This window comes from Xenorhabdus sp. XBWT (assembly GCF_059072735.1).
In genome coordinates, this window is record NZ_CM180990.1 from 4152349 (window position 1) to 4209098 (window position 56750).

Consider the following 56750-nt stretch of genomic DNA (forward strand, 5'->3'; position numbering starts at 1 on the left):
CATAGTTCCTGTGACCAGACTTACAACAGCCGTGAAATAGAATGCAAAACCAGGATTAATAACTAACCCTTGCATTCCAGGCATATTCGGCAACCCAGTAGCAATACCGATTGACTGGAATATTGCCAGCACTAATGTGCCATAACGGGTGTACTGACTAATCTTACGACGACCAGCTTCCCCTTCCTTCTTAATCTCTGCTAAACGAGGATTAACAACGGTTAGCAACTGGATAATGATAGATGCAGAAATATACGGCATTATACCCAGTGCAAAGATAGAAGCACGGCTTAAAGCACCACCAGAGAACATATTAAACATTTCAATGATGGTGCCTCTTTGCTGCTCGAGCAATTTGGCAAGCACAGCGGCATCAATACCAGGGATTGGAATAAAAGAACCAATACGGAAAACAATTAGAGCGCCAATGACAAACAAAAGTCTGCGTTTTAACTCGCCTAATCCGCCTTTGGCACTTTGAAAATCTAATCCTGGTTGTTTAGCCATCTGTTACTTATTCCTCAATTTTACCGCCAGCAGCTTCAATTGCAGCGCGGGCGCCTTTAGTAACACGCAAGCCACGCACAGTTACTGCACGATTAACTTCGCCAGAAAGCATTATTTTAGCGAATTCAATTTGAGGGCCAATAATGTTAGCAGCTTTCAGTGCATTCAGATCGATTACATCGCCTTCAACATGAGCAAAATCAGACAGACGAATTTCTGCAGTGATCATTGCCTTACGTGAAGTGAAACCAAATTTTGGCAAACGACGATACAAAGGCATCTGACCGCCTTCGAAACCGCGACGAACGCCACCGCCAGAACGAGACTTCTGACCTTTGTGACCACGACCGCCAGTTTTACCCAGACCAGAGCCGATACCACGACCTACACGTTTAGACGCGTGCTTGGCACCTTCAGCCGGAGACAGAGTATTTAAGCGCATCTGTTACTCCTCAACTTTAACCATATAGGAAACCAAGTTGACCATACCGCGAATAGCTGGTGTATCTTCACGTTCAACAGTATGACCAATGCGACGCAGACCTAAGCCAGTCAGAGTTGCCTTGTGTTTAGGCAAACGACCAATTGAGCTGCGAACTTGAGTGATTTTAATAGTCTTAGCCATGGTCATTACCCCAGAATTTCTTCGACGGATTTGCCACGCTTAGCTGCGACCATTTCTGGAGACTTCATGCTGTCCAAAGCGTCCAGAGTTGCACGAACCACGTTGATCGGGTTAGTGGAACCGTAGGTTTTAGCCAGAACGTTACGAACTCCAGCCACTTCCAGAACAGCACGCATCGCACCACCGGCGATGATACCTGTACCTTCGTGAGCAGGCTGCATGAACACGCGAGAACCGGTGTGAGAGCCTTTCACTGGGTGGTATAAAGTGCCGCTGTTAAGTGCGACGATTTTCATATTGCGACGTGCTTTTTCCATCGCTTTCTGGATTGCTGCCGGAACTTCGCGTGCTTTACCGTAGCCAAAACCAACGCGACCGTTACCATCACCAACTACAGTTAGTGCGGTAAAGCTGAAAATACGGCCACCTTTAACGGTTTTAGATACGCGGTTTACCGCGATCAGCTTTTCCTGCAGTTCGCCAGCTTGTTTTTCGATGTGAGCCATCTTACACCTCTACCTTAGAACTGAAGGCCAGCTTCACGGGCAGCATCTGCCAGTGCCTGGACTCTACCATGATATTGGAAACCAGAACGGTCAAAGGATACATTCATGATACCTTTTTCCAGAGCACGTTCAGCAACAATTTTACCAACTACTGCTGCGGCTTCTTTGTTTCCAGTAAATTTCAGTTGTTCACTGATAGCTTTTTCTGTTGTAGAAGCGGCCACCAGAGTTTCAGAACCATTTGGTGCGATAACCTGCGCATAAATATGGCGAGGGGTACGATGTACCACCAGGCGAGTTGCACCCAGTTCCTGGAGCTTGCGGCGTGCGCGGGTCGCACGACGGATACGAGCTGCTTTCTTATCCATAGTGTTACCTTACTTCTTCTTAGCCTCTTTGGTACGCACGACTTCATCGGCGTAACGAACACCCTTGCCTTTATATGGCTCAGGACGACGATAGGCACGCAGATCTGCCGCAACTTGACCAATCACCTGCTTATCGGCACCTTTCAGTACGATTTCAGTTTGTGATGGGCATTCCGCAGTGATGCCTACTGGCAGTTGATGCTCGACCGGATGCGAGAAGCCTAAAGACAAGCTAACTGCGTTGCCTTTAACTGCTGCACGGTAACCAACACCCACCAGTTGAAGCTTCTTAGTGAAACCTTCGTTAACACCGATAACCATTGCATTCAGCAGAGAACGAGTTGTACCTGCCTGAGCCCAAGCATCTGCAAAGCCTTCGCGTGGAGCGAAAGTCAGTTGGTTATCCGCATGTGTAACTTCAACTGCGTTGTGGATTTCACGACTTAATTCGCCGTTTTTACCCTTAATCGAAATAACCTGACCGTTGAGTTTAACCTCTACGCCGGCAGGAATGACGACGGGTGCTTTTGCAACACGAGACATTCTTTCCTCCCGAATTAAGCTACGTAGCAGAGAATCTCGCCACCAAGACCAGCTTGGCGAGCTGCACGATCAGTCATAACACCTTTAGAGGTAGAAACAACAGCGATACCCAAACCAGCCATAACTTGTGGCAGCTCATCTTTTTTCTTATAGATGCGCAGACTTGGGCGGCTTACACGCTGGATGCTTTCTACAACAGCCTTACCTTGGAAGTATTTCAGTGTCACTTCCAGTTCTGGCTTGATGTCGCCTTCGATTTTAAAATCTTCAATATAACCTTCTTCCTTCAGCACGTTGGCAATCGCCACTTTCAGCTTGGAGGAAGGCATGGTGACCGCAACTTTATTCGCGGCCTGACCGTTACGGATACGGGTCAGCATATCCGCGATCGGATCTTGCATGCTCATCTGTCTTTACTCCCGTGATTCAATTGGTGACAATTACCAGCTAGCCTTTTTAAGGCCCGGAATTTCACCGCGCATAGCGGCTTCACGGACTTTAATACGGCTCAACCCAAACTTCCGCAAAAATGCATGCGGACGCCCAGTCTGACGGCAGCGGTTACGCTGGCGGCAAGGGCTGGAATCACGTGGCAGTGTTTGCAGCTTGAGAACAGCATTCCAACGGTCTTCATCGGATGCGTTTACATCAGAGATGATCGCTTTCAGTTCAACGCGTTTTGCGAAGAATTTCTCAGCTAATTTCGCACGTTTTACATCACGCGCTTTCATTGATTGCTTAGCCATGAGTACCCTGCCTTACTTGCGGAACGGGAAGTTAAACGCAGCCAACAGTGCGCGGCCTTCATCATCAGATTTCGCAGTAGTGGTGATAGTAATATCCAAACCACGTACACGATCCACTTTATCGTAATCGATTTCAGGGAAGATGATTTGCTCACGAACACCCATGCTGTAATTACCACGACCATCGAAGGATTTAGCGGACAAACCACGGAAGTCACGAATACGTGGTACAGCAATAGAAATCAGGCGCTCAAAGAACTCCCACATGCGTTTTCCACGCAGGGTTACTTTACAGCCGATTGGATAGCCCTGACGGATTTTGAAGCCTGCAACTGATTTGCGAGCTTTGGTGATCAAAGGTTTCTGACCAGTGATTGCTGTTAAGTCAGCTGCTGCGTTATCCAGCAGTTTTTTGTCAGCGATCGATTCACCAACACCCATGTTCAGGGTGATCTTCTCGACCCGAGGGACTTGCATGACAGAATGGTAACCAAACTGAGTCATCAGTTTCTGGACTACCTCGTCTTTGTAGTAATCATGCAGTTTCGCCATCGTATACTCCAAATTACTTGATAGTTTCGTTATTAGATTTGAAGAAACGTACTTTTTTGCCGTCTTCGAATCTAAAACCTACACGGTCAGCCTTGCCGGTTGCTGTGTTAAAGATTGCAACATTGGAAACATTAATAGCTGCTTCTTTTTCAACGATGCCACCTGGTTGGTTCAGAGCCGGAACTGGCTTCTGATGTTTCTTAACCAAGTTGATACCTTCAACAAGAACTTTACCAGAAGAAAGAACCTGTTTTACTTTACCGCGCTTACCTTTGTCTTTACCGGTCAGCACGATAATTTCGTCATCACGACGGATTTTCGCTGCCATTGCCTGCTCCTTAGAGTACTTCAGGTGCCAGAGAGATAATTTTCATGAACTTTTCATTACGCAGTTCACGAGTTACCGGCCCAAAAATACGCGTACCGATAACTTGCTCACTATTGTTGTTCAACAATACACAAGCGTTGCTATCGAAGCGAATGACAGAACCGTCCGGGCGACGAACACCCTTCTTGGTGCGCACCACTACCGCTTTCAGGACATCACCTTTTTTCACTTTGCCACGAGGAATTGCTTCCTTGATAGTGATTTTAATGATGTCACCGACATGTGCGTAGCGACGGTGCGAGCCACCTAGAACCTTGATACACATTACGCGACGTGCACCGGAGTTGTCGGCCACGTTCAGCATAGTCTGTTCTTGGATCATTTTAGTGCTCCGCTAAATGTCAACTACTACTGAGCCACTTTATTTTTAAAGAGGCCGTTTCAATATCCCATACTACGAGGGCGCGGCATTATAACACCACATCTTCGCGATGGACAGAAAAATAAACGGCCCCGTTATTTTTTGAGCCGTTTATTTTATACGATACAGCGATCTATTATAGAACCGCTTTTTCTACAACGCGAACTAAAGTCCAAGATTTAGTCTTAGACAGTGGACGGGTTTCGCGGATTTCCACTACATCACCAATTCCACATTCATTGTTCTCGTCATGTACGTGCAGTTTGGTCGTACGCTTGATGAATTTACCATACAGTGGATGTTTCACCTTACGTTCAATAGCAACAACAATGGATTTTTCCATTTTATCGCTTACAACACGACCTTGCAGAGTACGGATTTTATCGGTCATTACGCACCCGCCTTCTCAGTCAGTAAAGTCTTAACACGTGCAATATTACGACGCACTTGTTTCAACAGGTGAGACTGTTGCAGCTGGCCACTTGCCGCCTGCATACGCAGATTAAATTGTTCACGTAACAGGTTCAGCAGCTCAGTGTTCAGCTCTTCAACGCTTTTTTCGCGCAGCTCTTGTGCTTTCATTACATCACCGTCTTAGTAACAAAGGTGGTTTTGATAGGCAGTTTCGCTGCTGCCAGCTTGAATGCTTCACGAGCCAGCTCTTCAGGCACACCGTCCATTTCATACAGAACTTTACCGGGCTGGATCAAGGCAACCCAATATTCTACGTTACCTTTACCTTTACCCATACGCACTTCGAGTGGCTTTTCGGTGATAGGCTTGTCTGGGAATACACGGATCCAGATTTTACCTTGACGCTTAATTGCACGGGTCATAGCACGACGTGCCGCTTCGATCTGACGAGCAGTCAGACGACCACGGCCCACAGCTTTCAGACCGAAAGTGCCGAAGCTAACATCCGCACCTGCAGCCAGACCACGGTTACGGCCTTTGTGCACTTTGCGGAATTTTGTACGCTTTGGTTGTAACATCAGCGACTCTCCTTACTTGCGGCCTTTACGCTGCTGCTTTTTAGGTTGAGCAGCCGGTTTTTCCGCCTGTTCAACTGCAGCCATACCACCCAGAATCTCACCTTTGAAGATCCATACCTTAACGCCGATTACACCATAGGTGGTGTGCGCCTCAGAAGTATTGTAGTCGATGTCTGCACGCAGAGTGTGCAGAGGTACACGACCTTCACGATACCATTCAGTACGCGCGATTTCAGCACCGCCCAGACGGCCACTGACTTCCACTTTTATACCTTTAGCGCCCAGACGCATCGCGTTCTGTACAGCACGTTTCATCGCACGGCGGAACATAACACGACGTTCCAACTGTGAAGTGATGCTGTCAGCAACCAATTTTGCGTCCAGTTCAGGTTTACGCACTTCGGCAATATTAATCTGCGCAGGAACGCCAGCGATATCCGCTACAGCCTTACGCAGTTTTTCAACGTCTTCACCTTTTTTACCGATTACAATACCCGGGCGAGCAGTGTGAATAGTCACACGGATGCTTTTCGCAGGACGTTCGATAACAATACGTGAAATAGATGCTTTAACCAGTTCTTTATTCAAGTACTGGCGAACTTTAAAGTCGCTGTCTAGGTTGTCAGCGAATTCTTTGGTATTCGCATACCAGGTAGAGTTCCAAGGTTTGACAATCCCCAGACGAATACCATTAGGATGTACTTTCTGACCCATTGCTAGTCTCCAGAGTCTCAGCGATCGGACACAACCACAGTAATGTGGCTGGTGCGCTTCAGGATACGATCTGCACGGCCTTTGGCACGAGGCATAATACGCTTCATGGTCGGGCCTTCGTCTACGAAAATCTTCGCGACTTTCAGATCATCGATGTCAGCGCCATCGTTGTGTTCTGCGTTAGCAATAGCAGACTCGAGTACTTTCTTCACTAAACCAGCAGCTTTCTTGTTGGTATAGGTCAGAGTTTCCAGAGCTTGCGACACTTTCTTACCGCGGATCAGGTCAGCCACGAGACGAACCTTCTGAGCAGAAGAACGAGCGTGGCGATGTTTAGCGATAGTTTCCATCTCTTCCTCCTACCTTAGCGCTTTTTAGCCTTTTTATCGGCCGCATGGCCGCGATAAGTACGGGTCGGCGCGAATTCACCCAGTTTATGACCAACCATTTCGTCGGAAACAAAAACTGGAACATGCTGACGACCATTATGGACAGCGATGGTCAAACCGATCATGTTAGGAAAGATCGTTGAACGACGGGACCAAGTCTTAATAGGCTTTTTGTCTCCGCTTTCCACCGCTTTCTCTACCTTCTTCAGCAAGTGCAGGTCAATAAATGGACCTTTCTTGAGAGAACGTGGCATGGTTTATCCTCTAATTATTTTTTAGAACGGCGACGTACGATATATTTATCAGTACGTTTGTTGCTACGGGTCTTCTTACCTTTGGTCTGGATTCCCCATGGAGTTACAGGGTGTTTACCAAAGTTACGACCTTCACCACCACCATGTGGATGGTCTACTGGGTTCATCGCCGTACCACGAACGGTAGGACGAATACCACGCCAGCGGCTTGCACCGGCTTTACCCAGAACGCGCAACATATGTTCTGCGTTACCAACTTCGCCTAAAGTAGCGCGGCAGTCGGACAATACTTTACGCATTTCACCAGAACGCAGACGCAAAGTTACATAAGAACCATCACGTGCAACAATCTGAGCATAAGCACCTGCTGAACGAGCCAGCTGACCACCTTTACCTGGTTTCATTTCTATGTTGTGAACAGTAGAACCAACCGGGATATTGCGCATTGGCAGAGCATTACCAGCCTTAATTGCTGAATCAGCACCGGACTGAATTTGATCACCCGCTTTCAGGCCTTTAGGCGCAAGGATATAACGACGCTCACCGTCTTTATATAGAACCAGCGCGATATTCGCTGAACGGTTTGGATCATATTCCAGACGTTCAACAACAGCAGGGATACCGTCTTTATTACGTTTGAAGTCAATCAGACGATAGTGCTGTTTATGGCCGCCACCGATATGACGAGTGGTAATACGACCATTGTTGTTACGACCACCGGTTTTGTTGTTTTTTTCTAACAACGGAGCATAAGGCTTACCCTTATGCAGCTCAGGGTTAACCACTTTAACAACGTGGCGACGGCCCGGAGACGTAGGTTTACATTTAACAATTGCCATTGTTTTTACTCCTCCGACTTACTCAGCGCCGCCAACGAAGTCCAGATTCTGGCCTTCTTTCAGGGTGACGTAAGCTTTTTTCCAGTCGCTACGACGACCAATACGCTGACCGTGGCGTTTCACTTTACCTTTAGCCAGCAAAGTGTTTACACCTTCAACTTCAACTTCAAACAGTTTCTGTACGGCAGCTTTGATCTCTGCTTTAGTCGCGTCTTTCGCAACTTTGAGAACGATGGTGTTGGTTTTTTCCATCGCTGTAGAAGCTTTTTCAGATACGTGCGGCGCGCGCAGTACTTTCAGCAGACGTTCTTCACGGATCATGCCAGCATCTCCTCAACTTGCTTCACAGCTTCAGCAGTCATAACCACTTTGTCGAAGGCGATCAGGCTTACTGGATCGATACCTGCTGTATCACGAACATCAACCTTATACAGGTTACGAGCTGCTAAGAACAAGTTCTCATCAACGTCGCCAGTGACGATCAGCACGTCTTCCAGAGCCATTTCTTTCAATTTCTGTACCAGCAACTTAGTCTTAGGTGCTTCAACAGAGAATTTCTCGACAACGATCAGACGTTCTTGACGTACCAATTCTGACAGGATGCTTTTCAGAGCACCGCGGTACATCTTTTTATTAACTTTTTGACTGTGGTCCTGTGGCTTCGCTGCGAAAGTTACACCACCAGAGCGCCAAATTGGACTCTTAATAGAACCAGAACGCGCACGGCCAGTGCCTTTCTGACGCCATGGTTTTTTACCTGAACCAGAGACTTCAGCACGAGTTTTCTGAGCACGAGTACCTTGACGAGCACCAGCTGCATACGCAACAACTACTTGATGCACAAGCGCTTCATTGAAATCACGCCCGAAGGTAGTTTCGGAAACAGTCAGCGCGCTTTGCGCGTCTTTCATTACCAATTCCATTCCTATCTCCTCGACGTTACGCCTTGACAGCCGGTTTTACGATCAGGTTACTGTTCGTTGCACCTGGAACAGCACCTTTGACCAGCAGCAGGTTACGCTCAGCGTCAACACGTACTACATCTAAGCTCTGAACGGTTACACGCTCATTACCCAGTTGGCCTGCCATTTTCTTGCCTTTAAATACCTTGCCCGGAGTCTGGTTCTGACCGATAGAACCCGGAACACGGTGAGACAAGGAGTTACCATGGGTAGCATCTTGAGTACGGAAGTTCCAGCGCTTAACAGTACCAGCGAAACCTTTACCTTTAGATGTACCAGTAACGTCGACTTTTTTAACGTCAGCGAAAATTTCAACGCTAATACTTTGACCTACCGTAAATTCTGTATCGCCTTCTGATAGACGGAATTCACGCAGGATACGGCCAGCTTCAACACCAGCTTTAGCGAAATGACCTGCTTCAGATTTATTAACACGGTTAGCTTTTTTGCTACCAGTAGTTACCTGAATTGCACTATAACCGTCAGTCTCTTTGCTTTTAACTTGAGTTACACGGTTATTTTCGATTTCGATAACAGTTACAGGAATTGAAACGCCATCTTCAGTGAAGATGCGAGTCATACCCACTTTTTTACCGACTAAACCAATCATTGTTTCAACCTCTCAATCGTTCAATGACCTGATTAACCCAGGCTGATCTGCACGTCTACACCGGCAGCCAGATCCAGACGCATCAGAGCATCAACGGTTTTCTCGGTTGGCTCAACGATGTCAACCAGACGTTTGTGAGTGCGAATTTCGTATTGATCACGCGCATCTTTGTTAACGTGCGGAGAAATCAGAACGGTAAAACGCTCTTTACGAGTCGGCAGCGGGATCGGACCACGAACCTGCGCACCAGTGCGCTTAGCGGTCTCTACGATTTCCGCAGTTGATTGATCAATCAAACGATGATCAAATGCTTTCAGGCGTATACGGATTCTTTGGTTCTGCATGAGACCAGAGCTCCAACTATTTTATAAACGTAAATAATTACTCCTCTCACCCATTTCGATTGACGGGGAAGTGTAATCGTTCAATGTGTAACCCCCATATCGGGAGTATTTTAAATGGTGGCATTCACCACACATTACTGATTATAAATCAGCCCTACTATGTAGGTAATCCCGCGTATTATACGTGAATTTACCCACAAAGCAAGATTAAGGATGAAATCTATTCAAAAAAGAGCTTATTAAAGAGAGAAAGAAGAAGGGAGATAGAAGAAAAGCGCCCTATATACATCAAATTATAGGGCGGCAAAAATATGGCTATTCTTCTTCAGTGAGCTGAGATTGAATATAATTCTGTATTCCAATTCGAGTAATGAGTTCAAGTTGAGTTTCCAGCCAATCTATGTGATTTTCTTCATCAGCAAGTACCTCTATCATCAAATCCCTGCTGACATAATCATGGACTGAATCGGCATATGCGATTGCTTCCCTGAGATCCTTCGCACCACATAACTCTAATTCCAGATCCGATTGTAGCATTTCTCCTACATCTTCTCCGATATTAAGTTTCCCCAAGTCCTGTAGGTTTGGCACACCTTCTAAAAAGAGAATACGCTCAATAAATTTATCAGCGTGCTTCATCTCATCAATAGATTCGTGATATTCGACCTCATTTAAACGCATTAATCCCCAATTTTTAAACATCCGAGCATGAAGAAAGTACTGATTAATAGCGACAAGTTCATTACCAAGAAGTTTGTTCAGATATGCAATTGTTTTTTTATCACCTTTCATAACAAGTTCCTCCGCTTCCAGTTACTATAATGTAGTACTAATTTAGCAGAGTAATTGCAAGTAAATTGTTTTCTATTTAAGCAACATTATTCATTGGAGGCAGTAAGGCTATCTCCTCATTTATTATCTCACGAGCTTGCCGTATACATTTCCCACAATCACTTCCTATAGGAACAAAGTTTCTTAATTCCCTGATAGAACGAACATGTCGCTGATGCACAGCATCACGTATCGTTTTGTCACTTATCGCATTGCAGAGACAGACATACATGGAAGCACTCTTCTAACTATTTATATACTTGATAACTGTTTAGACTAATTAAATAAGCATGCCTAAATAAAAATAATCATGCTTATGCAACAAGCGTTATCGTAGAATAGTAAATAGAAATTAATCTCATTTCAATTATTGTTTTTGTTTGTTTTTAGATCAAAAAAACCACCAATAGCGGCGGCTTAAAATAAAAAAGAGGAGCTTTAGCCCCCCTTTCTTTATAATCTTTTTATAATCAAAGATTAAGAAATTACTTTAGCAACAACACCAGCACCTACAGTACGACCACCTTCACGGATTGCAAAACGCAGACCTTCGTCCATTGCGATTGGTGCAATCAGGGTCACGATCATGTTGATGTTGTCACCTGGCATGACCATCTCTACGCCTTCTGGCAGTTCGATAGTACCGGTTACATCAGTTGTACGGAAGTAGAACTGTGGACGGTAACCTTTGAAGAATGGAGTATGACGGCCACCTTCATCTTTGCTCAGGATATAAACTTCTGATTCGAAAGTTGTGTGTGGCTTGATTGAACCTGGTTTAGCCAATACTTGACCACGTTCGATTTCGTCACGCTTAGTCCCACGCAGCAGAACACCTACGTTCTCACCTGCACGGCCTTCGTCCAGCAGTTTACGGAACATTTCAACGCCGGTACACGTTGTTTTAGTGGTATCTTTGATACCAACGATTTCAACTTCGTCACCCACTTTAACGATACCACGCTCAACACGGCCGGTAACTACTGTACCGCGGCCGGAGATGGAGAAGACGTCTTCGATTGGTAGCAGGAATGGCTTGTCAATGTCACGCTCTGGCTCTGGGATATAAGAATCCAGGGCTTCTGCCAGTTCAATGATTTTCGCTTCCCACTCGGCTTCGCCTTCCAGCGCTTTCAGAGCAGAACCACGGATGATTGGTGTGTCGTCGCCTGGGAAATCGTACTGAGACAGCAGCTCACGGACTTCCATTTCTACCAGTTCCAGCAGCTCTTCGTCATCAACCATGTCACACTTGTTCAGGAACACGATGATGTAAGGAACGCCTACCTGACGACCCAGCAGGATGTGCTCACGAGTCTGTGGCATTGGGCCATCAGTTGCAGCAACGACCAGAATCGCGCCGTCCATCTGCGCAGCACCGGTGATCATGTTTTTCACATAGTCGGCGTGGCCTGGGCAGTCAACGTGTGCGTAGTGGCGAGTAGGGGTATCGTATTCTACGTGAGAAGTAGAGATGGTGATACCACGCGCTTTTTCTTCGGGTGCGTTATCGATCTGGTCGAATGCACGAGCGCTACCGCCGTAGGTTTTTGCCAAAACGGTGGTGATTGCAGCAGTCAGGGTAGTTTTACCGTGGTCAACGTGGCCGATAGTACCAACGTTAACGTGCGGTTTTGAACGTTCAAACTTTTCTTTAGACATTAGGTTGTCCCTCTAAGACACGGAATCGGTGGTTTCACCACATCAACCAAGCAATTGCTTGCGAGATATTTACAGGAAGAAAATCAGGAGATAAGAACATATGAAGTGGTGCTGATAGGCAGATTCGAACTGCCGACCTCACCCTTACCAAGGGTGTGCTCTACCAACTGAGCTATATCAGCACATCTTGGAGCGGGCAGCGGGAATCGAACCCGCATCATCAGCTTGGAAGGCTGAGGTAATAGCCATTATACGATGCCCGCGTGAACTCGGCTACCTGACTTTAATCAGCTGTATCTTGTATCTCAAATGTTTTGTCTGGAGTATAACTCGAGCAGAACACTCAAGATGGAAACTAGTTAATGGTGGTGGGGGAAGGATTCGAACCTTCGAAGTCTGTGACGGCAGATTTACAGTCTGCTCCCTTTGGCCGCTCGGGAACCCCACCTTTCCAAATTTTTAATGGTGCCGGCACCAAGAGTCGAACTCGGGACCTACTGATTACAAGTCAGTTGCTCTACCAACTGAGCTATGCCGGCATCAAGTGCTGCGCATTTTAGGTAGAGTTGGCCCCCGATGCAACAAAAAAATTGTTTTTTTTATTCTTTCGCTCACAAAACAATCGCTTTTGATGATATCGATTATTTTCTCAATAGTTTCAGTTCAAATAATAAGCAAAAAGCTTTACGGCGCAGAAAGCAACAAATGTATTTATTGATCATTTTTGGAAAATTATTTGCGTCACCAAATTCTTTTTTTTGAAAAAATAAAAATTACTGCCAAAAAATAGCCTCGAAATTCGAACATTTTTTAGGATTTTGTATTTACCATCAAAAAAATTACTAAAATCATAAAAAATTCTACGCCTGCGATAACGCAACCGATATGATGAGATTTATTTTTTGTCGGATACGGGTGTTTTCAACAACCTGTCCAACCTGCATAGACAGGCAGATGTTGGCTTATGAATAACAAAGAATCTTTTTTGACAACTCCATATTTACAATTTGATCGTGAACATTGGGCAACATTGCGTGACTCAGTACCTTTAACATTAACAGAAGAAGAGGTGGCTGCTTTAAAAGGGATTAATGAAGAAATCTCAATAGATGAAGTAGTCGAGATTTATCTTCCATTATCACGCCTGCTTAATTTTTATATTAGTTCCAATTTACGGCGACAAGCTGTTCTTGAACAATTTTTAGGAACAGATGAACAAAAAGTTCCTTACGTAATTGGTATCGCAGGTAGTGTTGCGGTTGGAAAAAGCACTACCGCACGCTTATTACAAGCATTATTAAGCCGCTGGCCTGAACATCGCCGTGTTAAATTAGTCACTACAGACGGTTTCTTGCACTCTAATAGTGTGTTAAATGAACGTGGTTTAATGAAAAAAAAGGGATTTCCTGAATCCTATGATATGCGTAACCTGGTAAAATTCGTTGCTGATATAAAATCAGGGAGTGAAAAGGTCAGTGCGCCAGTATATTCTCATCTGAGCTATGATATTGTTCCCAATGAACAAATTATTATAGAAAGGCCTGACATTCTGATCCTAGAAGGCTTAAACGTTCTACAAAGTGGCATGGATTATCCACACGAGCCACACCATGTATTTGTTTCTGATTTTGTTGATTTTTCCATTTATGTCGATGCATCAGATAAATTACTCGAACAATGGTATATCAGCCGTTTTCTTAAGTTTCGGCAAGGTGCTTTTTCCGATCCGGATTCTTATTTTCACGACTATTCTAAGCTGACTACAGAAGAAGCTATAAAAATCGCATCAAATATTTGGCGGGAAATTAATGGATTAAACTTACAGCAAAATATTTTACCAACTAGAGAACGTGCTAGCTTGATTATGACAAAAGGAACCAATCATTCGATTGAAAGCGTCAGGCTAAGGAAATAAAATAAACAGCCGGAAACATTTCCGGCTTTCCCCTTCAACAACCCCTCAAAGAAATTTCACCACCCATATAAGATGTAATAACACCATTAATATCAAGCAATAGTGCCCCTTGTTGATCAATTCCACGGGCAACACCAAAAATTTCCTGTTCGCCAATAATTAATTTCACAGGGCGATTAATAAAATTATCTAATTTAAGCCATCGATGGATAAAAGAAGATAACCCTTCTTTTTCAAATTGGAGCAGTGCTTCTTTTAGCTCAACAATGATTTCCGAAATCAATTTGTTCCGCTCAACCACCATTCCCGCCTGCTGTAAATTAGTCCACCGCTGGTTAATTAATTTCTGTTGTTCACTACTCATCGAGATATTCATACCTATCCCAATAACAATATGAGCTGCATCTCCCGTTCTTCCGGTTAATTCAACTAATATTCCCGCTAATTTTTTATCATCTAAATATAGATCATTTGGCCATTTTACTTTTACTCTTTCGGCTCCCTGACGGTTAAGAACTTCTGCGATGACTATTCCAACTATCAGACTTGAACCAATTGCAGCCGATGGCCCTTGTTCTAATCGCCAATACATCGACAAATATAAATTTCGGCCAAACGCAGAAACCCACTGCCTACCACGACGTCCTCTACCTGCATACTGATATTCTGCAACACAAGAATCTCCTGAATTCAATTTGGCTAATTTCTCCAACAAATATTGATTTGTAGAATCAATAACAGGTATAACTTCAAGATGAGCATTTGGAAGATAATTATCAATGATTTCTTTATCAAGAAGATTCATAGGAGCAGGAAAACGATATCCTTTACCTGGAAGTGTTAAAATTTCTACTCCCCATTCACGGATAGTCTGTATATGTTTATTGATTCCTGCGCGACTCATGCCCAATTCCTGGCCAAGTTGCTGTCCTGAATGAGTCTCACCATCAGACAATATTTTAATTAATTTTAACGGAATACTAATATCTTTCATGAAATACACTCCACTGCGTCTATCTCCCCATTACTACCAATGAAGCGAACCTCGGGTTCTAAGAAGATATTAAATTTTTCCGCTACCCTGTTCCGCACATAAGCAGCCAAAGTAATAATATCTTTCCCCGTTGCATTTCCTTTATTAATTAGTACCAATGCTTGCTGCGTATGCACTGCAGCATCACCAATAGAATAGCCTTTCAAGTTACATTGATCGATTAGCCAACCCGCAGCAGTTTTTACGCTATTTTCATTATGGTGATATTGGGGGCAATGTGGATACTGAGATTTAATTTTTTGTGCTAACCCGACGGATATGATTGGGTTTTTGAAGAAACTTCCTGCATTTCCCATTATTGCAGGATCTGGTAATTTACTCTGGCGCATTTCACACACAGCATAAAATATTTGTTCTGGTGTAACATCTTCTCGTGAGAATTGAGCTAAACTACCATAAGTCAATATTGGTTCCCACGCTTTATTCAAATTCAGTCCCACAGCTGTAATAGCATAACCATCCTTATATTGATGTTTGAAAATGCTGTCTCTGTATGCAAATTCACACTCATTTTTCATAAGGCGAGTAGAGTTACCTGTTTTCAATTCAATAAAATCGACATACTCACAGACATGCTTAAACTCAATCCCATATGCCCCGATATTTTGAATAGGGGCAGAGCCTACATTTCCAGGTATTAAAGCTAAATTTTCCAAGCCATAAACCTGTTGCTTGAGTAAATAGGTGATCAGCTCATGCCAATTTTCACCTGCACCAACGTGTATATGCCATGCTGTGTCCGATTCTTGTATATTGATACCAAGAATACGATTTAGAAGCACAGTACCTTTAAAATTTTCAGTGAATAGGACATTACTTCCTCCTCCCAGCAATAAAATAGGTTGGTCTTTACCCTGTGCTTTTTGCCATAAAGATAAGAGTGATTCAATAGTGGTTGCTGTGGCGATATGATCAGCACAAGCTGAAATGCCAAATGTGTTGAACGCTTTTAGTTCAGTAGGTTGACGGGCAGACATTCACTTCAAGCTCAATAGATAATTTAGTCGTAGTCTATCAGACTCTACATTTGAAAGATAAGACCACAGTCAACCAATATTTATATCTTATTGAAAATATTAAATAATTAGAAATGCAAAAGGCCACTCATTTGAGTGGCCTTTTGACTATATTAAAGCTTGGCAGTTCCCTACTCTCGCATGGGGAGACCCCACACTACCATCGGCGCTACGGCGTTTCACTGCTGAGTTCGGCATGGGGTCAGGTGGGACCGCCGCGCTATTGCCGCCAAGCAAATTCTGTTTTATTTGCCGAACATATTATTCATGGTGCTGATACCCAGATTCGAACTGGGGACCTCACCCTTACCAAGGGTGTGCTCTACCAACTGAGCCATATCAGCAAATGCTAAAATAAAAAGCGCTGCCTTTTGTGCCGGCAACGGCTGTTAACTAATTGTCTGGCAGTGCCCTACTCTCACATGGGGAGACCCCACACTACCATCGGCGCAACGGCGTTTCACTGCTGAGTTCGGCATGGGATCAGGTGGGACCACCGCGCTCTTGCCGCCAGACAAATCCTGTTTTCAATCCCGAACAAGCTGCTTCTTGTCATCTGAACCCCGTCTTCTCTCTCAACAACCCGCCAAAACACCTTCGGTGTTGTCAGGTTAAGCCGCACGGTTCATTAGTACCGGTTAGCTCAACGTATCGCTACGCTTACACACCCGGCCTATCCACGTCCTCGTCTCGAACGTTCCTTCAGTGTCCTCAAGGGACAAGGGAAGACTCATCTCAAGGCAAGTTTCCCGCTTAGATGCTTTCAGCGGTTATCTTTTCCGCACGTAGCTACCGGGCAATGCCATTGGCATGACAACCCGAACACCAGTGGTGCGTCCACTCCGGTCCTCTCGTACTAGGAGCAGCCCCTTTCAATCTTCCAACGCCCACGGCAGATAGGGACCGAACTGTCTCACGACGTTCTAAACCCAGCTCGCGTACCACTTTAAACGGCGAACAGCCGTACCCTTGGGACCTACTTCAGCCCCAGGATGTGATGAGCCGACATCGAGGTGCCAAACACCGCCGTCGATATGAACTCTTGGGCGGTATCAGCCTGTTATCCCCGGAGTACCTTTTATCCGTTGAGCGATGGCCCTTCCATACAGAACCACCGGATCACTAAGACCTACTTTCGTACCTGCTCGAGCTGTCACTCTCGCAGTCAAGCTAGCTTATGCCTTTGCACTAACCTCACGATGTCCGACCGTGATTAGCTAACCTTCGTGCTCCTCCGTTACGCTTTGGGAGGAGACCGCCCCAGTCAAACTACCCACCAGACACTGTCCGCGACCCGGATAACGGGCCGGCGTTAGAACATCAAACATTCAAGGGTGGTATTTCAAGGATGGCTCCGTGCAGACTGGCGTCCGCACTTCACAGCCTCCCACCTATCCTACACATCAAGGCTCAAGGTTCAGTGTCAAGCTATAGTAAAGGTTCACGGGGTCTTTCCGTCTTGCCGCGGGTACACTGCATCTTCACAGCGAGTTCAATTTCACTGAGTCTCGGGTGGAGACAGCCTGGCCATCATTACGCCATTCGTGCAGGTCGGAACTTACCCGACAAGGAATTTCGCTACCTTAGGACCGTTATAGTTACGGCCGCCGTTTACTGGGGCTTCGATCAAGAGCGTCTCCCGGAGGATAACCCCATCAATTAACCTTCCAGCACCGGGCAGGCGTCACACCGTATACGTCCACTTTCGTGTTTGCACAGTGCTGTGTTTTTATTAAACAGTTGCAGCCAGCTGGTATCTGCGACTGGCCTCGGCTCCGGGCGCGTGTCCCTTCACCTACCGCCAGCGTGCCTTCTCCCGAAGTTACGGCACCATTTTGCCTAGTTCCTTCACCCGAGTTCTCTCAAGCGCCTGAGTATTCTCTACCTGACCACCTGTGTCGGTTTGGGGTACGATTCTGTGTGACCTGATGCTTAGAGGCTTTTCCTGGAAGCAGGGCATCAACCACTTCGGCACCGTAGTGCCTCGTTATCACGCCTCAGTGTTATCAGCGGTCCGGATTTACCAAAACCGCCCACCTACACGCTTTCACCGGGACGACCGTCGCCCGGCTGGCCTAGCCTTCTCCGTCCCCCCTTCGCAGTCACACCGAGTACAGGAATATTAACCTGTTTCCCATCGACTACGCCTGTCGGCCTCGCCTTAGGGGTCGACTCACCCTGCCCCGATTAACGTTGGACAGGAACCCTTGGTCTTCCGGCGAGCGGGTTTTTCACCCGCTTTATCGTTACTTATGTCAGCATTCGCACTTCTGATACCTCCAGCAAACCTCACGGTTCACCTTCGACGGCTTACAGAACGCTCCCCTACCCAACAACATTGACATGTTGCTGCCGCAGCTTCGGTGCATGGTTTAGCCCCGTTACATCTTCCGCGCAGGCCGACTCGACCAGTGAGCTATTACGCTTTCTTTAAATGGTGGCTGCTTCTAAGCCAACATCCTGGCTGTCTGAGCCTTCCCACTTCGTTTCCCACTTAACCATGACTTGGGGACCTTAGCTGGCGGTCTGGGTTGTTTCCCTCTTCACGACGGACGTTAGCACCCGCCGTGTGTCTCCCGTGATAACATTCTTCGGTATTCGCAGTTTGCATCGGGTTGGTAAGTCGGGATGACCCCCTAGCCGAAACAGTGCTCTACCCCCGAAGATGAGTTCACGAGGCGCTACCTAAATAGCTTTCGGGGAGAACCAGCTATCTCCCGGTTTGATTGGCCTTTCACCCCCAGCCACAAGTCATCCGCTAATTTTTCAACATTAGTCGGTTCGGTCCTCCAGTTAGTGTTACCCAACCTTCAACCTGCCCATGGCTAGCTCACCGGGTTTCGGGTCTATACCCTGCAACTTAACGCCCAGTTAAGACTCGGTTTCCCTGCGGCTCCCCTAAACGGTTAACCTTGCTACAGAATATAAGTCGCTGACCCATTATACAAAAGGTACGCAGTCACCCTGATAAATCAAGGCTCCCACTGCTTGTACGTACACGGTTTCAGGTTCTGTTTCACTCCCCTCGCCGGGGTTCTTTTCGCCTTTCCCTCACGGTACTGGTTCACTATCGGTCAGTCAGGAGTATTTAGCCTTGGAGGATGGTCCCCCCATGTTCAGACAGGATACCACGTGTCCCGCCCTACTCATCGAACTCACGGCCTGGGCATCTTCGTGTACGGGGCTATCACCCTTTACTGCGCGCCTTTCCAGGCGCTTCCACTGATGCACGGGCCGATGCTGGTTCTGGGCTGTTCCCCGTTCGCTCGCCGCTACTGGGGGAATCTCGGTTGATTTCTTTTCCTCGGGGTACTGAGATGTTTCAGTTCCCCCGGTTCGCTTCCTGCCCCTATGAATTCAGGGCAGGATAGTGCAACGGATTGCACTGGGTTTCCCCATTCGGACATCGCCGGCTATAACGGGTCATATCCCCTTACCGGCGCTTTTCGCAGATTAGCACGTCCTTCATCGCCTCTGACTGCCTAGGCATCCACCGTGTACGCTTATTCGCTTAACCTCACAACCCGAAGGTGTCTTCGGATGGAGTTTTTGAGAGATTCACCCGTGATTTCATGTAAAATCACGGGCCGTTTCAAATTTTCAGCTTGTTCCAGATTGTTAAAGAGCAAATATTGCTAAACCGGCTCGCAAGCCGCGCTTAACAATACCGTTGGCACCGCCTTTCACCCAGGGCCTGAGCAATGTGGCGTCCCCTAGGGGATTCGAACCCCTGTTACCGCCGTGAAAGGGCGGTGTCCTAGGCCTCTAGACGAAGGGGACATCAAGTCTTCTTCGCAGACGCTGCTCATTCTTCATTTCATCAGACAATCTGTGTGAGCACTTCACAATACTGCGCTCGTTTGGTAAGGAGGTGATCCAACCGCAGGTTCCCCTACGGTTACCTTGTTACGACTTCACCCCAGTCATGAATCACAAAGTGGTCAGCGCCCTCCCGAAGGTTAAGCTACCGACTTCTTTTGCAACCCACTCCCATGGTGTGACGGGCGGTGTGTACAAGGCCCGGGAACGTATTCACCGTAGCATTCTGATCTACGATTACTAGCGATTCCGACTTCATGGAGTCGAGTTGCAGACTCCAATCCGGACTACGACAGACTTTATGAGTTCCGCTTGCTCTCGCGAGGTCGCTTCTCTTTGTATCTGCCATTGTAGCACGTGTGTAGCCCTACTCGTAAGGGCCATGATGACTTGACGTCATCCCCACCTTCCTCCGGTTTATCACCGGCAGTCTCCCTTGAGTTCCCACCATCACGTGCTGGCAACAAAGGATAAGGGTTGCGCTCGTTGCGGGACTTAACCCAACATTTCACAACACGAGCTGACGACAGCCATGCAGCACCTGTCTCAGCGTTCCCGAAGGCACTCCTCTATCTCTAAAGGATTCGCTGGATGTCAAGAGTAGGTAAGGTTCTTCGCGTTGCATCGAATTAAACCACATGCTCCACCGCTTGTGCGGGCCCCCGTCAATTCATTTGAGTTTTAACCTTGCGGCCGTACTCCCCAGGCGGTCGATTTAACGCGTTAGCTCCGGAAGCCACGCCTCAAGGGCACAACCTCCAAATCGACATCGTTTACAGCGTGGACTACCAGGGTATCTAATCCTGTTTGCTCCCCACGCTTTCGCACCTGAGCGTCAGTCTTCGTCCAGGGGGCCGCCTTCGCCACCGATATTCCTCCACATCTCTACGCATTTCACCGCTACACGTGGAATTCTACCCCCCTCTACGAGACTCTAGCCAACCAGTCTTAGATGCCGTTCCCGGGTTAAGCCCGGGGATTTCACATCTAACTTAATTGACCGCCTGCGTGCGCTTTACGCCCAGTAATTCCGATTAACGCTTGCACCCTCCGTATTACCGCGGCTGCTGGCACGGAGTTAGCCGGTGCTTCTTCTGCGGGTAACGTCAATCGTAAGCCGTATTAACGCTTACGCCTTCCTCCCCGCTGAAAGTACTTTACAACCCGAAGGCCTTCTTCATACACGCGGCATGGCTGCATCAGGCTTGCGCCCATTGTGCAATATTCCCCACTGCTGCCTCCCGTAGGAGTCTGGGCCGTGTCTCAGTCCCAGTGTGGCTGGTCATCCTCTCAGACCAGCTAGGGATCGTCGCCTAGGTGGGCCATTACCCCGCCTACTAGCTAATCCCATCTGGGTTCATCCGATGGCGTGAGGCCCGAAGGTCCCCCACTTTGCTCAAAAGAGGTCATGCGGTATTAGCCACCGTTTCCAGTGGTTATCCCCCTCCATCGGGCAGATCCCCAGACATTACTCACCCGTCCGCCGCTCGCCGGCAAAGAAGCACGCTTCTTCCCGCTGCCGCTCGACTTGCATGTGTTAGGCCTGCCGCCAGCGTTCAATCTGAGCCATGATCAAACTCTTCAATTAAAGTGTTTGATGCTCAAAGAATTATCCTGTTAGTTCGTAATGAATTAACTGTTGTTCACTCTTCAAGACTTGGTAATCTTTTTCGCCTTGCGGCGTGAGATACAGTCCTGCGAGTGCCCACACAGATTGTCTGATTAACTTGTTAAAGAGCGGGGCAACCGGGAAGTGGCTTCCGGGTTGCGAGGCTGCGTATCTTACGCTTTTTGCCTCCGGAGTCAAGCGTTTATTTTCGCTCTTTTCCGACTTCCCGCCGCGGCCTGTCTCAGCGCATCGTCGGTCAGTGGTGGCGCATTATAGGGTGTTTTCCGCCGCTGACAAGAGTTTTTTTCAAAAAAATTACCGACAGCTGATTATTACGGCAAATCTCACTTAAATTGGTAGTTTTTTCAGCACAGGGAAGCCATATTCACGTAAAACGGGACGCAAAGCTTCACTATTTGCTTCTATTTTTGTGCAATAAGCCAAGTTATTTTCAGTTGTTAAAAACAAATCACCCTTATTTTTAACCAACCATGCCGTTCGGCGAGCAATTGCAACCCCTGAATCAACTAATCTTGTTCCAGCGGGTAAAATTTGCGAGAGTTCTTCTGCTAACAGGGGAAAATGAGTGCAACCCAAAATAACAGTATCCGGTGGTTCTTTCATTCTCAGCCATGGCTTCAATATTTTTTCCAACTCTTCTAGTGGAACATCATTGCCATGCAATTTCCTCTCAGCCAATTCTACCAATTCAGCAGATCCTATTGAATGTACCTGACAATCTGTAGCGAATCGGGTAATTAATTCTTTGGTATAGTCACGATTCACTGTAGCACGTGTCGCCAATAAGCCCACAATACGGTTACAACTCAGTTTTGCCGCTGGTTTGATTGCAGGAACAACACCAACAACAGGAAAGGGAAAGCGTTCGCGTAAAGTGGGTAAACTGACTGTACTGGCAGTATTACAAGCGATAACAACAACTGCCAAAGGATGTTTTTTTTGAATAATATCAACAATATGAACAACCCTTTCGATAATCACTTCAGCTGTTTTTTCGCCGTAAGGAAATGCTTCATTGTCGAAAGCATATATATAGTGGAGCTCCGGCAATACCTGTAGGACCTCTTGATAGACAGATAAACCACCCACTCCGGAATCAAAAACCAGAATCGTTGGACGGGCGGTCTTATTTAAATCAGAAGTTGTAGCTGCCGGTGAGGTAGTATTCTCTTCCTGGAGTGCGATAGCCATAGGCTGTCTCATAATTTTTATCAAACAGATTAGCTATTTTAGCACGAATTATAAGGTGGTCAGTGATTGGATATGAGGCGTTGATGTCCCATAGACTTACACCTGCCAATTTCACTGTTTTCGGAGGGAACACACTATAATCTTGGTCATAACGCTTACCAATATATTGATAAGTTATCCCCCAATCAACATTGAAAGTTTCCCAGTCTAATTGGTATTTAACTTGCTGTTTAGCTCTGCGAGTTAATTGCTGGTCATTGCCATCACGCGGATCAACATACTGTAATGTGAGTTGATGTTGGAATATGCCAGTATCTATTGTTCCCGTCCACTCAACACCTTTTATTTTAGCCTTACCAATATTTTCATAACGGTCATTGGTAAAATTTATCAACTGTTCAATTTCATTATGATAAACAGACAAACGCCAATTCAGTGGACCTGTCAATCCTTCAATACCACCTTCCCATTGTTTACTTTTTTCTGGTTTAAGGCTTTCATTGCCCCATTGGCTATAAAGTTGGCTCAAAGTCGGAGCTTTGAACGCTGTTCCATAGGCAACGATGAAACGATAACCATCAAGGAATTCCCAGCTCGCTCCAGTTTGCCATGTTGTATTCCAATCATATTCAGAATGATTATCTGAACGCACTGCACCTTCCAATGTGAAATCATGAATTCTTTGCTGTGCCGTTAAGTACAATCCTGTGTTATCGACATCTTTTTGGACGGGGATACTATTGGAACCTGCGGCAACCGATTCCCGCTTCCAATCCACGCCACTACTGATCGCTCTATGGCCTACTTGCCATAAGTTTCCCCACTGAACATTGTATTGTTTGGAATCACTCAGGCTGGTCGCTTTACCATAACGTCCATAGTCAGGAGCATGGTTGTAATCTTTTACATGGCTGTAACTGGCAATTAGTTGTGAAGAATAAATACCTTGGTTAAATTGAATTCCAGCATCATAAGTACGGCTGAATAATTCGCGAGTATCGGTATCGCCGATACTCCATGCATCATAAGCTATCCGGTTATTAAACCCATAGGTTCGAGCAAATCCACTAACTTGCTCATTTATTTTATGATCTATTTCCAGCCACAGCATTTTACTCATAAAGCCATCACGATCCGGCTGACGATACCCTCCTGTTTTACCATCAACAATCACATCAAACCCTTTGGTATAGGTATAGCCTGCCGCCGCTGTTAATAAGGTATCCTCACTGAGTTTTTGCTGGGTTGAACCGTTATAGTTCTGATATCCATTCGAACCAATACCGGCATTCAGTGTGGTTCCTCGTTGTTCTCTCTTTGTGATGATATTGATTATACCACCGATGGCATCAGAACCGTATACAGCAGAGCGGGCACCACGGATATATTCTATCCTTTGCACCATTGAGATTGGGATCTGGCTAAAATCAGCCGAACCCGTAATACCAGCCTGATTCAAACGAATACCATCCACCAGCACCAGAGTATGATTTGAGTTTGTGCCACGAACAAATAAGGATGAATGCTGCCCAATGCCACCATTCTGTGCAATATCAACACTCGGTAAACGGCGTAAAACATCGACTAAGCTACTGGATTGCCAATTATCTATATCTTCACGAGTCACTACCGTCATTGGTGCTAACACTGAGGAAATCGGCTGCTTAAAACGATTGGCTGTAACGACTATCGGATCTTGATTATCTGCAACTGCAACATGACTCCAGCCAGAAAACACGGTCACAGACACAACAGAAAAAAGGATATGTTTTTTATTTATCATAAGATTTGTGATGAGAGAATGTGTGGTATCTAACTTTTATGCATCCAATATGCACCTAACTATAAAGGGTCATGCTACGATGAAGATCTTAAGGTGTCCAGAACCCTTCTCCATCAAAAAAAGAAGCTGATAAACCAGAAAACTGGACATCCTTTACGCTTCCCCTACAATGCCGCTCGGAAATTTTTCTTAACGCGACCATACGAGAACCAGATAATGCAGAATGCTTTGCCAACGGAAAATTATGAAAATCAATTGATGGAGAAGGCCCACCGCCTAAAAGGAATGATGGCTCCCTTTAGCGCCCCTGAGCCTGAAGTTTTCCGTTCCCCTGCATCACATTACAGAATGCGGGCAGAGTTCCGTATCTGGCATGAGGAAGATGACCTCTACCACATTATGTTTGATCAGCAGACCAAGCAGCGTATCCGCATCGATCAGTTTCCAGTTGCCAATCAACTCATCAACAGCATGATGCAGGCCATCATTGCGGGTGTAAAAGATAACTCAATATTACGCTACAAACTGTTTCAGATAGATTACCTTTCCACTCGTAGCAACAAAATCATTGTCTCCCTGCTTTACCATAAAAAGCTGGATGATGAGTGGCGTGAACAGGCAATCGTTCTGCGTAGCCAATTAATGGCAAAAGGTTTTGATGTCCAACTTATCGGACGCGCAGCAAAAACCAAAATCATTCTCGATAATGACTATATAGATGAAGAGTTGCCTGTTGCTGGTAACACCATGATTTACCGTCAGGTCGAAAACAGCTTTACACAGCCAAATGCCAGCATCAATATTCATATGCTGGAATGGGCAATTGATATCACCAGAGGCTCCGAAGGCGATCTGCTTGAACTATATTGTGGTAATGGCAATTTCTCTCTGGCACTGGCACAGAACTTTGAGCGCGTATTGGCAACGGAAATTGCCAAGCCTTCAGTTGCTGCCGCACAATTTAATATCGCCGCCAATCAGATTGATAATGTACAAATTATCCGTATGTCAGCGGAAGAATTTACGCAAGCGATGAATGGTGAGCGGGAATTTAATCGACTGCAAGGAATTGATTTAAAAAGTTATCAATGTGAAACCATCTTTGTTGATCCTCCGCGCAGTGGATTGGATGAGGAAACCGTCAAAATGGTTCAAGCGTACCCACGTATCCTTTATATTTCCTGCAATCCAGAAACGCTCTGCCAAAACCTAGAAACACTGACACAAACTCACCATGTCAGCAAACTGGCACTTTTTGATCAATTCCCTTATACCCACCATATGGAATGTGGTGTACTGCTAGAAAAAAGATCTTAACCGTCATCGGACTGAGCAAAAAACAAAAACGCCACAGAGCTATTCTTGTGGCGTTTTTATTGAACCGTTCAGTCAGAAACTGTCAGCTTTGGCTTTCTGACGTCAGTATCGCCTGCTGTTTACGCCCTTTCACCTTTAGGTAAATCCAGAATACCAGTGCAGTACCAATGACAACAGGAAAGAAATTAGAGCCAATTTCCGGATATTCCATCCGAATAAATGCGCTGTACATGAACATTCCTAAAAAGAAACATCCTATTGTTAGTTTTGGTAATCCTTCAGCCATTGGATAATTCAAATAACGTTGATGGAGACAATACAGAGAAAGTACCAGTGCAATAATTGGAAAAATGGAAAAAGAAATATAAGAATTGAAAAATGTTGAGAAAGTTCCGTGTGTTGCCAGACCAACGATAAGAGCCAGCAACATTGTGCTTTTATCTTGGCGGTATTGTTCCATCGTATTATTCTCCTTTTATTATTCAGAAGGTTTAGGGATCGTTTTTAGGGACAGTGTTTTTTTCTTGCTCACGACGATACCAATAATAAGCGCCTTTGGAAATCATGCGGAGTTGTAAAACTAAACGTTCTTCGAGACGGCATCTTTTCTCCTCATCAATATCCAACGCTTCTGCGCCTGCGCTGAATACAATGGTTACCATCGCCTCGGCTTGTATTTCAGTAAAATGACGTGGCATATGACTCGCTTGCTCGAGGTAGTCTGCCAGTTCAGCAATAAAATGTTGGATTTCTCGTGCTACGGCCGCACGAAATTCAGCCGATGTGCCAGAACGTTCACGCAACAGCAGGCGGAATGCATTAGGGTTGTTGCCGATGAATTCCATAAACGTTGAGACAGACGTTCGGATGACACTGCCACCCTTTGCAATACGCTGGCGAGCCTGACGCATCAATTGGCGTAACATCAAACCACTTTCGTCCACCATCGTCAGCCCTAACTCATCTACATCCCGAAAATGACGATAGAAAGAAGTCGGGGCAATACCCGCTTCCCGAGCCACTTCCCGCAGACTCAAGCTAGTGAAACTGCGTTCAGCACTAAGTTGACTGAATGCCGCCTCAATCAGGGAGCGACGGGTTTTTTCTTTCTGTTTTGCTCTGATGCCAGTTACGTTACTCACAACAATCCTGATCTGTCTCAACTCGATAATGGGGCAAATATAACAGATTCTGCTTAGTTTGCTGTGATTGTTCTCTTAAAGATATTATTCGGGGTTTTTCTATTTTATTTTTAAACAATGAGATAAAAACCATATGCTCATTGGGTTATTACTCCAACTAATGTTAAGATAGAGTTGTTATTTTGTGTAAAAACAGGTCTTTCCTCTATGCAATATACTCATTTTGATGCCATTGTGATTGGCTCTGGTCCCGGTGGGGAAGGAGCGGCAATGGGGTTAGTGAAACAAGATAAAAACGTTGCAGTGATAGAACGTTATAATAATGTCGGTGGTGGATGTACCCATTGGGGAACTATTCCGTCGAAAGCTCTCCGTCATGCCGTCAGCCGTATTATCGAATTTAATCAAAATCCCCTCTACAGTGATAACTCCCGCATTCTTCGTTCCTCATTTTCTGAAATACTGCGCCATGCTGAAGTCGTTATTAACCAGCAAACCAAAATGCGCCAAGGGTTTTATGAACGCAATCGGTGCCGAATGTTTTCTGGAGAAGCAACACTTATTGATGAGCATCGGGTGAGTGTGCGTTATGCCGATGATAGTGTTGACGTATTGAGTGCGGACAAAATCATCATTGCCACTGGTTCCCGCCCTTATTGCCCTCCTGATGTCGATTTTACCCATTCCCGTATTTATAACAGCGATACCATACTGCAACTGGATCACGAACCGCGCCACGTGATTATTTATGGTGCAGGGGTGATTGGCTGTGAATATGCTTCTATCTTCCGGGGATTGGGTGTTAAGGTTGATTTGATCAATACACGTGATCACCTGCTCTCTTTCCTTGATCAAGAGATGTCTGATGCCCTGTCCTATCACTTCTGGAATAGTGGCATTATCATCCGCCACAATGAAGAATACGAAAAGATTGAAGGTGTTGATGATGGTGTGATTGTTCACATGAAATCCGGCAAGAAAGTTAAAGCAGACTGCCTTCTGTATGCCAATGGCCGAACGGGTAATACAGATACGTTAGGGTTGGAAAATGTCGGATTGGAAACAGATAGCCGGGGCTTACTCAAAGTTAATCGCGTCTACCAAACCAGCAATAAAAATATCTACGCAGTTGGTGATGTCATCGGTTACCCGAGTTTAGCTTCAGCAGCCTACGATCAGGGTCGCATTGCGGCAAAAGCAATGACGACAGGAGAAGCTGATCTGCATCTGGTGGAAGATATCCCAACAGGGATTTATACCATTCCTGAAATCAGTTCTGTTGGCAAAACAGAGCAGCAACTGACCTCAATGAAAATTCCTTATGAGGTAGGACGTGCTCAATTCAAGCATCTGGCAAGAGCACAGATTGCAGGTATGAATATCGGCAGTATCAAGCTCCTGTTCCACCGTGAAACAAAACAGATTTTGGGTATTCATTGTTTTGGCGAGCGGGCCGCAGAGATCATTCATATCGGTCAGGCCATAATGGAACAAAAAGGTGAAGGCAATAATATCGAATATTTCGTTAATACAACCTTCAACTATCCAACAATGGCCGAAGCTTACCGTGTTGCAGCACTCAATGGGTTAAATCGGTTATTTTGATATTTTTCCGAGTTCGTCTAAATAATTGCCCATTTTAGTTCGGATCGCCTCTGCCAATTGCTCATAGCGACCACGCAGAGGTGAACCGGGACGATAAACCAATATAACTGAACGTTGAGGTTCCGGCTCTTTGCATTCCAGATAACAAATACCATCACGCTTACCCTCTTTTGGAACTGCTAAGGCAGGCAGCAAGGTAATACCACTCCCTGCTGCCACCATATTACGCAACGTTTCCAGACTGGTTGCCCTGAAATGCGTATCTTCTTTAGCACCGGCCTGAAAACAGAACCCCATCGCTTGATCACGTAAACAGTGCCCATCGTCCAGCATCAATAACTTCTCGCCGGATAACTCACCCATTTTGACTCGATCCCGCTCTGACCATTTATGGTCTTCATATACGGCTAATTTCATTGGCTCGTCAAAAAGCGGTACTTCAATAAACGCTTCTGTTTCTTTCACCAACGCCAGAATGGCACAATCAAGCTTTCCACTATCTAACTGTGCCAGCAGGCTTTGAGTCTGAGCTTCATGCAGGTACATTTCCAATTTAGGAAATAATCTATGCAGTTCAGGAATGATAAGAGGAAGGAGATAAGGGCCGATTGTTGGGATAAGGCCAATATGCAGCGGCCCGGACATATTTTCTCCTTGAAGGGAAGCCATTTCCTGCAAGACCTTCACTTCCCTCAATACGGTTTTGGCCTGCTCCACCAGCAACATACCCTGTTGGGTGAATAATACCTTGCGGCTCGTGCGCTCCAGCAGCATCACGCCCAAATCATCCTCAAGTTTACGGATTTGCCCGCTTAATGTTGGTTGACTGACATGACAAGCATCAGCAGCCCGGCGAAAATGCCGATGTTCGGCAAGTGCTACAAGATATTCCAGATCGCGGATATTCATTCCCAACCTCAGCATTTGATATCAATGATAGTATTGATCAATGAATCATTATATCCACGAGAAGAAAAAACTATCAACCAATGGTAATTATTCGTGTTTTTATCTAAATCGCTGCTTCGCCTGAGCAACCGCTTGCTTCACTTGTTCATGTGCAACACCACCTTTTGCCAGACGCTTATCCAGACAAGATTGCAGTGATAAAACGTCATAAACATCCACAGAAATGGCATCACTGAATTTTTGCAATTCAAGCAGAGAAAGCTCTTCCAGCGCCTTACCTTTAGCAATGGCAGCCACTACAGTTTCACCGACAACATGGTGTGCTTCACGAAATGGCACGCCTTTTGCGACCAGATAATCGGCTAATTCAGTCGCATTGGCATACCCTTGCTTTGCCGCCTCTTCACAACGAGTCTGTTTTACTTGAATGCCATCCAACACCAGCGCCGCCATATGCAGGCAATCCAGCCATGTATCCAGTGCATCAAACAAGCCTTCCTTATCTTCCTGCATATCTTTATTGTAAGCGAGGGGAAGCCCTTTCAGCGTCATCATCATACCGGTCAAGGAACCCTGAACCCGCCCGCATTTACCACGAATAAGTTCCAACGCATCAGGGTTTTTCTTTTGTGGCATCAAAGAAGAGCCAGAAGTGACCCGATCTGATAATTCAATAAATCCGGCTTCTCCGCTGTTAAAGAAAATCAGATCTTCGGCGAAACGGGAAAGGTGAATCATGCTGATGCTTGCACCTGACAACAGCTCCAAAACATGGTCGCGATCAGAAACACTGTCCAGACTGTTGCCTGTCGCCGAAGCAAAACCAAGCCATGATGCCAGTTGTTCCCTATCGATATCATAAGCAGTTCCAGCCAGCGCACCACATCCCAACGGGCTGACGTCCAACCGTTTCAGTGCATCTTGCAAACGACTTTCATCACGGGCCAACATTTCCACATAAGCAAGACACCAATGAGCAAACGTGATGGGTTGCGCCCGCTGCAAATGGGTATAACCCGGCATTACTGCATCCTGATTATTCTCAGCCGTGATCACTAACGCCTGTTGCAACTCGACAAGTGCTTTCTGAATATGGGCAATCTGATCTTTGCACCATAATTTCAGATCAGTTGCGACCTGATCGTTACGGCTTCTCCCCGTGTGAAGTTTTTTACCCAAATCTCCCACTTTCCCGATAAGTTGCCCTTCTACCCAACTATGAATATCTTCCGCATCGCTTTGTAAAATGGCCTTGGGGTTGGTTCGCACTTCATCCAATAGCTCGTTCAAAGCCAGTTCCAGCTTTTGTTGATCTCCTGAAGTTAATACTCCTACCGTAACTAGTGCTTTTGACCATGCTACCGAGCCTACAATATCCTGCTCTGCCAAACGATAATCAAAACGCAGTGAATCGTTGAATTGCTTGAACTGCTGATCGGCTTCCTGACTGAAACGCCCGCCCCAAAGTGCCATAATATCGTTCCTGTTCTATACCCGTCGTCTTTCAAGTTGCAGCTTTGTTGGCTGCGCTCACTCACCCCAGTCACATAGTTAGCTATGCTCTTGGGGATTTATTCTCTTGCCGTCGCGCTGCATCTTGAAATCCATTGGGTATATCTAATTACTGTTGATTGCCAAGAATTGGTTATCACTATTTTTTGCTGTTCAGCGCACGAATGCGTGAAGAAAGCGAATACAGGCGGATAAAACCTTCGGCATGACTGTGGTCATACACCTCATCTTCACCAAAAGTGGCGAACTCTTCAGAATAGAGGCTATAGGCAGATTTTTTCTGCACTGCTGTCACCTGTCCTTTATACAGTTTCAGAACAACTTCACCGCTGACACTGACAGCCAACGTTTCAGCTGCGGCTTGAATTGACCGACGCAACGGAGCAAACCAGCGTCCGTCATAGACAACATAAGACATCTCCAATCCCAGCTGCTGACGCCATTTGAAGCTATCGCGATCCAGAACCAACTGTTCAATGCCACGCAACGCTTCCATCATGATGGTTCCCCCCGGTGTTTCATAACAACCACGGGATTTCATGCCCACCAAACGGTTCTCTACAATATCAATCCGGCCAATGCCATGCTTAACCCCCAACTCATTCAGCGCGTTAAGACACTGATACGGTGAGAATGCCTGACCGTTCACACCAGCCACTTCACCTTTTTCAACTGTCACCGTGACATATTCTGGTTCATTCGGTGCATCTTCGGGTTCTGCTGTCCATACCCAACAATCTTTATTGGCTGCATTCCATGTGCTTTCCAAAACACCACCTTCGGTTGAAATGTGCCATGCGTTTTCATCGCGGCTATAGATTTTTTCCAGCGTCGCGGTAGTGGGAATATCACGCACTTTCAGGTAATCCAGCAATGCCTCACGGGAACGCAAATCCCATTCCCGCCACGGGGCAACCACTTTCAGATGTGGTGCCAGCGCGGTATACGTGCTTTCAAACCGAACCTGATCATTACCTTTACCGGTTGCACCGTGGGCGACAGCATCCGCTCCCACTTTCAGAGCCAGTTCAACCTGAGCCTTGGCAATGATTGGGCGAGCCATTGATGTACCAAGCAGATAGCTACCTTCATATAACGCACCCGTTTTCAGCACGGGATAAACATACTCTTTGATAAACTCTTCACGCAGATCGACAACGTGACATTCAGAAGCACCGGAATGCAATGCTTTCTGCTCCACACCATCCAAATCTTCACGACTTTGCCCAACATCAGCAACAAATGCGATGACTTCACAATTACCATAATTCTCTTTCAGCCACGGAATAATGGCGGAAGTATCTAAACCACCTGAATATGCCAGAACGATTTTTTTAATATTTTTAGTCATAGAAGTAACCTTTTTAATTACGCCAGAATTCGTGTGCCAACGGGTATGCCATTAAATAAAGCAACCAACTGCTCTGCATGTCGCCAACTCGCAATATCCACGGGTTGCCCAAGTGTTTTTGCCGCATCCAATGCTGCTTTTACTTTCACTATCATGCCGTCGGTAATAATGTCCTGTTCAATTAACTGTTCGATCCTTTCCGCCGTGGCTTCCGGGATTTTTTGACCTTTTCCATCCAGAATTCCGCTGACATCAGACAAAAAAACCAAATCCGCATTTAACACCTGAGCGATGGCAGTTGCCGCCTGATCGGCGTTCACATTCATTAATTCACCATGTTCGGTGATACCGATTGAGCTGATAATCGGTATATAGCCCACATCCAGCAAAATTTTCAGGAGATCGGGTTTCCCCGGCAGCGCTTTTCCTGTGTGCCCAAACTCTTTATCAAGTTGGGATACCTTCACAACGCCTCCGTCTCCCAGACATAACCCAATAGCGGGTAAACGGAGCTTTGTTGCCCATGCCAACAACTTTTTGTTAGCAGTCCCTGCCAATGTGCCTGCAATAATGTCGATTTGATCTTCAGGCGTGACCCGCAGTCCCTGTTTCTTCAAAATGGGTAACTGCAATTTCTGCATCATCTCATCAACCAAACAACCACCACCATGCACAATAATCAGCTGACGTTTATGAGTTTTTCGGTATAACTGCAACGTAGTAAATAACCGCTCCAGCGCTTCTTCATTGTCTAATAACACACCACCCAACTTGATAACTAACGGAACCATCGGCTTTATCCTCTGTCAGTATTAAATTTGTCGGAATCTTAATTTTTCGGAATGAACTTAAAGCAACGCCTGCGTTTCTTCATACCCAAAACGAATATTCATGCACTGCACCGCCTGTGCTGCTGCACCTTTCAACAAATTATCCTCAGCACCCACGATAATCAGATGTTGCCCCTGAACAGCAAAACCAATATCGCAGAACGGCAAACCAACGACAGCTTTCAACGCGGGGAATCCTTCGCTGTATAAACGAACCAGTGGTTTATCGTGATACGCATGCTGATAAGCTTCACTAACCTGTTCTTCTGTTACACCGGATTTCAATTTGCAGGTGATTGTGGCCAAAATCCCACGTGAAAAATTGCCCAAATGAGGTGTAAAGATCACGTCAGTGCCTAAATGCGTTGCAATTTCAGGTTGATGACGATGATTAAAAACACCATAAGGCTGCAAACTCACTTCACAAAAGCTGTTGATGATTGATGCCTTCCGCCCTGCGCCGCTGACACCACTGACCGCATTGATGACAGGCCAATGCCCGGTATCCAGTAAATTTTTTTCAAGCAATGGCTTCAATGAAAGTTGGGAAACAGTGGGATAACATCCGGGAACCGCAATCAATCGTGCTTGCTTGATTTTTTCTGCCTGCCACTCTGCCAGCCCGTACACAGCTTGCGCTAACCATGCGGCATTTTTATGCTCGAACCCATAGTATTTTTTATAAAACTGTGTATTTTGTACTCGGTAGGCACCTGATAAATCAAACACAATACAGCCCGCTTCCAGAAATAACGGTGCAATGTCATGACTGACTTCATGAGCAGTTGCGAGGAAAACCACATCAATACCTTTCGCTGCTTCAAACGCATCAGTCAATGGTTGTAAGGACAAATCAAGGATGCCCTTATATTGCGGATGAAGTTTTGAAAAAGGCTTTCCCGCATCTGAACTTTGAGAAGAAACCATCAAGCCGGAGATGTGGACATGGGAATGACGTTGCAGATATGCTGCTAACTCAGCTCCGGTATAACCACTGGCACCAACTATCAGTGTATTCAGCATGGGATTTATTCACCTTATAGTGTTAACCAACGATATAATTGCATTTGTATGCAATTAATTTGCATGAATATTGATACTATTATGAGTAAGGGCTGTCAACAGTGAATATGAAATTACCGGCATTTATTAAGTTATATCATCAGCTCATTGCAGCTCCATCTATCAGCGCAAATGATGCTGAACTAGACCAAAGTAATGAAGTTGTTATCAATCTACTGGCGGAATGGCTAAAAGAGATTGGTTTTTCGATTGAAATTCAACCCGTCCCTGAAACCCGGGGCAAATTCAATCTACTGGCAACATTGGGTAGTGGTTCAGGTGGTTTGCTGCTATGTGGTCATACGGATACCGTCCCTTTTGATGAGGGATGCTGGACACAAGATCCATTCACACTGACAGAGCGCGATGGCAAGTTATATGGTCTCGGCACGGCGGACATGAAGGGATTTTTTGCCTTTATCATTGATGCAGTACGGGATATTGATGTCAGCAAGCTGTCTCATCCCCTTTATATCTTGGCTACTGCTGACGAAGAAACATCAATGGCAGGTGCGCGTTATTTTGCTGCCAATGCCAACATTCGGCCTGATTTCGCTATCATAGGCGAACCCACATCATTACAGCCAATCCGCGCCCATAAAGGGCATATGGCCCAAGCAATCCGTATAGAAGGAAAATCAGGGCATTCCAGTGATCCGGCACGAGGCGTCAATGCTATTGATCTGATGCACGAGTCCATCACCCAGCTGATAAAACTACGTAATACTTTGCAGGAGCGTTATCACAATCCGGCTTTCGTCATTCCTTATCCCACCATGAATTTCGGTCATATTCACGGCGGAGATGCCGCAAACCGCATTTGTGCCTGCTGTGAATTGCATATGGATATCCGCCCGCTTCCCGGACTGACCTTGCAGGATTTGAACGGATTGCTGAATGACGCACTGGAACCCGTGAAACAACGCTGGCCGGGACGCCTGAGCGTGACAGAACTTCACCCACCAATTCCGGGTTATGAGTGCCCGACAGACCACAAACTGGTTGGCGTGATTGAAAAATTGTTGGGAACAAAAGCGGATACAGTCAATTACTGTACGGAAGCGCCCTTTATTCAGGAACTGTGCCCGACATTGGTCTTGGGACCGGGGTCGATTGAACAGGCGCATCAGCCCGATGAATTTTTGGACATAGCATTTATTGAACCAACAAGAAAACTACTTTCACAGCTTGTAGAGCATTTTTGTTTGGATGGTGGTTAACTTTCACTACATATAATAACCTCAGTGAGTACATTGAAGCTTTTCGTTTTGTCTCTATTAAGAGTGGGCCGAAAATGATTGGGACCGTGGTCCCAATCCAGACCGCTGGGGATAGGAAGTCGGTTACTTCCCGCTGAACACCCCCGCTTTGGCATCCGCCGGTTGAGTAGAGGCATGGCCGCTGACTAACGGCGCCTTGCCATCAACGAGTTGTTTCGCCGCGCTGGCTAACAGACCGCCTGCCGTAATGCTCGTATTGACGCGACCGCCACTCCGATAATGCTGACCGCTGACGCCTCCTGGCTGACTTTGCTCCCACCGAGTTCCACCTTGCCCTGTGGGCTGCGGATCGCGCCACCGATCAGTTGGGTTTGGCCACCGATTTGCAGCGCCATGCCGTTCTTACCGGTGATAGCCGATTGCTCGCCACATTCCCATGTGCCACCCCAAACATGAATTTCTTTCCTGATCATTTTGAATATTCCTCATTGGGAATAAGACATTTCTCGATTGACTAAAAACCCAGCTTCAACCATTCTATTTGGACATCTAAACGGATAGACATATAAACATTTAAGCATCTAAACGTAAGCGGATATCACAAAAAAGATCCGATTGTTCACGAGGGCACAGGGTATGAGTTTTTTCCATGCAAATCAGCGAGAAGCGCTGAATCAGAATTTGGCTGAACTTGAAGGGCAGATTCGAGTTTCCTTTGAATTCTTTCCACCCAGCACTGCTGAGATGGAACAAACCCTGTGGAAATCTATTGATCGCTTAAGCAAGCTGAAACCTAAATTTGTTTCCGTCACCTATGGTGCCAACTCCGGTGAGCGTAATCGTACCCACAGCATCATCAAAGGAATCAAAGAAAAAACTGGCCTTGATGCAGCGCCACACCTGACTTGTATTGATGCCAACCGTGAAGAACTGCGCACCATTGCCCATGATTATTGGCAAAGTGGCATTCGTCATATCGTGGCATTGCGGGGCGATTTACCTAATAATGGTTGTAGACCAGGAATGTATGGTGCTGATTTAGTTGAGCTATTAAAAGAAGAGGCGGATTTTGATATTTCCGTTGCGGCTTACCCAGAAGTACATCCAGAAGCGAAAAGCGCGCAGTCAGACCTGATTAATTTAAAACATAAAATTGACGCCGGAGCTAATCGCGCCATTACCCAATTCTTTTTTGATGTGGAAAGTTATCTCCGTTTTCGTGATCGTTGTGTCGCAACGGGGATTGATGTAGAAATTGTGCCGGGGATTTTGCCTGTCTCGAACTTTCGTCAACTACAACGATTCGCCACGATGACTAACGTCCGCATCCCAAGCTGGATGACCAGAATGTTTGAAGGATTGGATGACGACCCGGAAAGTCGCAATTTAGTGGGAGCATCTATTGCCATGGATATGGTGAAAATTCTCAGTCGTGAAGGGGTGAAGGATTTTCATTTTTATACACTGAATCGAGCGGAATTGAGTTACGCCATCTGCCATACACTGGGTGTTCGCCCTGCATAATTGCATTGTTTCGTTGATGGGAAGTTTCGTTGTTGAAAAATGGAAATAAAAAAGCCGAAAAGTTCCCCATTCGGCTTTTATTATTTTCATAAAATCAAACATTAACCTGTATTGCGCATCCCAGCCGCCACACCCGCAATTGTCACCATCAGCGCCTGTTCAAGGTGCGGATCAAGGTCTTCCTGTTGACGGGAGCGTTGCAACAATTCCGCCTGTAGTACGTTCAACGGATCCGTATATACATTACGCAACGCAATAGATTCCGCAATCCACGGCAAATCCGCCATCAATTGCTCATCCTGCGAGATTGTCAGCACTGTTTTGATATCCTCTGCAAGCTGGTTGCGCAGTTTAATTCCAAGAGGCCACAATTGCGGCTCTACCAAACGTTGGTCGTAGTATTCCGCCAGCCATAAGTCCGCTTTGGCAAACACCATCTCCAGCATGGCAATGCGGGTATTGAAGAAGGGCCAGTTGTGACACATATCGGTTAATGCCGACAGTTTACCTTCGTCAATCACCTGTTGCAGCGCCGCGCCAGCACCCAGCCATGCCGGTAACATCAGGCGGTTTTGTGTCCATGCGAATATCCACGGGATCGCCCGCAGGCTTTCGACTCCGCCTGTTGGACGTCGTTTCGCCGGACGTGAACCCAATGGCAATTTTGCCAATTCTTGTTCTGGCGTTGCCGCACGGAAATAAGGCACAAACTCGGGTTGCTCACGGACGTAATCTCGATACATATCGCAGGAAACATCCGAGAGAGTTTCCATGATCTGGTGCCATTCTGCTTTTGGTTCCGGTGGTGGCAGCAAGTTTGCTTCCAGAATCGCACTGGCATACAGCGCCAGACTACTTATCGTCACCTGCGGTAAGCCAAACTTAAACCGAATCATTTCCCCTTGTTCCGTTACGCGCAATCCCCCCTTCAAACTCCCCGGTGGTTGGGAGAGCAAAGCAGAGTGAGCAGGAGCGCCACCGCGACCAATCGAGCCGCCGCGTCCGTGGAACAGAGTCAGCATAACACCTTCTTCTTCACACACTTTGATCAAGGCATCCTGCGCCCGATATTGCGCCCAGGATGCTGCCATCACGCCCGCATCTTTCGCAGAATCAGAGTAACCAATCATCACCATCTGCTTACCTTTAATCAGATCACGATACCATGCGATACCCAACAGTTGCCGGATAACCATTTCCGCATTGTTCAAGTCTTCAAGGGTTTCAAACAACGGAGCAACAGGCAATGACAATGAGCTGCCCGCTTCTTTCAGCAACAATTTCACTGCCAGCACATCAGAAGGCACTTTCGCCATGGAAATAACATAAGTGGCGATCGCATCTTGTGGCGATTCCGCGATAACTTTACAGGTTTCAAACACCTCTTGAGTTTCTGGGTTTGGCTGCCAATCACGCGGTGTAAGAGGCCGTTTCGAATTCAATTCGCGCAGTAAAAATGCCTGTTTCTCGGCTTCAGGCCAGCTTGCATAATCTCCCATTCCCAAATATTGCGTCAGTTCCGCAATCGCATCGGTATGGCGGGTACTTTCCTGCCGAATGTCAATGCGCACCAGACACAAACCAAAGCAACGAATGCGGCGCAAGGTATCCAACAGTTGCCCATTTGCGATAATTTCCATACCGCAGACTTTCAGCGATTGATAACAGGCATACAATGGCTGCCATAACTGTTCGTTATGTAACAATAAATCTGCCGGTGGCAGAACTTTTTCACCTTTAAGGCGTTTCTCCAGATAAGCCAGCGTGTTATTCAATTGTGTCCGCAACTGCTTAGCAATCTCACGATAAGGCTCCAGAACCCCACCGCCCACCATTTGGCGTAGTTCAGGCGTACACTCAGACATAGAGAGTTCAGAAACTAAAATTTGAATATCTTTCAGGAATAAGTCTGCCGCTTTCCAACGGCTGAGCAGCAAAACATGACGGGTAATTTCAGCAGTAACATTAGGATTACCATCACGATCCCCGCCCATCCAAGAAGTGAAACGAACCGGCACCGCTTCTACTGGCAAATTATAACCAATGGATTCTTCCAGTTGTTCATTGAACTCACGCAGAAACGCCGGCACACCTTCCCACAAGCTGTTTTCGACAACAGCAAACCCCCATTTTGCTTCATCAATCGGGGTTGGGCGGATTTTGCGGATTTCATCGGTATGCCATGATTGAGCTATCAACTGACGCAGCCGACGCATGATGTTATTGCGTTCGTAATCCGCCAAATCGTCATGATCAAGTTGTGCCAAACAACCATTAACTTCAACCAATTTGTGAATCAAAGTACGACGGGCAATTTCTGTTGGATGAGCCGTCAGAACCAATTCAATTGCCAGCTCATTAACGGCGTTGGCCAAATCATCGTTGCTGAATTGTTTGTCTTTAAGACGATTGAACAATGCTGCCAACGCTACCGGATTACTCGCAGCTTCACCGTGTGGTGAAATGCTGTGATATTGTTCAGCGACATTGGTCAGATTTAAAAATTGGTTAAAAGCACGGGCAACGGGCAGGAGTTCATCATTGGATAAATTTTCCAGTGTCGATAAAAGCTGCTGACGATGGGCCTCATTACCTGCTCGGGATGATTTGGATAGCTTCCTGATCGTTTCAACTTTATCAAGAATATCTTCTCCCAAAGCCTCTTTGATAGTGTTGCCCAGCAACTTACCGAGCATACTGACATTACTTCGCATTGCGGAATATTGTTGATTCATGTGGTTTCTGGCCTTGTGTTGCTGTATGTCACCCATTTCGCCAGATGATTGGCTCAATCGGCATCTACCCTGTTTCTGTTTAGATATTTCATATTTTGCTATCGGGCATAAGAACAGGTTCTTTTGCTCATCTCTATACCCCGTTTTCGAGCTGCGGTTTTATTGGCTGCATCTTGAAATCTATTAGGTATAGCACTCTATTCATATCAAAAAATAAACAATTTGGGCGGATTTTATGACATTTGATCAAATTTTATTTTTTAGAAGATAATCCGGTTGATTGCCTTGCTTGTACTCAATAAAAGGAATAGTAAGGCGTTTTTTTAATGAATGGATGTGATACAGGCAGGGATAGTACGTCATACCCCTGCCTCAAAATGGGCCTATAGAAACAGTGACTCTACAAAAGCTGTGACAGGCGATTTAAATCTGATTGGATAGCTCCCGCAGTAACATCTCGCCCCGCACCAGGGCCACGGATCACCAGCGGGTTATCACGATACCACCGGCTTTCTATCGCAAAAACATTATCTCCCGGCAGTAATGAAGCTAGTGGGTGATCATTACGTACCGCTTCCACACCCACTTTCGCCTTACCGCTGATATCAAAACGTGCGACATAACGCAGTACCATCCCCATCTCCCGTGCCGCTTCCAATCGTTGAAGCATCTGTGCATTGACGGCTGCACTGCTTTCAAAGAATTCTTCAACAGAGCCAATTCGCGCTTCTTCCGGCACCAGTGATTCAACACGGACTTGATCAGGTTCTATCTCATAACCCGCTTCGCGCGCCAGAATAATCAGCTTACGCCTCACATCCTGACCAGAAAGATCAATTCTCGGGTCTGGTTCCGTCAATCCCTGCTGCCACGCTTGTTCTACCAAATCACTGAAAGGCACAGAACCATCAAACTGCAAGAACAACCATGATAACGTTCCGGAAAAAATACCGCTGATAGATAAAATCGTATCACCACTTTCCCGTAAATCTCTGACGGAATAGTTAATCGGCAATCCCGCACCAACTGTGGCATTGTATAACCAATGGCGACCTGTTTTTGCAAAGGCATCGCGGATCGAGCGATACGTATTGCTGTCAGAAGAACCGGCAACTTTATTGGCGCTGATAACGTGAAAACCATAACTGGCAAAATCGATATATTCTTTGGCCAATTCTTCACTTGCTGTGACATCCAGTACGACAAGATCGTCATAAGGATGCGCTCTCATCCATAAAAAAAGTGCATCGTCTTCATGTTCAATTGCCTCATCATCAAAGAATGCTAATGCCCTGCCAGCATCAATCCCCTGATAATTCAGTAAACTTCGGCGGCTATCCACAACGCCTGCCAGAATAAACTCAAAATCACTGCGGGCAGAAAGATTTTTCTGTTCGCGGGCAAACAGTTCTAACCAACGTGAACCAATGTTTCCTTTACCAAAGAGTACCAAACCAATACGCTTTTCTGCTCGAAACAGGCTCTGGTGCAATCCCTGAATCACGTGAGAAGTCTGGCTCAGGCGCAAAACAGCAACAAGGCTGATACCCTCTTCGGCATGCCAAATAAATTCAACAGGTTGATCTTTTAGTTGTTGATAAAAGCGGTGGCTATGCAACGGATTCTTGCATACCCCCGCTCCCACCAGTGCGACCAGAGACAATCCTTCACGCAAGGAAAGTCTTCCGGGTAAAGCTGCATCCTGTAAAACATCGAGGGCACTGTTTACCACCTCAGAGGTATAGCAAAGTTGGATCAAGTTACAATCTGCATGCAGCCCAGTTGCCAACGGCCGAATCTGAGCACGTTTCAGCAGTGAATCAATATCCTTGTAAATTTGTCTGAAATCATGGGCCGAGGAAACATGCAATTCAATCAGGCAAACATCATCATGGCTAGTAACGATTTTCGCTCCGGTCCCTGTCGCCAGTACTCGTTCAATGCGGGTAGACCCCTGTTCCGGCTGATAACTGCAACGCAGTTGCAGATCAATATCACTGACAGAAACAGGCTGTAATGTTCGGGTATGAAGTACAGGTGCAGCCAGACGCGCCAATTCGCTGGCTTCATCCAAACGCAGCAATGGCAACAGACATGCATCTTTGACTTTGCGGGGATCCGCGCTGTAAACTCCCGCCACATCACTCCAAATTGTGACTTTTTTAGCTCCAGCCAAAGCACCGACCTGTGTAGCAGAATAATCACTGCCATTACGCCCCAGCAATATTGTTTCACCACTTTGATTGCTGGAAATAAACCCAGTGACAACCAAACGCTTATTAGGATTTTGGATCAATAGCTGGCTAAGAAGAGGCTGAGACAAACTGACATCGACTTGCGGCTGGGCAACGCGTTCTGCCCGCAGAAACTGGCGAGCATCCAGCCAGGCACTGGGAATGCCTTTATGATCAAGTACCGCCGCCATCAAACGTGCAGACCAGATTTCACCATGGCCGACAACTTCTGCGTATGTGATATCTGTAACGGGTTTATCCAGCAGTGCGCTCAACCTTTCCAGATCAGCGATAAACTTTATGACCAGTTCTTCTGCAACGGCTTCTGGCAACAAACCACGGATCAACTCTTGCTGGTAGCGCCGCAACGATTGTTGTATTTGATGTGCTGATATCCGATCACTCTGGCTCAATTTCAACCAATCTATAAGCTGATTGGTTGTACTGCCTGCCGCCGATACCACCATCAAATCACCCGGCTGGCTATAATTCGCCATAATATCCGCAACCCGCTGATAACATTTCACATCAGCTAAACTGCTGCCGCCAAATTTATGTAACTGGCGGCCAGATTCCGCCCCCGCTGTTGCCAGTGCACTCATGATTAATGATTACCTCGTTGCCGCTGCCTGAAACGCATTATCCAGATCAGTAATTAAATCCTGACTATCTTCAATTCCTACAGAGACACGAAGAAGCAAATCCGTAATCCCTGCCTGAGTCCTTGCTTCTGCCGACATCCCCGCGTGTGTCATTGTTGCAGTGTGAGAAATCAACGATTCCACGCCTCCGAGAGATTCAGCCAGAGTAAATAATTTTAACGCAGATAAAAAACGACGCATGGTCTGTTCATCACCATCCAGTTCGAAACTCAGCATCGCCCCAAAACCTTTTTGCTGTTTGACGGCTATTGCATGCCCCGGATGGTTTTTCAACGCCGGATAGTAGAGCTTTTTCACTTGCGTCTGCTGTTGCAAATAATCCGCGATGACAGCCGCATTATTTTGTTGCAGTAACACACGGGCAGACAAAGTACGAATGCCACGCAATAACAGATAACTGTCAAACGCGCCCGCTGTCACACCAATATTGTTGGCCCACCATGCCAAATCTTCCGCAATTGCCAGTTCTTTGGCGATAACTGCTCCGGCAATCAGATCAGAGTGCCCATTCAAATATTTCGTGCAAGAATGAACCACGATGTCAGCCCCTAAATCCAGTGGCTTTTGCAACACTGGACTTAAGAAGGTGTTATCCACAATAGTCAACGCCCCAATCTCATGCGCTAATTTACAAATGTGTTGAATATCAACAATCCGCAGCAATGGATTACTGGGGGTTTCAATCAGTACCAGTTTTGGCTTTTGTGCCAACGCCAGTTTAAGGGCATTCTCATCCGCCTGATCAACAAAAATGACATTGTATGCCCCACGCTTACTCAAGCTATCAAATAAACGGTAACTGCCACCATAACAGTCATGGGGCGCTACTAATAAATCGCCCGGTTTCAGGAATACAGTGCACAACAGGTGGATGGCAGACATACCGCTGCTCGTCATAACCGCTCCGGCACCACCTTCCAGTTCTGTCAGAACCTGTTGGACAACATCACGCCCCGGATTGCCACGCCGGGAATAATCGTGCGTTCTGGGTTCATTGAAACCAGTAAAATTATAGGTACTGGAAAGATAAATAGGCGGAACCACACAACCATATTGTTCATCAGTATTTAAACCGCTGTGAACCGCAACGGTCGCTTGCTTACATCCCATGAACTTTACCCATCGTCATTATTATTGGTGTCACGCAAGGATAACGACTGGAAAGATAGACGTCAATACATCTAGACATCCAAAATCATTTGCGGTTTAATACGGCAATTCAATGATTACTTTCATGCCTTATATTTCTTCTGGTTATATTTTATGAGTTCGTGCGGCTGGAGCGATATAGTCAATAGTCTAATTATGCTAGACTACCGTATTACCAACATGAAAACAGATCAGAAGAATATATTAACTTCTGATTTTAATTACTTGATTCAAGAACTATTTAAGGTATCTCATGGCTGAGTGGAATGGTGAGTATGTCAGCCCTTATGCTGAACATGGCAAAAAAAGTGAACAGGTCAAAAAAATTACGGTTTCAATCCCATTGAAGGTATTGAAGATCCTGACAGATGAACGTACCCGTCGTCAGGTGAATAATTTGCGTCATGCAACAAATAGCGAATTGCTGTGTGAAGCGTTTCTCCATGCGTTCACTGGACAGCCTCTGCCTGACGATAATGATTTACGCAAAGAACGTCATGATGAAATCCCTGAAGCAGCGAAAGTTATGATGCGTGAACTCGGCATTGATCCTGAAACATGGGAATATTGATAACAAAAACGCCCAATGCAGAACATTGGGCGTTTTTGTTTCAACTATCCTGCCTGTATTGATTACAAGCAGAGAAAAGTCATTACTTCTTAGCACCTGGAACGCTGAAACGTTTGTTAAAGCGATCAACACGACCACCAGTCGCAACATCACGCTGCTTACCGGTGTAGAACGGGTGGCATGCACCACAAACGTCCAGGTTCAGGCTGTGACCTACGGTAGATTTGATTTTCATAATATTACCGCAAGAGCAAGACGCAGTAACTTCTTCGTATTTAGGATGAATACCTTTTTTCATGGGGGAAACCTCTGTGTAAGGCCGTGTCGCTATCCAGCCGTGTTGCCGCCAGACACCACACGTCGTGTTGATAAAAAAATAAGTATCGGTAATTTCTATACCAAAGGCGGCGGATCATACAGAATATCGGTTTATTGCGCAATGAAATCCGCCGCTTTGCTATGATACCCTTACCATTATAATTTTTTCGCCACGTTTTATCTGGTCATTAATCATTCGGAAATCGCCTTATGACAGTTGTTCAGGTTGTGTTGCCTGTCCCCCTAGCCCGCGCTTTTGATTATTTGTTACCCACAGGGGTACCGTTGCCAGCTATCGGTGTCCGTGTCCTCGTGCCTTTTGGCAAGCGTAATGCAATTGGTGTTGTCATTGCTATCGCAGACAGCAGCGAATTTCCTCCTGAACAACTAAAGTCAATTTTTTCTGTCCTCGATACAGAGCCACTTTTTCCTGACGATCTCTGGCAATTGCTCCTATGGGCTGCCAGCTATTATCACTATCCTCTGGGAGAAGTTTTGTTTCATGCCATGCCTGTTTTGCTACGTCAGGGGAAAAATGCAGAATTTGCTCCACTTTGGCAGTGGCAGGTGACCGAAGCAGGCCGGAAGCTACCTATCGAACAACTCAAACGTTCTGCCAAACAGCAGCAAGCTTTGGCCACTTTGCGCCAAAATCCTATTTATCGCCACCAAGTTTCTGAATTGGAATTAAGTGAAAGCGCATTACAATCACTGAAAAAGAAAGCACTGATAGATCTGCATCCAATACAACCAGAAGCAGAAAACTGGCATGCATATTTTGAAATTATCGGAGAGCGGTTAAAGCTCAATACAGAACAGGCTACTGCGGTAGGTGCTATCCGTGCAGAAGATAAAACTTTTTCTCCGTGGCTGCTTGCGGGTATCACTGGATCAGGAAAAACTGAGGTCTATCTCAGTGTGCTGGAAAATATTCTTGAACAGGGCAAACAAGCGCTGATTCTGGTACCCGAAATAGGACTAACCCCACAAACTATCCGTCGGTTCCGAGAGCGTTTCAATGCACCTGTTGATGTTCTGCACTCAGCTTTAAATGACAGTGAACGTCTGGCGGTTTGGCTGCGGGCGAAACGGGGGAAAAACGCTATCGTCATCGGGACGCGCTCTGCTTTGTTCACCCCCTTTTATCACCTGGGGGTTATCATCATTGATGAAGAACATGATAGCTCTTACAAACAACAAGAAGGCTGGCGCTATCACGCTCGTGATCTGGCTGTATTCCTTGCCAAAAAAGAGAATATCCCAATTATTATGGGTACAGCCACACCCGCACTGGAGACGTTATACAATGTTCAACAGAACAAATATCGTCAACTGACACTAACCAAGCGGGCAGGCCATGCCCAACCTGCAACCCAGCATTTGCTTGATTTGAAAGGATTGCCACTCACCGTTGGTTTATCACAACCGCTTATCAACCGCCTCCGCGAACACCTCAAGGCTGATAATCAGGTCATTCTGTTCCTGAACCGTCGTGGTTATTCTCCCGCCTTGCTCTGCCATGAATGCGGCTGGATAGCAGAATGCCGACGCTGTGAACACTATTACACCCTGCACCAAAACCACCGTCACTTGCGTTGCCATCATTGTGACAGCCAACGCGCGATCCCGCGTCAATGCCCGCAATGCGGCTCCACTAACTTAATTCCGGTCGGTCTGGGTACTGAACAACTGGAAGATGGCATAACAAAACTGTTCCCCAATATTCCAGTCACCCGCATCGACCGTGATACCACCAGCCGTAAAGGTGCGCTGGAACAGCAACTTGCTGAAGTACACCAAGGCGGAGCACGAATTTTGATTGGCACCCAAATGCTGGCAAAAGGTCATCATTTCCCTGACGTTACACTCGTTGCTTTGCTTGATGTTGATGGCGCCCTGTTTTCTGCCGATTTTCGGGCAGCAGAACGGTTCGCCCAACTCTATACCCAAGTCTCCGGTCGGGCAGGACGGGCCGGAAAACGGGGAGAAGTTGTCCTTCAAACCCACCATCCTGAGCATCCGCTTTTACAAGTACTGCTGGAAAAAGGCTATGATGCCTTTGCCCAACAAGCGATGGAAGAACGGCAACAAGTCCATCTGCCACCTTTTTCCAGCCACATATTGCTTCGTTCAGAAGATCATGACAATCAGCAAGCGTCCGCATTTTTACAGCACATGCGCCAACTGTTTGAACATCACCCACAGCGTGATGACTATTTGTGGGTCATGGGACCAGTACCGGCATTACAAGCCAAGCGAAGCGGTCGTTACCGCTGGCAATTGATGATTCAACACCCTTCGCGCATTTTCCTCCAGAAAATGATGTCGGCTATCTATCCGCAAATCACCACTCTGCCACAAGCTCGCAAAGTGAAATGGAACATTGATGTTGATCCCATTGAAGGTTGATAACAGAAAACCGTGACTCAATAACAGAAATAGAAAATTGCGCATCGTCGCAAAGCGACAAAATTGGACAGAACATTTTTGGAAAAATAGAGACAATTATTTCCTTGATTTGCGAAGTATCTCTAAGAAATGATTCATATCACACTTTTTATGTAAACAAAGTAACGGATTGGTCTATTAATCAGTTTAAAATGAAATTATTAATATGACTGTAGAAAACAATCCGCCAGTACTTCCTGCCCAGCACTCAAAAATGTCTGCTCAGGGATGTCTGGCGTTTTTTTAGCAGCCGGAAAGCAATCGTTTCGCTGCCTGTAGAAAGTGAGGAGTGGACTATGGAAAAAAAGAATTGCGCGTTGGCAACCATGAAAGATGTTGCCAAAGTAGCTGGTGTTTCTACCGCAACTGTATCAAGAACTCTTATGAATCCTGACAAGGTTTCTGCCCGTACCCGCCAAAAAGTCGAGAATGCCGTATTAGAAGTCGGTTACTATCCCCACAATCTTGCCAAGAACTTACGGCGCAATGAATCCAGAGCGATTTTGGTTATCGTACCGAATATCAGTGATCCTTTTTTTAACGAAGTTATTCGCGGCATTGAAGAAACCGCAGCAGAGCATGGTTATTTGGTACTGATTGGCGATTGCAAACATCAGCAACAGCAAGAGCACGCCTTTATCAACCTTCTGATTACAAAACGCATTGATGGTATGGTGCTGCTGGGTTCAAATATTCCTTTCGATGTTTCCAAAGAAGAACAAAAAAACCTGCCGCCCATGGTCATGGCCAATGAATTCTCACCAGATCTGGAACTGCCGACGGTCCATATTGACAACCTGACAGCCGCTTTCAATGCCACCCATCATTTGCAAAAACTGGGACACAAGCGCATTGCCTGTATTACAGGGCCTGACACCATGCCATTGTGCCACTATCGACTGCAAGGCTACATTCAGGCATTGCGGCGCACAGGTGAAGACATTCGCGAAGAATATATCGTCTGTGGGGATTTTACCCACGAAAGCGGCGCTACCTTAGCGGAAAATCTGCTGACTTTGCCAACGCCACCAAGCGCTATTTTCTGTCATAGTGATGTCATGGCAATGGGTGCAATGTGGCAAGCTAAAAAAATGGGATTAAAATTACCGGAGGATCTTTCTGTTGTTGGTTTTGATAATTTAAAACTGGCTCAATATTGCGAACCGGCTTTAACCACAGTAGCGCAGCCTCGTTATGAAATTGGGCACCACTCCATGCTTTTATTGCTGGAACAACTTCAGGGGCGTCTGGTTTCCAAAGGTTCAAGATTATTGGATGCCGAATTGACCATTCGTGAGAGTACTTGTTCGCCTAAAAGCTAGGCAAATAATCACAGGTTAAGTAACATTAGTTATCCATTCCTTAATTTTAAATAACTCAGTGAATTAAACAGTGGCACAACGAGATTATGTAAGTCGCGGGCGTACCAATCCCCGTCAGAAAAGTACTGGTAAGAAAAAAAATCAGTCTCAAGGATTACCCAAAACTACATTAGCCGTTGCTGTGGCCTTGGTGGTCGTCTTTATTGGTGGTCTTTATTTCATCGTACAGAACAAGAAAGAAAGTGTGCAAAATGAGCCACAACCTTCTCACCAAACCAAAGGTCATGGCCTGCCACCAAAACCAGAAGAGCGCTGGAGTTATATCAAAGAATTAGAAAATAGGCCTGTTAATGAGACTTCAATACAAGATCCTGCTGTGCTCTTGAACCGACCGTTAAATCAAGCAACCCAACTTACGGCAGAACAGAAGCAGTTACTTGAGCAAATACAGACAGACATGCGCCAGCCGCCTATTTCATTGAAAGAAGTGCCTTATAACAGTGAACCCATCCCACGCTCACATGTAATAATTAATCCTCCTGCACAAGAAAATACCCAAAAGCAGCCAGAACAATCTGTGCAATCTTCACCAGAGCAAAAACCGGCATCAAATGGGTCCAAGTTGATGCTACAATGCGGCTCTTTCCGAGCGATGGGACAGGCTGAATCCGTCCGCGCCAGCCTTGCATTTGCAGGCATTGAAAGCCAGATTACCACCAAAGACAATTGGCACCGCGTTGTACTGGGTCCTTACAAAAACAAGGATGACGCTGAAAAAATGCGCAATCGTGTTGCAGATGCAGGTGTATCCGGCTGTATTCTCCGCCCTGCTGGGGGTTGAAAAATCAGAAAATTCCCCCATCTTACATAGCTAATAACCTACATACGGTGCTTTTCTCAGCAAGATTACAGGCAATTGCGGGAACACAGACCAATGTTCCGTGTGTACCATATTTTATTTTGTAACCAGAGGCTAACTCGTGACTACAATCGTAAGTGTTCGCCGTAATGGCAAAGTCGTCATCGGTGGTGATGGACAAGCAACAATGGGTCATACCGTTATGAAAGGCAATGTCCGCAAAGTGCGTCGCCTTTACAATGACAAAGTCATCGCGGGTTTTGCCGGCGGTACTGCTGATGCTTTCACTCTATTCGAATTATTTGAACGAAAACTGGAAATGCATCAAGGACACCTGACCAAAGCGGCCGTTGAACTTGCCAAAGACTGGCGAACCGATCGCATGCTACGCAAGCTGGAAGCCCTGCTTGCAGTCGCAGATGAAAATGCTTCTTTGATTATTACAGGTAACGGTGACGTGATTCAGCCAGAGAATGATCTGATCGCCATTGGTTCCGGTGGTTCATATGCACAGGCTGCGGCTAGGGCAATGCTGGAAACAACCGACCTCGGTGCCAGGGAAATCACAGAACGCGCCCTGACCATTGCTGGCGATATCTGCATTTACACTAACCATAATCATCACTTCGAAGAACTACCTTCAAAAGCGTAAGGATAGATAGTATGTCTGAAATGACTCCACGCGAAATTGTCAGTGAACTTAACAATCACATCATTGGTCAAGATAAAGCGAAACGCGCTGTTGCTATTGCCCTGCGCAACCGCTGGCGCCGTATGCAGTTAGATGAAAACCTGCGTCATGAAGTCACTCCAAAAAATATTTTGATGATTGGACCAACTGGTGTCGGTAAAACCGAAATCGCCCGTCGTCTGGCAAAGCTGGCTAATGCCCCTTTCATCAAGGTCGAAGCAACTAAATTTACTGAAGTCGGTTATGTCGGTAAAGAAGTCGATTCCATTATCCGTGATCTGACTGATGCCGCAGTGAAAATGGTACGCCTGCAATCTATTGAGAAAAACCGCTATCGTGCCGAAGAACTCGCGGAAGAACGCATTCTGGATGTTCTGCTGCCACCAGCAAAAAATAACTGGGGACAAACTGAATCTCAATCTGAGCCGTCTTCAACTCGTCAGACATTTCGCAAAAAACTGCGGGAAGGCAAGTTAGACGACAAAGAAATCGAAATCGAAGTTTCAGCCGCTCCGGTTGGCGTTGAAATCATGGCCCCCCCGGGCATGGAAGAGATGACTAACCAGTTGCAGTCCATGTTCCAGAATATGGCAGGCCAGCGTCAAAAAAGCCGCAAGATGAAAATCAAAGACGCATTCAAGCTGCTGGTTGAAGAAGAAGCTGCAAAACTGGTTAATCCTGAAGAATTGAAACAACAGGCCATTGATTCAGTTGAACAGCACGGTATCGTCTTTATTGATGAGATCGATAAAATCTGTAAACGTGGTCAAACTTCCGGCCCAGATGTTTCCCGTGAAGGCGTCCAGCGTGATCTCCTGCCATTGGTAGAAGGCTGCACAGTTTCCACTAAACATGGTATGGTCAAAACCGATCATATTCTGTTTATCGCATCCGGTGCGTTCCAGGTTTCCAGCCCTTCTGATCTGATCCCAGAACTTCAGGGGCGTTTACCAATCCGCGTCGAGCTGCAAGCACTCACAACTGAAGATTTCGAACGTATTCTAACTGAGCCTAACGCGTCCCTGACTGAACAGTACAAAGCGCTGATGGCAACCGAAGGCATGAATATCGACTTCACTGCTGATGGTATCCGTAAAATTGCAGAAGCAGCATGGCAAGTGAACGAAACCACTGAAAACATTGGTGCCCGTCGCCTGCATACCGTGCTTGAACGCATGATGGAAGATATCTCTTTTGATGCCAGTGAACGCCATGGCCAATCAGTTGAAATCAATGCTGACTACGTTAAAGATCACTTGGATGAGCTGGTTGCCAATGAAGATTTGAGCCGGTTTATTTTGTAATCGGTAATAATCCTAATTCGCCAAACTTATTCACGTAAACGTGACTGAGTGCGAACATAGCGCAAAGAAATAGTAAATGGGAGGCTAAAAGCCTCCCATTACTCTATTTTCGATGGTATAAAATTTGTCATACACCAACCAAATAGTGATAAACAGTGACTATATGAGTTCAACAACGTCTACCAGTCAGATACAGGCATGGTTAGAGAGCTTACGCCCCAAAACGCTCCCACTGGCTGTAGCTGCTGTCATAACAGGCTCAGCCCTTGCTTCATGGACGGGACATTTTAAATGGCCGGTGGCGTTGCTCGCTTTATTAACCGCTGCAATGCTGCAAATTCTTTCCAACCTCGCCAATGATTATGGGGATGTCGCCAAAGGCAGTGATACAGACAAACGTATTGGCCCGATGCGCGGGATGCAAAAAGGCCTTATCACAGCAAAACAGATGAAAAATGCATTGAAGCTCACTGTGCTGCTCTCCTGTCTTTCTGGCATAGCACTAATCATCGTCGCCGGTAATAGCCCAAGCGATATTATTGGTTTCTTGTTACTGGGATTACTGGCGATTGCGGCAGCCATCACTTATACGGTGGGAACCAGACCTTATGGCTATATGGGGCTGGGCGATATTTCTGTCCTGATCTTCTTTGGCTGGCTGAGTGTCATTGGTACTTATTATCTACAGGCGAACTCTTTTTCCCCGAGCACAATCCTGCCTGCAACTGCCTGTGGTTTGCTCTCCGTGGCAGTACTGAATATTAATAACTTACGTGATATCGAAACTGACCGCCAAAACGGAAAAAATACATTGGCTGTGAGATTGGGGGGAAAAAAGGCTCGTTATTACCACGCAACCCTGTTAATAAGCGCTGTTATCTGCCTTATTTCCTTTACTCTGCTGTACTCACATAGTTGGGTCAGCTGGCTGTTTTTACTCACTCTCCCTTTGTTATTTAAACATATATTACAAGTACTACGCGATCCAACACCAGAAGGCATGCGCCCTAAGTTAGTACAAATGGTCAAAGTGGCATTATTGACCAATGTGCTGTTTTCCATTGGATTGGTGCTTAATTAAGCGAGTAAGTATCAATTTTATAACTAAGCTTTAAGATTGATGATTTTGCCAACGTTGACTTTAAAAGGATATACTGTCCGCTCCTTGCATAAACCAGACGTAAATCCCATGAAATATGATACTTCCGAACTTTGTGATATCTATCAAGAAGACATAAACGTGGTAGAACCACTCTTTTCCAACTTTGGTGGGCGTACTTCATTCGGTGGTCAGATAATCACGGTGAAATGCTTTGAAGACAATGGCCTGCTGTATGATTTACTAGAAGAAAATGGGCATGGCCGCATTTTGCTCGTTGATGGTGGTGGATCAGTACGCAAGGCACTAGTTGATGCAGAACTCGCCCAACTAGCCGCCAATAATGAGTGGGAAGGCATTGTCGTCTACGGCGCAGTTCGTCAGGTCGATTATCTTTCTGAGCTTGATATTGGCATTCAAGCAATGGCCGCCATTCCTGCCGGTTCCAATAGCGAAGGGGTAGGAGAAAGTGATGTCAGAGTGAATTTCGGTGGCGTGACTTTCTTCTCTGGCGATTATCTCTATGCAGACAATACAGGTATCGTCTTATCAGATGTTCCGCTAGAGATTGACGAAGACAGCGATGATAATGAAGTGTAGTCACTGAATGAATCAGTAACATTTTCACCTATCACCACGATGATATGCCTACTGTTTTTATTGGGTATAAAATCAGTAGGTATAAAAAAGGGCGTAATAATCGCCCTTTTTTCAGCTAAGCGGTGAATACCTTACTGTACATCTTCCATTTTACCCAGCAGGGTACGTAAGCGCTCTTGCCATGCTGATTGTTCTTGTTTGAGCTGCTCATTTTCACGTACCAGTACCTCACGGCTGTCTGTCGAATTTTGGACATCCTGAGATAACACCGCATTCCTTTCTTTTAATTCTTCAATTTCCATTTGCAGCAAAGTGATGGTATCGATCGCTTGCTGAACTTTGGATTCTAGTTTTTCAAAAACTTCAAATGACATTCTCTGGCCCTCTTGTAAGCAATTCCTTGATTGTATTTAGCCTATTAACGCCTGTCTAGTTTCATCCATTCAAAGTGCGGTATAACGAGAAATATCGCGACTAAACCAAAATGTATATGAGATCACATTTCTAAGTGAAATAAAACTGCAAACAAATGCGAATTCGCTCATTTTGTTGACGCAACACGCAGATTTCAATTTCGCTATTTCTCGTTTACGCGCATTAACGATAAATTCACAGGAATCTTTCTCACAATACAATAAGAAAGGACTAATAATTAATCTTTCTCTGTACTTCTTTTATAGGATATAGAAATGAGCCAGACCACAACACCAACATTATCAGGTCAATGCATTTCAGAGTTTCTGGGTACTGCGTTGCTCGTTTTCTTTGGATTAGGCTGCGTTGCTGCTGCACGGCTTGCAGGGGCACAATTAGGCTTATGGGAAATCAGTATCATATGGGGCTTTGGTGTCGCTTTGGCAGTTTATCTGACTGCCGGTATTTCAGGAGCACATCTTAATCCCGCTGTCACCATCGCTTTATGCCTATTTGCCAACTTTGACAGAAAAAAAGTGCTGCCTTACATCCTTGCCCAAATGCTCGGTGGCTTTGCCTCAGCCGCCATCGTCTACATGATGTATTACAACCTTTTCCTGGATTATGAGCAAGTGCACAGTATCATTCGCGGTTCACGAGAAAGCCTCTTTACAGCAGGCGTTTTCTCTACGTACCCCGCTACCCAGATCTCTGTGTTACATGCATTTATCGTCGAAGTCATCATTGCAGCCATCCTGCTATGTCTGATTCTGGCGTTGACAGATGATGGCAATGGCATTCCTAAAGGACCATTGGCACCTCTGTTGATCGGTATTTTGATTGCGGTTATCGGTGGATCCTTTGGTCCGCTGACCGGATTTGCCCTGAATCCAGCCCGTGACTTTGGCCCTAAATTAGTTGCTTATTTAGCAGGCTGGGGAGACATTGCCCTGACTGGTGGCCGGGATATTCCCTATTGCCTTGTTCCACTGATAGCTCCTATCGTTGGTGCAATCTTAGGTGCTTTTGGTTACCGCAAACTCATTACTCGCCATTTACCGCGCGAGGTTTAAATTTGCCATACTCAATCAATGGCAAAATACCAAAACAATAAAAATGAATGCATAAATAAGACCAGGTTATAGTTATGACAACAGAAAATACCACCGAAAAAAAATATATCGTTGCTCTGGATCAAGGGACAACCAGTTCACGGGCCGTCGTACTTGATCACGATGCCAATATTGTCTGTATCTCACAACGAGAGTTTCCACAAATCTATCCGAAACCCGGTTGGGTGGAACATGATCCAATGGAAATCTGGGCAAGCCAAAGCTCTACATTGGTTGAAGTGCTGGCAAAAGCAGATATCAGTTCTGATCAAATTGCCAGCATTGGTATTACTAACCAACGGGAAACAACCATTATTTGGGAAAAGGAGACCGGTAAACCTGTTTATAACGCAATTGTATGGCAATGTCGTCGAACAGCCGATATCTGTACCAAACTGAAACAAAAAGAGGGTTTGGAAGAATATATTCGCCAAAATACCGGCCTGGTCGTTGACCCCTATTTTTCTGGTACAAAGATCAAATGGATTTTGGACAATGTTGAAGGTGCCCGCCAACGTGCTGAAAACGGTGAGCTATTGTTCGGTACAGTTGATACATGGTTAGTCTGGAAAATGACTCAGGGACGTGTACATGTGACCGATTACACCAACGCCTCCCGTACCATGCTGTTCAATATTCATAATCTGGACTGGGATCAGAAAATCCTTGATGAGCTGGGCATACCTCGCGTTATCCTGCCAAAAGTCGCCGCTTCCTCAGAGATTTATGGCCAAACCAATATTGGCGGTAAAGGTGGTACGCGCATTCCTATCGCGGGTATTGCAGGTGACCAGCAAGCCGCCCTGTACGGACAGCTGTGTGTTCATCCGGGCATGGCAAAAAATACCTACGGTACAGGATGCTTCCTGCTGATGAATACCGGTAAAGATGCCGTTCGTTCCAGCCACGGATTACTAACCACGATTGCCTGTGGCCCACGTGGTGAAGTCAACTATGCACTGGAAGGTGCAGTATTCGTTGGTGGTGCTTCCATTCAGTGGCTACGTGATGAATTAAAAATCATCTCTGATGCCACAGATTCCGAATACTTCGCAAGCAAAGTAAAAGACAGCAATGGTGTTTATGTCGTACCTGCATTTACTGGTCTTGGTGCCCCATATTGGGATCCTTACGCCCGTGGTGCTATTTTCGGCCTGACTCGTGGTGCCAATAGTAATCATATTATTCGTGCCACACTCGAATCCATCGCGTACCAAACCCGAGATGTGCTGGATGCAATGCAAGCGGATGCAGGTACACGCCTACAAGCTCTGCGTGTAGATGGTGGTGCAGTTTCCAATAATTTCCTGATGCAGTTCCAGTCCGATATTTTGGGCACCCGCGTGGAGCGTCCTGAAGTACGCGAAAGTACAGCTTTGGGAGCCGCGTTCTTGGCAGGTCTGGCCGTCGGTTTCTGGCAGGATCTGGATGAAGTGAAGAGTAAAGCGACTATAGAAAAAGAATTCCGTCCAGGTATAGAAACAACTGAACGCAATCATAAATACAATGGTTGGAAAAAAGCCGTTGCCCGCGCTCAAGAGTGGGAAGATCGCGCCTAAAAAACTTAATTATCTCAAAATGATAACTTTCGGGTTAACAGAAGCTCTGGCATGGCAATACTACAATGCCAGAGCTTCTTTATATCTGCGATTTTTCCCGGAGATACCCTTTTTACCTGATGTAGCGCTTGATCCTACTTTCACGACAGCGTATGTTCCTGATGCTGCATACAAGAGGTTATCATGACGTACTAATTTCATTAGAAATGATGGAATAAGCAAATCTATATTCTTTCTTCGTGGTATACAATTTTAACTGAATAAAAAATAACAGTTTAATTACCCAGCTATGTCAATAAAAGCGTACATATCAACCCAATAAATTGGCAGAAACCAGTTAATCGAACTGTAACACATAATCGATAATGCTATTTCAGGCAATCACGTAGAATCAATGCAAAAAAATCACCAGTTCACACAGTATCAATCCGCATCATATTTATTCTCATCCATTGTGTAGAGAGGTTAATCGTAATGGCAAATTGGGTTACAGGAAAAGTTACCGACATAACCAATTGGACAGATTCACTCTTCAGTCTCAAGATTCATGCACCGATTGAAAAATTTACCGCCGGACAATTTGCGAAACTTGCATTAGAA

The 56750-nt window shown here is 45.9% G+C and carries 58 protein-coding genes, 6 tRNA genes and 4 rRNA genes (2 of these 68 only partly in view); 16 read left to right on the forward strand and 52 right to left on the reverse strand.

Features of this window, described 5'->3' with window-relative positions; translation table 11 throughout:
* The 29 genes from secY to AC5JQI_RS18350 form a co-directional block, all read right to left on the reverse strand.
* Positions 1-507: the 5' portion of a preprotein translocase subunit SecY gene (secY, locus tag AC5JQI_RS18210; RefSeq protein ID WP_010847496.1), read on the reverse strand. The gene continues 825 nt to the left of window position 1, outside the view; only the first 507 of its 1332 coding nucleotides appear in the window; the start codon lies at positions 505-507; its stop codon lies beyond the left edge, outside the window.
* Between the two features lie 7 nt (positions 508-514).
* Positions 515-949, reverse strand: coding sequence for a 50S ribosomal protein L15 (gene rplO, locus AC5JQI_RS18215; protein WP_237387667.1), 435 nt, complete (start codon positions 947-949; stop codon positions 515-517).
* A gap of 3 nt (positions 950-952) precedes the next feature.
* Complete coding sequence (gene rpmD / locus AC5JQI_RS18220; RefSeq protein WP_045968059.1) at positions 953-1132, reverse strand: 50S ribosomal protein L30; 180 nt, start codon at positions 1130-1132, stop codon at positions 953-955.
* A 5-nt stretch (positions 1133-1137) separates the two neighbouring features.
* Positions 1138-1638 (reverse strand): 30S ribosomal protein S5, encoded by a 501-nt coding sequence (gene rpsE / locus AC5JQI_RS18225; RefSeq protein ID WP_092553277.1) that lies wholly within the window; start codon positions 1636-1638, stop codon positions 1138-1140.
* 14 nt (positions 1639-1652) lie between these two features.
* Entirely contained in the window at positions 1653-2006 is a 354-nt protein-coding gene (gene rplR, locus AC5JQI_RS18230; RefSeq protein ID WP_092553280.1) for a 50S ribosomal protein L18, read from the reverse strand.
* Between the two features lie 9 nt (positions 2007-2015).
* Positions 2016-2549 (reverse strand): 50S ribosomal protein L6, encoded by a 534-nt coding sequence (gene rplF, locus AC5JQI_RS18235; protein ID WP_237387668.1) that lies wholly within the window; start codon positions 2547-2549, stop codon positions 2016-2018.
* A gap of 14 nt (positions 2550-2563) precedes the next feature.
* On the reverse strand, positions 2564-2956 hold the full coding sequence (rpsH, locus tag AC5JQI_RS18240) for a 30S ribosomal protein S8 (protein WP_069317328.1): 393 nt from the start codon (positions 2954-2956) through the stop codon (positions 2564-2566).
* Positions 2957-2989: 33 nt separating this feature from the next.
* Positions 2990-3295: a 30S ribosomal protein S14 gene (gene rpsN / locus AC5JQI_RS18245; RefSeq protein WP_010847489.1), complete on the reverse strand. Its 306-nt coding sequence runs from the start codon at positions 3293-3295 to the stop codon at positions 2990-2992.
* A 12-nt stretch (positions 3296-3307) separates the two neighbouring features.
* Positions 3308-3847, reverse strand: a complete 540-nt coding sequence (gene rplE, locus AC5JQI_RS18250; RefSeq protein WP_493913181.1) for a 50S ribosomal protein L5 — start codon at positions 3845-3847, stop codon at positions 3308-3310.
* Between the two features lie 13 nt (positions 3848-3860).
* Complete coding sequence (gene rplX, locus AC5JQI_RS18255; protein ID WP_237387670.1) at positions 3861-4175, reverse strand: 50S ribosomal protein L24; 315 nt, start codon at positions 4173-4175, stop codon at positions 3861-3863.
* Between the two features lie 10 nt (positions 4176-4185).
* Positions 4186-4557, reverse strand: a complete 372-nt coding sequence (rplN, locus tag AC5JQI_RS18260; RefSeq protein ID WP_010847486.1) for a 50S ribosomal protein L14 — start codon at positions 4555-4557, stop codon at positions 4186-4188.
* Between the two features lie 175 nt (positions 4558-4732).
* A complete protein-coding gene (gene rpsQ / locus AC5JQI_RS18265; protein WP_010847485.1) occupies positions 4733-4987 on the reverse strand; it encodes a 30S ribosomal protein S17 in 255 nt (84 codons plus the stop codon).
* Complete coding sequence (gene rpmC / locus AC5JQI_RS18270; protein WP_010847484.1) at positions 4987-5178, reverse strand: 50S ribosomal protein L29; 192 nt, start codon at positions 5176-5178, stop codon at positions 4987-4989. The genes rpsQ and rpmC overlap by 1 nt, the downstream gene beginning before the upstream one ends.
* On the reverse strand, positions 5178-5588 hold the full coding sequence (rplP, locus tag AC5JQI_RS18275; RefSeq protein WP_012990491.1) for a 50S ribosomal protein L16: 411 nt from the start codon (positions 5586-5588) through the stop codon (positions 5178-5180). The genes rpmC and rplP overlap by 1 nt, the downstream gene beginning before the upstream one ends.
* A gap of 12 nt (positions 5589-5600) precedes the next feature.
* A complete protein-coding gene (gene rpsC, locus AC5JQI_RS18280) occupies positions 5601-6302 on the reverse strand; it encodes a 30S ribosomal protein S3 (protein ID WP_092553295.1) in 702 nt (233 codons plus the stop codon).
* Positions 6303-6319: 17 nt separating this feature from the next.
* On the reverse strand, positions 6320-6652 hold the full coding sequence (gene rplV, locus AC5JQI_RS18285; protein ID WP_038240485.1) for a 50S ribosomal protein L22: 333 nt from the start codon (positions 6650-6652) through the stop codon (positions 6320-6322).
* Between the two features lie 14 nt (positions 6653-6666).
* A complete protein-coding gene (gene rpsS / locus AC5JQI_RS18290; protein ID WP_011148791.1) occupies positions 6667-6945 on the reverse strand; it encodes a 30S ribosomal protein S19 in 279 nt (92 codons plus the stop codon).
* A 14-nt stretch (positions 6946-6959) separates the two neighbouring features.
* Positions 6960-7784, reverse strand: a complete 825-nt coding sequence (gene rplB / locus AC5JQI_RS18295; protein ID WP_092553298.1) for a 50S ribosomal protein L2 — start codon at positions 7782-7784, stop codon at positions 6960-6962.
* An 18-nt stretch (positions 7785-7802) separates the two neighbouring features.
* Positions 7803-8105, reverse strand: a complete 303-nt coding sequence (rplW, locus tag AC5JQI_RS18300) for a 50S ribosomal protein L23 (protein WP_237387672.1) — start codon at positions 8103-8105, stop codon at positions 7803-7805.
* Positions 8102-8707 carry a 50S ribosomal protein L4 gene (rplD, locus tag AC5JQI_RS18305; RefSeq protein WP_237387673.1) on the reverse strand — a complete coding sequence of 202 codons (606 nt, stop codon included), beginning with the start codon at positions 8705-8707 and terminating at the stop codon, positions 8102-8104. Before rplD ends, rplW begins: the two co-directional genes overlap by 4 nt.
* A gap of 16 nt (positions 8708-8723) precedes the next feature.
* Positions 8724-9356, reverse strand: a complete 633-nt coding sequence (gene rplC / locus AC5JQI_RS18310) for a 50S ribosomal protein L3 (protein WP_323855493.1) — start codon at positions 9354-9356, stop codon at positions 8724-8726.
* A 32-nt stretch (positions 9357-9388) separates the two neighbouring features.
* Positions 9389-9700, reverse strand: coding sequence for a 30S ribosomal protein S10 (rpsJ, locus tag AC5JQI_RS18315; RefSeq protein WP_001181005.1), 312 nt, complete (start codon positions 9698-9700; stop codon positions 9389-9391).
* A 315-nt stretch (positions 9701-10015) separates the two neighbouring features.
* Positions 10016-10492 carry a bacterioferritin gene (bfr, locus tag AC5JQI_RS18320; protein WP_493913182.1) on the reverse strand — a complete coding sequence of 159 codons (477 nt, stop codon included), beginning with the start codon at positions 10490-10492 and terminating at the stop codon, positions 10016-10018.
* A 76-nt stretch (positions 10493-10568) separates the two neighbouring features.
* Complete coding sequence (gene bfd, locus AC5JQI_RS18325) at positions 10569-10763, reverse strand: bacterioferritin-associated ferredoxin (protein WP_493913183.1); 195 nt, start codon at positions 10761-10763, stop codon at positions 10569-10571.
* A 245-nt stretch (positions 10764-11008) separates the two neighbouring features.
* Complete coding sequence (gene tuf, locus AC5JQI_RS18330) at positions 11009-12193, reverse strand: elongation factor Tu (protein ID WP_493913184.1); 1185 nt, start codon at positions 12191-12193, stop codon at positions 11009-11011.
* A gap of 106 nt (positions 12194-12299) precedes the next feature.
* Positions 12300-12375, reverse strand: a tRNA-Thr gene (locus AC5JQI_RS18335).
* A 6-nt stretch (positions 12376-12381) separates the two neighbouring features.
* Positions 12382-12456 (reverse strand) — tRNA-Gly (locus tag AC5JQI_RS18340).
* Positions 12457-12556: 100 nt separating this feature from the next.
* Positions 12557-12641: transfer RNA gene (locus tag AC5JQI_RS18345), tRNA-Tyr, on the reverse strand.
* Positions 12642-12656: 15 nt separating this feature from the next.
* Positions 12657-12732, reverse strand: a tRNA-Thr gene (locus tag AC5JQI_RS18350).
* A gap of 425 nt (positions 12733-13157) precedes the next feature.
* On the opposite strand from AC5JQI_RS18350, the gene coaA reads away from it, so the two are divergent.
* Positions 13158-14108: a type I pantothenate kinase gene (gene coaA / locus AC5JQI_RS18355; RefSeq protein WP_493913185.1), complete on the forward strand. Its 951-nt coding sequence runs from the start codon at positions 13158-13160 to the stop codon at positions 14106-14108.
* A gap of 34 nt (positions 14109-14142) precedes the next feature.
* On the opposite strand, the gene birA is transcribed toward coaA, so the two are convergent.
* From birA to btuB, 10 genes are all read right to left on the reverse strand, one after another.
* On the reverse strand, positions 14143-15102 hold the full coding sequence (gene birA / locus AC5JQI_RS18360) for a bifunctional biotin--[acetyl-CoA-carboxylase] ligase/biotin operon repressor BirA (protein WP_493913186.1): 960 nt from the start codon (positions 15100-15102) through the stop codon (positions 14143-14145).
* Positions 15099-16139 (reverse strand): UDP-N-acetylmuramate dehydrogenase, encoded by a 1041-nt coding sequence (gene murB, locus AC5JQI_RS18365; protein WP_493913187.1) that lies wholly within the window; start codon positions 16137-16139, stop codon positions 15099-15101. Before murB ends, birA begins: the two co-directional genes overlap by 4 nt.
* 157 nt (positions 16140-16296) lie before the next feature.
* Positions 16297-16412: ribosomal RNA gene (rrf, locus tag AC5JQI_RS18370) — 5S ribosomal RNA — on the reverse strand.
* Positions 16413-16446: 34 nt separating this feature from the next.
* Positions 16447-16522: transfer RNA gene (locus AC5JQI_RS18375), tRNA-Thr, on the reverse strand.
* Positions 16523-16577: 55 nt separating this feature from the next.
* Positions 16578-16693, reverse strand: a 5S ribosomal RNA gene (gene rrf / locus AC5JQI_RS18380).
* A gap of 92 nt (positions 16694-16785) precedes the next feature.
* Positions 16786-19695, reverse strand: a 23S ribosomal RNA gene (locus AC5JQI_RS18385).
* Positions 19696-19882: 187 nt separating this feature from the next.
* Positions 19883-19958: transfer RNA gene (locus AC5JQI_RS18390), tRNA-Glu, on the reverse strand.
* An 84-nt stretch (positions 19959-20042) separates the two neighbouring features.
* Positions 20043-21585, reverse strand: a 16S ribosomal RNA gene (locus AC5JQI_RS18395).
* Together the 16S, 23S and 5S rRNA genes with 2 tRNA genes alongside form the textbook arrangement of a ribosomal RNA operon.
* Before the next feature lie 369 nt (positions 21586-21954).
* Positions 21955-22818 (reverse strand): glutamate racemase, encoded by an 864-nt coding sequence (murI, locus tag AC5JQI_RS18400; RefSeq protein ID WP_493913188.1) that lies wholly within the window; start codon positions 22816-22818, stop codon positions 21955-21957.
* Positions 22763-24601 (reverse strand): TonB-dependent vitamin B12 receptor BtuB, encoded by a 1839-nt coding sequence (gene btuB, locus AC5JQI_RS18405; protein ID WP_493913189.1) that lies wholly within the window; start codon positions 24599-24601, stop codon positions 22763-22765. Before btuB ends, murI begins: the two co-directional genes overlap by 56 nt.
* A gap of 216 nt (positions 24602-24817) precedes the next feature.
* Here btuB and trmA point away from each other — a divergent pair, with 216 nt between their 5' ends.
* On the forward strand, positions 24818-25918 hold the full coding sequence (gene trmA / locus AC5JQI_RS18410) for a tRNA (uridine(54)-C5)-methyltransferase TrmA (RefSeq protein WP_493913190.1): 1101 nt from the start codon (positions 24818-24820) through the stop codon (positions 25916-25918).
* Between the two features lie 82 nt (positions 25919-26000).
* On the opposite strand, the gene AC5JQI_RS18415 is transcribed toward trmA, so the two are convergent.
* Both AC5JQI_RS18415 and fabR read right to left on the reverse strand, forming a co-directional pair.
* On the reverse strand, positions 26001-26378 hold the full coding sequence (locus tag AC5JQI_RS18415; protein WP_493913191.1) for a YijD family membrane protein: 378 nt from the start codon (positions 26376-26378) through the stop codon (positions 26001-26003).
* A 31-nt stretch (positions 26379-26409) separates the two neighbouring features.
* Positions 26410-27060, reverse strand: a complete 651-nt coding sequence (gene fabR / locus AC5JQI_RS18420) for an HTH-type transcriptional repressor FabR (protein ID WP_237386945.1) — start codon at positions 27058-27060, stop codon at positions 26410-26412.
* A gap of 207 nt (positions 27061-27267) precedes the next feature.
* On the opposite strand from fabR, the gene sthA reads away from it, so the two are divergent.
* Positions 27268-28665 carry a Si-specific NAD(P)(+) transhydrogenase gene (sthA, locus tag AC5JQI_RS18425; protein ID WP_493913192.1) on the forward strand — a complete coding sequence of 466 codons (1398 nt, stop codon included), beginning with the start codon at positions 27268-27270 and terminating at the stop codon, positions 28663-28665.
* Here sthA and oxyR read toward each other — a convergent pair.
* The 5 genes from oxyR to argC all read right to left on the reverse strand — a co-directional run bounded on the left by oxyR (position 28657) and on the right by argC (position 34290).
* Positions 28657-29574 carry a DNA-binding transcriptional regulator OxyR gene (gene oxyR, locus AC5JQI_RS18430; protein ID WP_493913193.1) on the reverse strand — a complete coding sequence of 306 codons (918 nt, stop codon included), beginning with the start codon at positions 29572-29574 and terminating at the stop codon, positions 28657-28659. The genes sthA and oxyR overlap by 9 nt on opposite strands.
* 99 nt (positions 29575-29673) lie before the next feature.
* Positions 29674-31047, reverse strand: coding sequence for an argininosuccinate lyase (gene argH, locus AC5JQI_RS18435; protein ID WP_493913194.1), 1374 nt, complete (start codon positions 31045-31047; stop codon positions 29674-29676).
* A gap of 178 nt (positions 31048-31225) precedes the next feature.
* The gene (locus AC5JQI_RS18440; RefSeq protein WP_493913195.1) at positions 31226-32437 is read right to left on the reverse strand and encodes an argininosuccinate synthase; all 1212 of its coding nucleotides are present in this window, start codon (positions 32435-32437) and stop codon (positions 31226-31228) included.
* A 17-nt stretch (positions 32438-32454) separates the two neighbouring features.
* Complete coding sequence (argB, locus tag AC5JQI_RS18445) at positions 32455-33228, reverse strand: acetylglutamate kinase (RefSeq protein ID WP_493913196.1); 774 nt, start codon at positions 33226-33228, stop codon at positions 32455-32457.
* 57 nt (positions 33229-33285) lie between these two features.
* Positions 33286-34290, reverse strand: coding sequence for an N-acetyl-gamma-glutamyl-phosphate reductase (argC, locus tag AC5JQI_RS18450; protein WP_493913197.1), 1005 nt, complete (start codon positions 34288-34290; stop codon positions 33286-33288).
* A 101-nt stretch (positions 34291-34391) separates the two neighbouring features.
* Here argC and argE point away from each other — a divergent pair, with 101 nt between their 5' ends.
* A complete protein-coding gene (gene argE, locus AC5JQI_RS18455) occupies positions 34392-35549 on the forward strand; it encodes an acetylornithine deacetylase (RefSeq protein WP_493913198.1) in 1158 nt (385 codons plus the stop codon).
* A gap of 227 nt (positions 35550-35776) precedes the next feature.
* Here argE and AC5JQI_RS18460 read toward each other — a convergent pair whose 3' ends face one another.
* Positions 35777-36022, reverse strand: a complete 246-nt coding sequence (locus AC5JQI_RS18460) for a hypothetical protein (protein WP_493913199.1) — start codon at positions 36020-36022, stop codon at positions 35777-35779.
* A 163-nt stretch (positions 36023-36185) separates the two neighbouring features.
* On the opposite strand from AC5JQI_RS18460, the gene metF reads away from it, so the two are divergent.
* Complete coding sequence (gene metF / locus AC5JQI_RS18465) at positions 36186-37073, forward strand: methylenetetrahydrofolate reductase (RefSeq protein ID WP_493913200.1); 888 nt, start codon at positions 36186-36188, stop codon at positions 37071-37073.
* A 101-nt stretch (positions 37074-37174) separates the two neighbouring features.
* Here metF and ppc read toward each other — a convergent pair whose 3' ends face one another.
* The 3 genes from ppc to metB all read right to left on the reverse strand — a co-directional run bounded on the left by ppc (position 37175) and on the right by metB (position 43814).
* Positions 37175-39808, reverse strand: a complete 2634-nt coding sequence (gene ppc / locus AC5JQI_RS18470; RefSeq protein WP_493914729.1) for a phosphoenolpyruvate carboxylase — start codon at positions 39806-39808, stop codon at positions 37175-37177.
* Positions 39809-40208: 400 nt separating this feature from the next.
* A complete protein-coding gene (locus AC5JQI_RS18475; protein ID WP_493913201.1) occupies positions 40209-42644 on the reverse strand; it encodes a bifunctional aspartate kinase/homoserine dehydrogenase II in 2436 nt (811 codons plus the stop codon).
* A gap of 9 nt (positions 42645-42653) precedes the next feature.
* A complete protein-coding gene (gene metB, locus AC5JQI_RS18480) occupies positions 42654-43814 on the reverse strand; it encodes a cystathionine gamma-synthase (RefSeq protein WP_493913202.1) in 1161 nt (386 codons plus the stop codon).
* Positions 43815-44106: 292 nt separating this feature from the next.
* Here metB and metJ point away from each other — a divergent pair, with 292 nt between their 5' ends.
* Complete coding sequence (metJ, locus tag AC5JQI_RS18485) at positions 44107-44424, forward strand: met regulon transcriptional regulator MetJ (protein WP_237386932.1); 318 nt, start codon at positions 44107-44109, stop codon at positions 44422-44424.
* A gap of 82 nt (positions 44425-44506) precedes the next feature.
* Here the strand turns inward: metJ and rpmE are convergent, their stop codons facing one another.
* Positions 44507-44722, reverse strand: a complete 216-nt coding sequence (rpmE, locus tag AC5JQI_RS18490; RefSeq protein ID WP_237386931.1) for a 50S ribosomal protein L31 — start codon at positions 44720-44722, stop codon at positions 44507-44509.
* 230 nt (positions 44723-44952) lie between these two features.
* On the opposite strand from rpmE, the gene priA reads away from it, so the two are divergent.
* The 7 genes from priA to rraA all read left to right on the forward strand — a co-directional run bounded on the left by priA (position 44953) and on the right by rraA (position 53065).
* On the forward strand, positions 44953-47151 hold the full coding sequence (priA, locus tag AC5JQI_RS18495) for a primosomal protein N' (protein WP_493913203.1): 2199 nt from the start codon (positions 44953-44955) through the stop codon (positions 47149-47151).
* A 335-nt stretch (positions 47152-47486) separates the two neighbouring features.
* A complete protein-coding gene (gene cytR / locus AC5JQI_RS18500; RefSeq protein ID WP_237386929.1) occupies positions 47487-48512 on the forward strand; it encodes a DNA-binding transcriptional regulator CytR in 1026 nt (341 codons plus the stop codon).
* Between the two features lie 70 nt (positions 48513-48582).
* Positions 48583-49353, forward strand: a complete 771-nt coding sequence (gene ftsN, locus AC5JQI_RS18505) for a cell division protein FtsN (protein WP_493913204.1) — start codon at positions 48583-48585, stop codon at positions 49351-49353.
* Positions 49354-49492: 139 nt separating this feature from the next.
* Positions 49493-50023, forward strand: a complete 531-nt coding sequence (gene hslV / locus AC5JQI_RS18510) for an ATP-dependent protease subunit HslV (protein WP_493913205.1) — start codon at positions 49493-49495, stop codon at positions 50021-50023.
* An 11-nt stretch (positions 50024-50034) separates the two neighbouring features.
* Positions 50035-51366 (forward strand): ATP-dependent protease ATPase subunit HslU, encoded by a 1332-nt coding sequence (hslU, locus tag AC5JQI_RS18515; protein ID WP_237386927.1) that lies wholly within the window; start codon positions 50035-50037, stop codon positions 51364-51366.
* A 163-nt stretch (positions 51367-51529) separates the two neighbouring features.
* The gene (locus AC5JQI_RS18520) at positions 51530-52447 is read left to right on the forward strand and encodes a 1,4-dihydroxy-2-naphthoate polyprenyltransferase (protein ID WP_493913206.1); all 918 of its coding nucleotides are present in this window, start codon (positions 51530-51532) and stop codon (positions 52445-52447) included.
* 108 nt (positions 52448-52555) lie between these two features.
* On the forward strand, positions 52556-53065 hold the full coding sequence (gene rraA, locus AC5JQI_RS18525) for a ribonuclease E activity regulator RraA (protein ID WP_237386925.1): 510 nt from the start codon (positions 52556-52558) through the stop codon (positions 53063-53065).
* Positions 53066-53196: 131 nt separating this feature from the next.
* Here the strand turns inward: rraA and zapB are convergent, their stop codons facing one another.
* Positions 53197-53439, reverse strand: a complete 243-nt coding sequence (zapB, locus tag AC5JQI_RS18530) for a cell division protein ZapB (RefSeq protein WP_092553176.1) — start codon at positions 53437-53439, stop codon at positions 53197-53199.
* Positions 53440-53754: 315 nt separating this feature from the next.
* On the opposite strand from zapB, the gene AC5JQI_RS18535 reads away from it, so the two are divergent.
* The 3 genes from AC5JQI_RS18535 to fpr form a co-directional block, all read left to right on the forward strand.
* A complete protein-coding gene (locus tag AC5JQI_RS18535) occupies positions 53755-54552 on the forward strand; it encodes an MIP/aquaporin family protein (RefSeq protein WP_493913207.1) in 798 nt (265 codons plus the stop codon).
* Positions 54553-54626: 74 nt separating this feature from the next.
* A complete protein-coding gene (glpK, locus tag AC5JQI_RS18540; RefSeq protein ID WP_493913208.1) occupies positions 54627-56150 on the forward strand; it encodes a glycerol kinase GlpK in 1524 nt (507 codons plus the stop codon).
* Positions 56151-56624: 474 nt separating this feature from the next.
* Positions 56625-56750, forward strand: the 5' portion of a protein-coding gene (gene fpr / locus AC5JQI_RS18545) for a ferredoxin--NADP(+) reductase (RefSeq protein ID WP_275384470.1). Its footprint extends 621 nt past the window's final position; only the first 126 of its 747 coding nucleotides appear in the window; its start codon is at positions 56625-56627; the stop codon falls past the right edge of the window.

Excerpts from the sequence above, each read along its gene's own strand:
- rplO (WP_237387667.1), bottom strand. The coding sequence starts at position 949 with ATGCGCTTAAATACTCTGTCTCCGGCTGAAGGTGCCAAGCACGCGTCT.
- rpmD (WP_045968059.1), bottom strand. The coding sequence starts at position 1,132 with ATGGCTAAGACTATTAAAATCACTCAAGTTCGCAGCTCAATTGGTCGT.
- rpsE (WP_092553277.1), bottom strand. The coding sequence starts at position 1,638 with ATGGCTCACATCGAAAAACAAGCTGGCGAACTGCAGGAAAAGCTGATC.
- rplR (WP_092553280.1), bottom strand. The coding sequence starts at position 2,006 with ATGGATAAGAAAGCAGCTCGTATCCGTCGTGCGACCCGCGCACGCCGC.
- rplF (WP_237387668.1), bottom strand. The coding sequence starts at position 2,549 with ATGTCTCGTGTTGCAAAAGCACCCGTCGTCATTCCTGCCGGCGTAGAG.
- rpsH (WP_069317328.1), bottom strand. The coding sequence starts at position 2,956 with ATGAGCATGCAAGATCCGATCGCGGATATGCTGACCCGTATCCGTAAC.
- rpsN (WP_010847489.1), bottom strand. The coding sequence starts at position 3,295 with ATGGCTAAGCAATCAATGAAAGCGCGTGATGTAAAACGTGCGAAATTA.
- rplE (WP_493913181.1), bottom strand. The coding sequence starts at position 3,847 with ATGGCGAAACTGCATGATTACTACAAAGACGAGGTAGTCCAGAAACTG.
- rplX (WP_237387670.1), bottom strand. The coding sequence starts at position 4,175 with ATGGCAGCGAAAATCCGTCGTGATGACGAAATTATCGTGCTGACCGGT.
- rplN (WP_010847486.1), bottom strand. The coding sequence starts at position 4,557 with ATGATCCAAGAACAGACTATGCTGAACGTGGCCGACAACTCCGGTGCA.
- rpsQ (WP_010847485.1), bottom strand. The coding sequence starts at position 4,987 with ATGACCGATAAAATCCGTACTCTGCAAGGTCGTGTTGTAAGCGATAAA.
- rpmC (WP_010847484.1), bottom strand. The coding sequence starts at position 5,178 with ATGAAAGCACAAGAGCTGCGCGAAAAAAGCGTTGAAGAGCTGAACACT.
- rplP (WP_012990491.1), bottom strand. The coding sequence starts at position 5,588 with ATGTTACAACCAAAGCGTACAAAATTCCGCAAAGTGCACAAAGGCCGT.
- rpsC (WP_092553295.1), bottom strand. The coding sequence starts at position 6,302 with ATGGGTCAGAAAGTACATCCTAATGGTATTCGTCTGGGGATTGTCAAA.
- rplV (WP_038240485.1), bottom strand. The coding sequence starts at position 6,652 with ATGGAAACTATCGCTAAACATCGCCACGCTCGTTCTTCTGCTCAGAAG.
- rpsS (WP_011148791.1), bottom strand. The coding sequence starts at position 6,945 with ATGCCACGTTCTCTCAAGAAAGGTCCATTTATTGACCTGCACTTGCTG.
- rplB (WP_092553298.1), bottom strand. The coding sequence starts at position 7,784 with ATGGCAATTGTTAAATGTAAACCTACGTCTCCGGGCCGTCGCCACGTT.
- rplW (WP_237387672.1), bottom strand. The coding sequence starts at position 8,105 with ATGATCCGTGAAGAACGTCTGCTGAAAGTACTGCGCGCGCCGCACGTA.
- rplD (WP_237387673.1), bottom strand. The coding sequence starts at position 8,707 with ATGGAATTGGTAATGAAAGACGCGCAAAGCGCGCTGACTGTTTCCGAA.
- rplC (WP_323855493.1), bottom strand. The coding sequence starts at position 9,356 with ATGATTGGTTTAGTCGGTAAAAAAGTGGGTATGACTCGCATCTTCACT.
- rpsJ (WP_001181005.1), bottom strand. The coding sequence starts at position 9,700 with ATGCAGAACCAAAGAATCCGTATACGCCTGAAAGCATTTGATCATCGT.
- bfr (WP_493913182.1), bottom strand. The coding sequence starts at position 10,492 with ATGAAAGGTGATAAAAAAACAATTGCATATCTGAACAAACTTCTTGGT.
- bfd (WP_493913183.1), bottom strand. The coding sequence starts at position 10,763 with ATGTATGTCTGTCTCTGCAATGCGATAAGTGACAAAACGATACGTGAT.
- tuf (WP_493913184.1), bottom strand. The coding sequence starts at position 12,193 with ATGTCTAAAGAAAAGTTTGAACGTTCAAAACCGCACGTTAACGTTGGT.
- coaA (WP_493913185.1), top strand. The coding sequence starts at position 13,158 with ATGAATAACAAAGAATCTTTTTTGACAACTCCATATTTACAATTTGAT.
- birA (WP_493913186.1), bottom strand. The coding sequence starts at position 15,102 with ATGAAAGATATTAGTATTCCGTTAAAATTAATTAAAATATTGTCTGAT.
- murB (WP_493913187.1), bottom strand. The coding sequence starts at position 16,139 with ATGTCTGCCCGTCAACCTACTGAACTAAAAGCGTTCAACACATTTGGC.
- murI (WP_493913188.1), bottom strand. The coding sequence starts at position 22,818 with ATGGCTATCGCACTCCAGGAAGAGAATACTACCTCACCGGCAGCTACA.
- btuB (WP_493913189.1), bottom strand. The coding sequence starts at position 24,601 with ATGATAAATAAAAAACATATCCTTTTTTCTGTTGTGTCTGTGACCGTG.
- trmA (WP_493913190.1), top strand. The coding sequence starts at position 24,818 with ATGCAGAATGCTTTGCCAACGGAAAATTATGAAAATCAATTGATGGAG.
- AC5JQI_RS18415 (WP_493913191.1), bottom strand. The coding sequence starts at position 26,378 with ATGGAACAATACCGCCAAGATAAAAGCACAATGTTGCTGGCTCTTATC.
- sthA (WP_493913192.1), top strand. The coding sequence starts at position 27,268 with ATGCAATATACTCATTTTGATGCCATTGTGATTGGCTCTGGTCCCGGT.
- oxyR (WP_493913193.1), bottom strand. The coding sequence starts at position 29,574 with ATGAATATCCGCGATCTGGAATATCTTGTAGCACTTGCCGAACATCGG.
- argH (WP_493913194.1), bottom strand. The coding sequence starts at position 31,047 with ATGGCACTTTGGGGCGGGCGTTTCAGTCAGGAAGCCGATCAGCAGTTC.
- AC5JQI_RS18440 (WP_493913195.1), bottom strand. The coding sequence starts at position 32,437 with ATGACTAAAAATATTAAAAAAATCGTTCTGGCATATTCAGGTGGTTTA.
- argB (WP_493913196.1), bottom strand. The coding sequence starts at position 33,228 with ATGGTTCCGTTAGTTATCAAGTTGGGTGGTGTGTTATTAGACAATGAA.
- argC (WP_493913197.1), bottom strand. The coding sequence starts at position 34,290 with ATGCTGAATACACTGATAGTTGGTGCCAGTGGTTATACCGGAGCTGAG.
- AC5JQI_RS18460 (WP_493913199.1), bottom strand. The coding sequence starts at position 36,022 with ATGATCAGGAAAGAAATTCATGTTTGGGGTGGCACATGGGAATGTGGC.
- metF (WP_493913200.1), top strand. The coding sequence starts at position 36,186 with ATGAGTTTTTTCCATGCAAATCAGCGAGAAGCGCTGAATCAGAATTTG.
- ppc (WP_493914729.1), bottom strand. The coding sequence starts at position 39,808 with ATGAATCAACAATATTCCGCAATGCGAAGTAATGTCAGTATGCTCGGT.
- AC5JQI_RS18475 (WP_493913201.1), bottom strand. The coding sequence starts at position 42,644 with ATGAGTGCACTGGCAACAGCGGGGGCGGAATCTGGCCGCCAGTTACAT.
- metB (WP_493913202.1), bottom strand. The coding sequence starts at position 43,814 with ATGGGATGTAAGCAAGCGACCGTTGCGGTTCACAGCGGTTTAAATACT.
- metJ (WP_237386932.1), top strand. The coding sequence starts at position 44,107 with ATGGCTGAGTGGAATGGTGAGTATGTCAGCCCTTATGCTGAACATGGC.
- rpmE (WP_237386931.1), bottom strand. The coding sequence starts at position 44,722 with ATGAAAAAAGGTATTCATCCTAAATACGAAGAAGTTACTGCGTCTTGC.
- priA (WP_493913203.1), top strand. The coding sequence starts at position 44,953 with ATGACAGTTGTTCAGGTTGTGTTGCCTGTCCCCCTAGCCCGCGCTTTT.
- cytR (WP_237386929.1), top strand. The coding sequence starts at position 47,487 with ATGGAAAAAAAGAATTGCGCGTTGGCAACCATGAAAGATGTTGCCAAA.
- hslU (WP_237386927.1), top strand. The coding sequence starts at position 50,035 with ATGTCTGAAATGACTCCACGCGAAATTGTCAGTGAACTTAACAATCAC.
- AC5JQI_RS18520 (WP_493913206.1), top strand. The coding sequence starts at position 51,530 with ATGAGTTCAACAACGTCTACCAGTCAGATACAGGCATGGTTAGAGAGC.
- rraA (WP_237386925.1), top strand. The coding sequence starts at position 52,556 with ATGAAATATGATACTTCCGAACTTTGTGATATCTATCAAGAAGACATA.
- zapB (WP_092553176.1), bottom strand. The coding sequence starts at position 53,439 with ATGTCATTTGAAGTTTTTGAAAAACTAGAATCCAAAGTTCAGCAAGCG.
- AC5JQI_RS18535 (WP_493913207.1), top strand. The coding sequence starts at position 53,755 with ATGAGCCAGACCACAACACCAACATTATCAGGTCAATGCATTTCAGAG.
- glpK (WP_493913208.1), top strand. The coding sequence starts at position 54,627 with ATGACAACAGAAAATACCACCGAAAAAAAATATATCGTTGCTCTGGAT.